The sequence below is a fragment of the Inquilinus sp. CA228 genome, assembly GCF_052078665.1.
Classification (GTDB): domain Bacteria; phylum Pseudomonadota; class Alphaproteobacteria; order DSM-16000; family Inquilinaceae; genus Inquilinus.
The window spans coordinates 1-56460 of the sequence record NZ_JBQJIK010000038.1 but is presented as its reverse complement, the minus strand read 5'-3'; the positions used below and the strand labels follow the sequence as shown (position 1 = coordinate 56460).

The 56460-nt window shown below is 69.1% G+C and carries 53 protein-coding genes and 1 pseudogene (1 of these 54 only partly in view); 40 read left to right on the top strand and 14 right to left on the bottom strand.

The window, feature by feature from the left end:
• On the bottom strand, positions 1–1926 hold the 5' portion of the coding sequence (locus tag ACTOWL_RS19755) for a calcium-binding protein (RefSeq protein WP_441322979.1). It extends 438 nt beyond the left edge of the window; the window shows 1926 of its 2364 coding nt (coding positions 1–1926); it begins with the start codon at positions 1924–1926; the stop codon falls past the left edge of the window.
• Between the two features lie 209 nt (positions 1927–2135).
• On the opposite strand from ACTOWL_RS19755, the gene ACTOWL_RS19750 reads away from it, so the two are divergent.
• The 3 genes from ACTOWL_RS19750 to ACTOWL_RS19740 all read left to right on the top strand — a co-directional run bounded on the left by ACTOWL_RS19750 (position 2136) and on the right by ACTOWL_RS19740 (position 5981).
• The gene (locus ACTOWL_RS19750; protein ID WP_441322978.1) at positions 2136–3038 is read left to right on the top strand and encodes a LysR substrate-binding domain-containing protein; all 903 of its coding nucleotides are present in this window, start codon (positions 2136–2138) and stop codon (positions 3036–3038) included.
• Positions 3039–3126: 88 nt separating this feature from the next.
• Positions 3127–4407 carry a 4-aminobutyrate--2-oxoglutarate transaminase gene (gene gabT / locus ACTOWL_RS19745; protein WP_441322977.1) on the top strand — a complete coding sequence of 427 codons (1281 nt, stop codon included), beginning with the start codon at positions 3127–3129 and terminating at the stop codon, positions 4405–4407.
• Positions 4408–4529: 122 nt separating this feature from the next.
• Positions 4530–5981 carry an NAD-dependent succinate-semialdehyde dehydrogenase gene (locus ACTOWL_RS19740; protein WP_441322976.1) on the top strand — a complete coding sequence of 484 codons (1452 nt, stop codon included), beginning with the start codon at positions 4530–4532 and terminating at the stop codon, positions 5979–5981.
• Between the two features lie 61 nt (positions 5982–6042).
• Here ACTOWL_RS19740 and ACTOWL_RS19735 read toward each other — a convergent pair whose 3' ends face one another.
• Together ACTOWL_RS19735 and ACTOWL_RS19730 are read right to left on the bottom strand one after the other, a co-directional pair.
• Positions 6043–6381 (bottom strand): YidB family protein, encoded by a 339-nt coding sequence (locus ACTOWL_RS19735; RefSeq protein ID WP_441322975.1) that lies wholly within the window; start codon positions 6379–6381, stop codon positions 6043–6045.
• Between the two features lie 104 nt (positions 6382–6485).
• Complete coding sequence (locus ACTOWL_RS19730; protein WP_441322974.1) at positions 6486–7091, bottom strand: helix-turn-helix domain-containing protein; 606 nt, start codon at positions 7089–7091, stop codon at positions 6486–6488.
• A 70-nt stretch (positions 7092–7161) separates the two neighbouring features.
• On the opposite strand from ACTOWL_RS19730, the gene ACTOWL_RS19725 reads away from it, so the two are divergent.
• The 8 genes from ACTOWL_RS19725 (at position 7162) to ACTOWL_RS19690 (ending at position 14544) form a co-directional block, all read left to right on the top strand.
• Positions 7162–7842: a B3/B4 domain-containing protein gene (locus ACTOWL_RS19725; protein ID WP_441322973.1), complete on the top strand. Its 681-nt coding sequence runs from the start codon at positions 7162–7164 to the stop codon at positions 7840–7842.
• Positions 7843–8581: 739 nt separating this feature from the next.
• A complete protein-coding gene (locus tag ACTOWL_RS19720) occupies positions 8582–9235 on the top strand; it encodes a hydrolase (protein WP_441322972.1) in 654 nt (217 codons plus the stop codon).
• A 119-nt stretch (positions 9236–9354) separates the two neighbouring features.
• On the top strand, positions 9355–9639 hold the full coding sequence (locus ACTOWL_RS19715) for a XapX domain-containing protein (RefSeq protein ID WP_441322971.1): 285 nt from the start codon (positions 9355–9357) through the stop codon (positions 9637–9639).
• Between the two features lie 107 nt (positions 9640–9746).
• Positions 9747–11603 carry an amidohydrolase gene (locus tag ACTOWL_RS19710; RefSeq protein ID WP_441322970.1) on the top strand — a complete coding sequence of 619 codons (1857 nt, stop codon included), beginning with the start codon at positions 9747–9749 and terminating at the stop codon, positions 11601–11603.
• A gap of 49 nt (positions 11604–11652) precedes the next feature.
• On the top strand, positions 11653–13269 hold the full coding sequence (locus ACTOWL_RS19705; protein WP_441322969.1) for an MFS transporter: 1617 nt from the start codon (positions 11653–11655) through the stop codon (positions 13267–13269).
• Positions 13266–13718 carry a DoxX family protein gene (locus tag ACTOWL_RS19700; RefSeq protein WP_441322968.1) on the top strand — a complete coding sequence of 151 codons (453 nt, stop codon included), beginning with the start codon at positions 13266–13268 and terminating at the stop codon, positions 13716–13718. The genes ACTOWL_RS19705 and ACTOWL_RS19700 overlap by 4 nt, the downstream gene beginning before the upstream one ends.
• On the top strand, positions 13715–13861 hold the full coding sequence (locus ACTOWL_RS19695; protein WP_441322967.1) for a hypothetical protein: 147 nt from the start codon (positions 13715–13717) through the stop codon (positions 13859–13861). Before ACTOWL_RS19700 ends, ACTOWL_RS19695 begins: the two co-directional genes overlap by 4 nt.
• A gap of 164 nt (positions 13862–14025) precedes the next feature.
• Positions 14026–14544 carry a hypothetical protein gene (locus ACTOWL_RS19690; protein ID WP_441322966.1) on the top strand — a complete coding sequence of 173 codons (519 nt, stop codon included), beginning with the start codon at positions 14026–14028 and terminating at the stop codon, positions 14542–14544.
• Between the two features lie 244 nt (positions 14545–14788).
• Here ACTOWL_RS19690 and ACTOWL_RS19685 read toward each other — a convergent pair whose 3' ends face one another.
• Together ACTOWL_RS19685 and ACTOWL_RS19680 are read right to left on the bottom strand one after the other, a co-directional pair.
• Positions 14789–15556: an SDR family NAD(P)-dependent oxidoreductase gene (locus ACTOWL_RS19685; RefSeq protein ID WP_441322965.1), complete on the bottom strand. Its 768-nt coding sequence runs from the start codon at positions 15554–15556 to the stop codon at positions 14789–14791.
• A gap of 28 nt (positions 15557–15584) precedes the next feature.
• Positions 15585–15917, bottom strand: a complete 333-nt coding sequence (locus tag ACTOWL_RS19680) for a DUF2794 domain-containing protein (protein ID WP_441322964.1) — start codon at positions 15915–15917, stop codon at positions 15585–15587.
• 171 nt (positions 15918–16088) lie between these two features.
• On the opposite strand from ACTOWL_RS19680, the gene ACTOWL_RS19675 reads away from it, so the two are divergent.
• The 6 genes from ACTOWL_RS19675 to ACTOWL_RS19650 all read left to right on the top strand — a co-directional run bounded on the left by ACTOWL_RS19675 (position 16089) and on the right by ACTOWL_RS19650 (position 21304).
• The gene (locus tag ACTOWL_RS19675; RefSeq protein WP_441322963.1) at positions 16089–16541 is read left to right on the top strand and encodes a hypothetical protein; all 453 of its coding nucleotides are present in this window, start codon (positions 16089–16091) and stop codon (positions 16539–16541) included.
• 151 nt (positions 16542–16692) lie between these two features.
• Entirely contained in the window at positions 16693–17334 is a 642-nt protein-coding gene (locus ACTOWL_RS19670) for a tetratricopeptide repeat protein (protein WP_441322962.1), read from the top strand.
• A gap of 11 nt (positions 17335–17345) precedes the next feature.
• On the top strand, positions 17346–18668 hold the full coding sequence (locus ACTOWL_RS19665) for an outer membrane protein assembly factor BamB family protein (RefSeq protein ID WP_441322961.1): 1323 nt from the start codon (positions 17346–17348) through the stop codon (positions 18666–18668).
• A 15-nt stretch (positions 18669–18683) separates the two neighbouring features.
• Complete coding sequence (der, locus tag ACTOWL_RS19660; RefSeq protein WP_441322960.1) at positions 18684–20099, top strand: ribosome biogenesis GTPase Der; 1416 nt, start codon at positions 18684–18686, stop codon at positions 20097–20099.
• 87 nt (positions 20100–20186) lie between these two features.
• Positions 20187–20513, top strand: a complete 327-nt coding sequence (locus ACTOWL_RS19655; protein WP_441322959.1) for an NIPSNAP family protein — start codon at positions 20187–20189, stop codon at positions 20511–20513.
• Between the two features lie 62 nt (positions 20514–20575).
• Positions 20576–21304 (top strand): class I SAM-dependent methyltransferase, encoded by a 729-nt coding sequence (locus ACTOWL_RS19650; protein WP_441322958.1) that lies wholly within the window; start codon positions 20576–20578, stop codon positions 21302–21304.
• Between the two features lie 115 nt (positions 21305–21419).
• On the opposite strand, the gene ACTOWL_RS19645 is transcribed toward ACTOWL_RS19650, so the two are convergent.
• From ACTOWL_RS19645 to ACTOWL_RS19615, 7 genes are all read right to left on the bottom strand, one after another.
• Positions 21420–22811 (bottom strand): FAD-binding oxidoreductase, encoded by a 1392-nt coding sequence (locus ACTOWL_RS19645; protein ID WP_441322957.1) that lies wholly within the window; start codon positions 22809–22811, stop codon positions 21420–21422.
• A gap of 74 nt (positions 22812–22885) precedes the next feature.
• Entirely contained in the window at positions 22886–24037 is a 1152-nt protein-coding gene (locus tag ACTOWL_RS19640; RefSeq protein WP_441322956.1) for a Gfo/Idh/MocA family protein, read from the bottom strand.
• A 22-nt stretch (positions 24038–24059) separates the two neighbouring features.
• Entirely contained in the window at positions 24060–24827 is a 768-nt protein-coding gene (locus tag ACTOWL_RS19635; RefSeq protein WP_441322955.1) for a sugar phosphate isomerase/epimerase family protein, read from the bottom strand.
• A gap of 29 nt (positions 24828–24856) precedes the next feature.
• Positions 24857–25942, bottom strand: coding sequence for an ABC transporter ATP-binding protein (locus ACTOWL_RS19630; RefSeq protein WP_441322954.1), 1086 nt, complete (start codon positions 25940–25942; stop codon positions 24857–24859).
• Positions 25943–25946: 4 nt separating this feature from the next.
• Positions 25947–26852, bottom strand: a complete 906-nt coding sequence (locus tag ACTOWL_RS19625; protein WP_441322953.1) for a carbohydrate ABC transporter permease — start codon at positions 26850–26852, stop codon at positions 25947–25949.
• The gene (locus tag ACTOWL_RS19620) at positions 26849–27724 is read right to left on the bottom strand and encodes a carbohydrate ABC transporter permease (RefSeq protein WP_441322952.1); all 876 of its coding nucleotides are present in this window, start codon (positions 27722–27724) and stop codon (positions 26849–26851) included. The genes ACTOWL_RS19625 and ACTOWL_RS19620 overlap by 4 nt, the downstream gene beginning before the upstream one ends.
• Before the next feature lie 58 nt (positions 27725–27782).
• Positions 27783–28970 (bottom strand): ABC transporter substrate-binding protein, encoded by a 1188-nt coding sequence (locus ACTOWL_RS19615; protein WP_441322951.1) that lies wholly within the window; start codon positions 28968–28970, stop codon positions 27783–27785.
• 256 nt (positions 28971–29226) lie between these two features.
• On the opposite strand from ACTOWL_RS19615, the gene ACTOWL_RS19610 reads away from it, so the two are divergent.
• Together ACTOWL_RS19610 and ACTOWL_RS19605 are read left to right on the top strand one after the other, a co-directional pair.
• Positions 29227–30210, top strand: a complete 984-nt coding sequence (locus tag ACTOWL_RS19610) for a LacI family DNA-binding transcriptional regulator (RefSeq protein WP_441322950.1) — start codon at positions 29227–29229, stop codon at positions 30208–30210.
• Between the two features lie 60 nt (positions 30211–30270).
• Positions 30271–30591, top strand: a pseudogene (locus ACTOWL_RS19605) (hypothetical protein); the annotation flags it as partial.
• Here the strand turns inward: ACTOWL_RS19605 and ACTOWL_RS19600 are convergent.
• Entirely contained in the window at positions 30535–30891 is a 357-nt protein-coding gene (locus ACTOWL_RS19600; RefSeq protein ID WP_441322999.1) for a hypothetical protein, read from the bottom strand. The pseudogene ACTOWL_RS19605 and the gene ACTOWL_RS19600 sit on opposite strands and share 57 nt — an antisense overlap.
• On the opposite strand from ACTOWL_RS19600, the gene ACTOWL_RS19595 reads away from it, so the two are divergent.
• The 15 genes from ACTOWL_RS19595 (at position 30883) to ACTOWL_RS19525 (ending at position 47501) form a co-directional block, all read left to right on the top strand.
• On the top strand, positions 30883–32331 hold the full coding sequence (locus tag ACTOWL_RS19595) for a calcium-binding protein (protein WP_441322998.1): 1449 nt from the start codon (positions 30883–30885) through the stop codon (positions 32329–32331). The two genes, ACTOWL_RS19600 and ACTOWL_RS19595, sit on opposite strands and share 9 nt — an antisense overlap.
• A gap of 108 nt (positions 32332–32439) precedes the next feature.
• The gene (locus ACTOWL_RS19590) at positions 32440–33177 is read left to right on the top strand and encodes a response regulator transcription factor (RefSeq protein WP_441322949.1); all 738 of its coding nucleotides are present in this window, start codon (positions 32440–32442) and stop codon (positions 33175–33177) included.
• A gap of 102 nt (positions 33178–33279) precedes the next feature.
• Positions 33280–33981 carry an alpha/beta fold hydrolase gene (locus tag ACTOWL_RS19585; protein WP_441322948.1) on the top strand — a complete coding sequence of 234 codons (702 nt, stop codon included), beginning with the start codon at positions 33280–33282 and terminating at the stop codon, positions 33979–33981.
• Positions 33982–34100: 119 nt separating this feature from the next.
• Positions 34101–34583 (top strand): GNAT family N-acetyltransferase, encoded by a 483-nt coding sequence (locus tag ACTOWL_RS19580; RefSeq protein WP_441322947.1) that lies wholly within the window; start codon positions 34101–34103, stop codon positions 34581–34583.
• Positions 34584–34642: 59 nt separating this feature from the next.
• The gene (locus ACTOWL_RS19575; protein WP_441322946.1) at positions 34643–35680 is read left to right on the top strand and encodes a glycoside hydrolase family 3 N-terminal domain-containing protein; all 1038 of its coding nucleotides are present in this window, start codon (positions 34643–34645) and stop codon (positions 35678–35680) included.
• An 80-nt stretch (positions 35681–35760) separates the two neighbouring features.
• On the top strand, positions 35761–37419 hold the full coding sequence (locus ACTOWL_RS19570) for an ABC transporter substrate-binding protein (protein ID WP_441322945.1): 1659 nt from the start codon (positions 35761–35763) through the stop codon (positions 37417–37419).
• 151 nt (positions 37420–37570) lie between these two features.
• Complete coding sequence (locus ACTOWL_RS19565; RefSeq protein WP_441322944.1) at positions 37571–38548, top strand: ABC transporter permease; 978 nt, start codon at positions 37571–37573, stop codon at positions 38546–38548.
• Positions 38549–38551: 3 nt separating this feature from the next.
• Complete coding sequence (locus ACTOWL_RS19560; RefSeq protein WP_441322943.1) at positions 38552–39439, top strand: ABC transporter permease; 888 nt, start codon at positions 38552–38554, stop codon at positions 39437–39439.
• Positions 39436–40284 carry an ABC transporter ATP-binding protein gene (locus ACTOWL_RS19555; RefSeq protein WP_441322942.1) on the top strand — a complete coding sequence of 283 codons (849 nt, stop codon included), beginning with the start codon at positions 39436–39438 and terminating at the stop codon, positions 40282–40284. The genes ACTOWL_RS19560 and ACTOWL_RS19555 overlap by 4 nt, the downstream gene beginning before the upstream one ends.
• Positions 40281–41171, top strand: coding sequence for an ABC transporter ATP-binding protein (locus tag ACTOWL_RS19550; RefSeq protein ID WP_441322941.1), 891 nt, complete (start codon positions 40281–40283; stop codon positions 41169–41171). The genes ACTOWL_RS19555 and ACTOWL_RS19550 overlap by 4 nt, the downstream gene beginning before the upstream one ends.
• 164 nt (positions 41172–41335) lie before the next feature.
• A complete protein-coding gene (locus tag ACTOWL_RS19545) occupies positions 41336–42391 on the top strand; it encodes a LacI family DNA-binding transcriptional regulator (RefSeq protein WP_441322940.1) in 1056 nt (351 codons plus the stop codon).
• Positions 42392–42453: 62 nt separating this feature from the next.
• Complete coding sequence (locus ACTOWL_RS19540; protein ID WP_441322939.1) at positions 42454–43701, top strand: ABC transporter substrate-binding protein; 1248 nt, start codon at positions 42454–42456, stop codon at positions 43699–43701.
• A 41-nt stretch (positions 43702–43742) separates the two neighbouring features.
• Positions 43743–44675 carry a carbohydrate ABC transporter permease gene (locus ACTOWL_RS19535; RefSeq protein WP_441322938.1) on the top strand — a complete coding sequence of 311 codons (933 nt, stop codon included), beginning with the start codon at positions 43743–43745 and terminating at the stop codon, positions 44673–44675.
• Entirely contained in the window at positions 44672–45526 is an 855-nt protein-coding gene (locus tag ACTOWL_RS19530; RefSeq protein ID WP_441322937.1) for a carbohydrate ABC transporter permease, read from the top strand. Before ACTOWL_RS19535 ends, ACTOWL_RS19530 begins: the two co-directional genes overlap by 4 nt.
• A gap of 40 nt (positions 45527–45566) precedes the next feature.
• A complete protein-coding gene (locus ACTOWL_RS19525; RefSeq protein ID WP_441322936.1) occupies positions 45567–47501 on the top strand; it encodes a glycoside hydrolase family 127 protein in 1935 nt (644 codons plus the stop codon).
• A 13-nt stretch (positions 47502–47514) separates the two neighbouring features.
• Here ACTOWL_RS19525 and ACTOWL_RS19520 read toward each other — a convergent pair whose 3' ends face one another.
• Positions 47515–48777 carry an arsenic transporter gene (locus ACTOWL_RS19520; RefSeq protein WP_441322935.1) on the bottom strand — a complete coding sequence of 421 codons (1263 nt, stop codon included), beginning with the start codon at positions 48775–48777 and terminating at the stop codon, positions 47515–47517.
• A 127-nt stretch (positions 48778–48904) separates the two neighbouring features.
• Here ACTOWL_RS19520 and ACTOWL_RS19515 point away from each other — a divergent pair, with 127 nt between their 5' ends.
• From ACTOWL_RS19515 to ACTOWL_RS19490, 6 genes are all read left to right on the top strand, one after another.
• On the top strand, positions 48905–51058 hold the full coding sequence (locus ACTOWL_RS19515) for a VTT domain-containing protein (protein WP_441322934.1): 2154 nt from the start codon (positions 48905–48907) through the stop codon (positions 51056–51058).
• Positions 51055–51792 carry an endonuclease/exonuclease/phosphatase family protein gene (locus tag ACTOWL_RS19510; RefSeq protein ID WP_441322933.1) on the top strand — a complete coding sequence of 246 codons (738 nt, stop codon included), beginning with the start codon at positions 51055–51057 and terminating at the stop codon, positions 51790–51792. The genes ACTOWL_RS19515 and ACTOWL_RS19510 overlap by 4 nt, the downstream gene beginning before the upstream one ends.
• 32 nt (positions 51793–51824) lie before the next feature.
• The gene (locus tag ACTOWL_RS19505) at positions 51825–52364 is read left to right on the top strand and encodes a DUF4142 domain-containing protein (protein WP_441322932.1); all 540 of its coding nucleotides are present in this window, start codon (positions 51825–51827) and stop codon (positions 52362–52364) included.
• A gap of 241 nt (positions 52365–52605) precedes the next feature.
• Entirely contained in the window at positions 52606–54759 is a 2154-nt protein-coding gene (locus ACTOWL_RS19500; protein WP_441322931.1) for a TonB-dependent siderophore receptor, read from the top strand.
• Between the two features lie 7 nt (positions 54760–54766).
• Positions 54767–55672 (top strand): ABC transporter substrate-binding protein, encoded by a 906-nt coding sequence (locus tag ACTOWL_RS19495; protein WP_441322930.1) that lies wholly within the window; start codon positions 54767–54769, stop codon positions 55670–55672.
• Positions 55665–56460: iron chelate uptake ABC transporter family permease subunit (locus ACTOWL_RS19490; protein ID WP_441322929.1), on the top strand; the 796-nt coding region annotated here is incomplete at its 3' end. The genes ACTOWL_RS19495 and ACTOWL_RS19490, both read left to right, overlap by 8 nt.

The window sequence follows — 56460 nt, the reverse complement described above, 5'->3', positions numbered from 1 at the left end:
GATTCCACCTGTAAGAACGTCATCTCCCGCCCCACCATAGATCGTTTCAGTATACTCATTTCCGAATACAATATCGTTGCCTCTTCCTCCCTGAATAAAATACGAATAAGCGAAATCAGCAGATGAATTCGACAAATTCAAAGTATTTCCTTCATCTGATAAGAAAAAATTGACATTTGTTATCGATGAATTTGAAAGATCAATGATTCCGGAATCCGCAATTTTTATATTCTGACCGCTGAATGACCTAGTACCATAGATCTGACTCAACCCATTTATTTGTTCAGAACTGGCAACAAGATTGTCATATGATACAGAGATCCACTCTATGTCAATTATAGATAAACCTCTAATATCTATATCCCTACTTCCTGATTTATATTCAAAATTAAGAGCATCTATTCCATCACCTCCATCATACAATTCGCTATAAATTAGATCTTCGCTGGAAACATAAAGAAAATCCCTACCCTCTCCGCCATAAACTCTGTCTTTACCGGCCCCACCATACAAGTCATCCGAACCGTCGCCGCCAACAATAATATCATCCCCCAATCCGCCGGAAAGAGTATTATTTCCCCCATTCCCAACAATGATGTTATTGTAATGATTGCCAATTCCTCCGATACGGTCGACGCCGACTAGCGTCAGATTTTCGATATTTTCGCCGAGGAAATAACTGACTGAAGACCGGATCTGATCAATTCCCTGATTCTCTGCTTCGACGACTTGATCCCCATGCGCATTCACGTAGTACACATCATCACCGACACCACCGACCAGTCGGTCGTTTCCGGCCCTGCCGTCCAGCACGTCATCACCGGCACCGCCGGTCAGCGCATTAGCTCCGGCATTGCCGATGATGGTATTGGCAAGGGCATTGCCGGCGCCATTGATGGCGCCTGTGCCGGTCAGGTTCAACTCCTCGAGATTGGCGCCGAGCGTGAAGCCGACCGATGCCCGCACCCGGTCATAGCCAATGTTCGCCGCCTCCTGAACCCGGTCTTCGATCGAGTCCACGTCATAGACATCATCACCCTCGCCCCCGACCAGCGTGTCGTTTCCAGCGCCGCCGTTGAGCACGTTGCTCCCGGCATTGCCGATGATCAGGTTGTCCAGCGCGTTGCCGAAGCCGTTGATGCCGGCCGTGCCCTGCAGGAGCAGGGCCTCGACATTGGCGGCGAGCTGATGGCTGGCCCAGGCGTGCACCTGGTCAAAGCCCTCGCCCGCCTGCTCCACCACCCGGTCGCCGATCGCGCCGACGAGATAGATGTCGTCGCCCTTGCTGCCGATCAGCAGATCGTCGCCGGCGGCGCCGTTGAGCAGGTTGTTTCCGGCATTGCCGATGATGGTGTTGGCGAGCGCGTTGCCGGCGCCGCTGATGGCGGCCGACCCGGTCAGGTTCAGCTCCTCGAGATTGGCGCCGAGCCCGAAGCTGATCGAGGACCGCACCCGGTCGTAGCCCTCGTTCACCGCCTCCTGGACCCAGTCGCCGGCCGAGTCCACGTCGTAGACATCGTCGCCCTTGCCCCCGGCCAGCGTGTCGGTCCCGGCACCGCCGTTGAGGACGTTGTTCCCGGCGTTGCCGAGAATGGTGTTGTTCAGCGCATTGCCGGTGCCGGCCAGATCGGCCGTCCCGGACAGTGCCAAGTGCTCGACGTTGGCAACGAGCTGATAGCTGATCCAGGCCAGCACCCAGTCGGCGCCTTCGCCGGCGCGCTCCACCACCGCATCGCCGGCCGCGGCGACATAGTAGACGTCGTCGCCCAGCCCTCCGACCATGATGTCGCCGCCCAGGCCTCCATTCAGCCGGTCGTCGCCGCCCCCGCCATAGAGCGTGTCGTCACCGGCCTGGCCGTAAATCTGGTCCGCCGCGGCGCTGCCGACGATCCTGTCGGCAGCAGCCGTTCCCCAAAATGACGGCATGAAATCCTCTCCCCCTTCAAATCCGGCGCACCTCGACCGGTATCTCCCGGCCTTTCCGCCCTCGTGCCAGCTTAATCCCGGCTCTGCCTCGCTCGGCAATGCGGATTCTGCGAATTCGCGAAAAAATTCACATACTGGCCGGGCGCCCGGCCGTGCCGCCGCCGTGCTAGGGTCCGCCTCGCCTGCACCCAATCCCGCCCGAGACCGCCATGGCCCGTCGCCTGCCCCCGCTGATCGCGCTCCGCGCCTTCGAGGCCGTCGGCCGCCTCGGCAGCGTCCGCGCCGCGGGGGAGGAGCTGGCGGTCAGCCACACCGTGGTGTCGCGCCATGTCCGCAATCTGGAGCAGCGGCTGGGCGCCCGGCTGCTGCGGCCGGCGGGGCGCGGCCTGGCGCTGACGCCGGAGGGCCAGCGCTACCTGGCCCAGATCGCCCAGGCGCTGGACCTGATCGAGCGCGCCACCGCCGAGCTGGCGGCGCCGCGCCGCCGCACCCTGGCGATCTGGTGCGCCCCCGGCGTCGCCTCGCGCCGGGTGCTGCCGCTTCTGCCGGAGCTGGAGGCGCTGCTGCCGGAGCACGAGATCACCCTGCTGCCGACCCTGGCCCGGCCCGATTTCTCCCACGACGAGGCGGATGCCGAGATCATCTATCTGGAGACGGCGGCGCCGCGCGACGGGGTGCGGGCCGAGCTGCTGTCCAGCCCGCGGGTCTTCCCGGTGGCCAGCGCCGCGTTCCGCGCCCGCCATGCCGATGTCGCGGCCCCGGCCGACCTGCTGCGGGTGCCGCTGATCCACGAGGAATCCACCGAGCAGTGGGAGCGCTGGCTGCACCGGGCCGGGGTGGCGGAGCTGCCGCCCCTGCGCGGCCCGCGGCTGTGGCACGCCCATCTGGCGATCGAGGCGGCGCGGCTGGGCCAGGGCGTCGCTTTGGCCAATGCCGTGCTGGCCGGCGAGGACCTGGCCGCCGGCGGGCTGGTCGAGATGGTGCCGTCCGACATCCGGCTCGGCGGCTATTACTTCCTGTCCGAGGCGGCGCGCTGGGACGAGCCCGGCCTGGCCACGCTGCGGGACTGGCTGCGCCATCTGTTCGCGACGCCGAACGGCAATGGTGCATAGAATGCACCAGACACGTTCAAACTAGGCGATTGTGCAACGAGGCTGCCGCACCGACCTTCTTGCCATAGCCTGACCCGAGGGGATGTCCATGACCACCAATGCCGAGCTGTTCCAGCGCCGCAACGCCGCCGTCGTCCGCGGGGTCGGGCACGCCACGCCGATCTCCGCCGCCCGCGCCCTGAACGCCGAGATCTGGGATGTCGAGGGCAAGCGCTATGTCGACTTCGCCGGCGGCATCGCGGTGGTCAACACCGGCCATTGCCACCCGAAGGTGATCGCCGCCGTCCAGGAGCAGATGGCGAACTTCACTCACACCTGCTTCCAGGTGTTGATGTACGAACCCTATATCGAGCTGGCCGAGAAGCTGAACGCGCTGGCGCCGATCAGCGGCCCGCTGAAGTCGGTGTTCTTCACCACCGGCGCCGAGGCGACCGAGAACGCGGTCAAGATCGCCCGCGCCGCCACCGGCCGCAGCGGCGTGATCTCCTTCACCGGCGCGTTCCACGGCCGCACCGTGATGGCCTCGGCCATGACCGGCAAGGTGGTGCCGTACAAGAAGGGCCTAGGCCCGGTGCTGCCCGAGGTCTGGCACCTGCCGTTCCCGGTCGCCCAGCACGGCGTCACCGTCGAGGATTCGCTGAAGGCGCTGAGCTTCCTGTTCAAGGCCGATGTCGACCCGTCGCGCGTCGCCGCCATCATCATCGAGCCGGTGCAGGGCGAAGGCGGCTTCTACGAGGTCCCGGCCGAGCTGATGCGCGCCCTGCGCCGGGTCTGCGACGAGCACGGCATCGTGCTGATCGCCGACGAGGTGCAGACCGGCTTCGGCCGCACCGGCAAGATGCTGGCGATGGAGCATTTCGACGTCGAGGCCGACCTGATCTGCGTCGCCAAGAGCCTGGCCGGCGGCTTCCCGCTGTCCGGCGTGATCGGCCGGGCGCCGATCATGGACGCGGCCGATCCGGGCGGGCTGGGCGGCACCTATGCCGGCAACCCGCTGGCCTGCGCCGCGGCGCTGGCGGTGCTGGAGGTGTTCAAGGAGGAGAAGCTGCTGGAGCGCTCCAATGCCATCGGCGCCCGGATCAAGGCGCGGCTGGAGACGCTGTCGCGGCGCAACGACCTGCTGCCGATCGCCGGCATCCGCGGCCTGGGCGGCATGGTCGCCTTCGAGATCGTCAAGTCGCGCGGCGCCTACGACCCGGACGCCGACGCCACCCGGAAGGTGACCCAGAAGGCCTATGAGAACGGCCTGGTGCTGCTGTCCTGCGGCGTCAACGCCAATGTCGTCCGCATCCTGGTGCCGCTGACCGCCAGCGACGCCATTGTCGACGAAGGCCTGGACGTGCTGGAGACGGCCCTGGCGGCGGCCTGACCGCCGGCACGGCCCCCTCACCCTCCCGCCGCCAACGCGGCGGGCCTCTCCCTCTCCCCGAGGAGAGGGCGTGCGACCTCGCCATCCGAGAGCATCCCGTTCCGTGACCCCGTGAGATCGCTATGCTGACCTTGAACGACCCGACCCTGCTGAAGAGCCGGAACCTGATCGGCGGCGCCTGGATCGGCGAGGCCGTCGATCCGGTGACCAACCCGGCGACCGGCGAGACGCTGGGCCGCGTGCCCCGCTTCGGCGAGGCCGAGGCCACCGACGCGGTCGAGGCCGCCGAGACCGCCTTCGGCCCCTGGGCCAAGAAGACCGCCAAGGAGCGCTCCGCCATCCTGCGCCGCTGGTTCGACCTGATCCTGGCGCACAAGGAGGACATCGCCCTGATCATGACCAGCGAGCAGGGCAAGCCGCTGGCTGAGGCGCGGGGCGAGGTCGACTACGCCGCCTCCTTCGTCGAGTTCTATGCCGAGGAGGCCAAGCGCATCTACGGCGAGACCATCCCGAGCCACCGCGCCGACGCCCGCATCCTGGTGCTGCGCCAGCCGATCGGCGTGGTCGCGGCGATCACGCCCTGGAACTTCCCGGCGGCGATGATCACCCGCAAGGTCTCGCCGGCCCTGGCCGCCGGCTGCACCGCCGTGATCAAGCCGGCGCCGGAGACGCCGCTGACCGCCCTGGCCCTGGCCGAGCTGGCGGTGCGCGCCGGCGTGCCGGCCGGCGTGCTGAACGTGATCACCGGCGACGCGCCGAAGATCGGCAAGGTGCTGACCGGCCACCCGGCGGTGAAGTTCGTCGGCTTCACCGGGTCGACCGAGGTCGGCAAGCTGCTGATGCGCCAGGCGGCCGACACGGTGAAGAAGGTCGGGCTGGAATTGGGCGGCAACGCGCCCTTCATCGTGTTCGACGACGCCGACATCGACGCGGCGGTCGAGGGCGCTCTGGCCTCGAAGTTCCGCAACATGGGCCAGACCTGCGTCTGCGCCAACCGGATCTACGTCCAGGACGCGGTCTACGACGATTTCGTCGCCCGCTTCGCCGCCAAGGTGACGGCGATGAAGGTCGGCAACGGCACCGAGGCCGGCGTGGTCCAGGGCCCGCTGATCACCATGGAGGCGGTGGAGAAGATCGAGCGCCACATCGCCGACGCCACGGCCAAGGGCGCCGCGGTCGTCACCGGCGGCCACCGCCACGCGCTGGGCGGCACCTTCTTCGAGCCGACGGTGCTGTCCGGCGCCACCACCGAGATGGTGGTGACGCAGGAGGAGACCTTCGGCCCGCTGGCCCCGGTCTACCGCTTCCGCGACGAGGCAGATGTGGTGGCCCAGGCCAACGCCACCCCCTTCGGCCTGGCCGCCTATTTCTACGCCCGCGACCTGGGCCGCGTGTTCCGGGTGGCGGAGGCGCTGGATTACGGCATCGTCGGCGTCAATGCCGGCGTCGTCGCCACCGAGGTGGCGCCGTTCGGCGGGGTCAAGGAATCCGGCCTCGGCCGCGAGGGCTCGCACCACGGCATCGAGGAGTTCGTGGAGCTGAAATACGTTCTGCTCGCCGGGATGGGCGCGTAGGCTTTTTCATCCTCCCCCTTCCGCAGGGGGAGGGGGAGTGTAGAAAGTGCGCGGACCGGTATCAGGCCGTCGGCGGCAGCGTGCCGTCCGGCGTCGCCTGATCCACCGTCTTGGGCAGATGCTCCGACAGGAAGGCCAGGACCGTGTCGGTCGGGATGCCGATCGCGGCGGCGATCTGCTGCACCTGCTCATTGCCGAGGGCCGACCGGATCTGCTCGGCGCTGACCGGCAGGTTGGCGCCGGTGCCGACCCAGGACTTCACCTGGTCGCCGAGGCCGCCGGCCTGCAGCTTGGCCAGGATGCCCTGCAGCCCGCCGACCTGCGCCAGCGCGTTGGACAGAAGCCCCTGCGGGCCGGCGGCGTCGCCGATGGCGCCCTTGATGCTGTCGAACAAGCTCATGCACCGCTCCTGTGGTTCAGCCGGGATGGCATGGCGGGACCGGTCGAGGGCCGGTTAGGATGATAACCCTCGCGCTGCGGCTTCGTTCCGCCTGACCTTCCGGGTCAGAACCGCCGCACCGCGTGCGGCTCCATCACCGCCATGGTGAAGCGGACCGACCGCGCGCCCTTGCAGGCATAGGCGTGCGGCCGGTCGCTGTGCAGCAGGACCGAGGTGCCGGCCTGGACCTCGTGCGGCCGGCCTTCGACTTCGAGCAGCAACGTGCCGGCGGTGACATGCAGCAGCTCGCGCGTGCCGGCCGGATGCGGGTCGGAGACGTGCCGCTCCTTCGGCTTCAGCTCCCAGCTCCACAGCTCCAGCATGTCGGGCCCGCCGCTGCCGACCAGCAGCACCGCGCGGCCGCCTTCCGGCCCGGCCCACAGCCGCGCCGCCTCCTCCGGCCCGACCAGCCGCACCACATCCTCGCCCTCCAGATCCACCAGCTGCGCCACCGAGACGCCGAGCGCCGCGGCCACCCGGCACAGCGTGGCGATCGAGGGGTTGGAGCGGGCGTTCTCGATCTGCACCAGCATGCCCTTGCTGACGCCGGAGAGCCGGGCGAGCGCGTCCAGCGACAGGCGCCGCGCCCGCCGCAGCTCGGCGACATGGCGCGCCACCGCCACCGTGGTCTCCGCCTCGGCCCCGTCGATCTCGGCAGTCTCGGTCAGCATATTGACCTCTTCGGTCATCATGGATTAGTCAACATATTGGTATGTCCGGTCACTTTAGAGAACCAAGCCGATGCTGTCCGCCCCGCCCGCCGTCGATCCTGCCGTCCGGGCGCTGCGCCCCGATTTCGTGGCGCTGAGCCTGGTGGCGCGCGGCGCCCGCAACGGCCCGAGCGACGACGACGGCGCGGCCCGGCTGGCCGAGGCCTGCGCGGCGACGGGGCCGGACTGGGCGGCGGCGCATCTGGAGGCGTGGCGCGAAGCCTATCGCGGCTTCGGCGCCAAGCCGCAGCGCACGCCCTGCTCGGCCGAGGCGCTGCGCAAGCGGGCCCAGCGCGACGGCGGGCTGCCGCCGATCAACCGCATGGTCGACCTGTACAACGCGCTGAGCGTGCGCTGGGCGGTGCCGATCGGCGGCGAGGACCTGGCCGCCTATGCCGGGCCGCCGCGGCTGGTGCGGGCGACGGGCGACGAGACCTTTGAGACGCTGTCGAACGGCGAGGTCGCGCTCGAGCATCCGGAGCCGGGCGAGGTGGTCTGGCGCGACGACCGCGGCGTCACCTGCCGGCGCTGGAACTGGCGCCAGGGCCCGCGCACCCGCCTCGACCTGCCGACCACGGAGATGTGGTTCGTGATCGAACGGCTGGAGCCGATGCCGATCGCGGCGCTGGAGGCGGTCGGCCGCGACCTGGCCGACGGCATCCGCACGATCGCGCCGGCGGCCCGGATCGAAACTACGCTGCTGATCCCCTGAGCCGATGGCCGTAGGGCAGGTTGCGCGCATCGCGCCTTCCCTCTCCCCGGCAAGCCCGGGGCGTCACGACGGTCCGGCCGATGCCGGGTCGTCTGCAGCATGCGGGGTTTCGGCCGCCGCCGTTAGATCCAGATGGGGGTGATCGATGGTACCAGATTGACCGCATGGCCCGCGAAGCCCGGATCGACATGGCATCGCCGGGCGCGGCAGGATGCAGCGTGTCCGGGAGGGTGGCTGCCATGCTTTCACCGGATGCGACTGAATGGCGGGGGCTGCAGCACGCCGACGGCTCGGCCTCCGACGTCCCGGATTTGTGGCGCCGCCCGCCGCCGGCCGGCTTCGGCCCTCAGCTAGGGCCCATTACGGCCCGTGTCCGCGACCTTCGAAAGGCTGACCTGTGCCGAGGTCGAGGATCTCCCATCCTTTGATGTGAAGGATTGCTCGTCGGCACAATGGTGGAGGAGGCTGCCAGCCGCCATCTTGCATCTCGTTTCCGAACGCTGGCTATGAAATGAGAGGCGGAGACCGTCGACCGAGACGGTGCCCCGTTCGCGAGAGGCGAACCCGTGAGGATCGTCGCCATCGGAGGCGATAAGCCCGACTTTGCCGGCGTACGGGGCGGGAACGATGTGCGGACGACTGCGGCGCCTCGGGCGCGGTTGGCCGGCTGGCGTTCCCGCAGGCTTGAGGGCAATCACCGGCGCCGGTTCAAGGACCGCGGCGCAGAGAGGAGACGACGATGACCCGCGCGACCCCGACACCGGCCAAGGCGCTGCTCGACCCCAGGAACCACATTCTCGTCCTGATCGACTTCCAGTCGCAGATGTCCTTCGCCACCAAGTCAATCGACGCTGTCACCCTCCGCAACAACGCGGCCCTGGTCTCCCGCGCGGCGGCGGGCTTTGGGGTTTCGGCGATCCTGACAACCGTGGCGGAGAAGAGCTTCTCCGGCCCGATGTTCGGCGAGATCACTGAGGCATTCCCCGGCCAGGCACTGCTCGACCGGACCTCGATGAACACCTGGGAAGACGCGAAGGTCATCGCGCGGGTCAACGAGATCGGCAAGTCCCGGATCGTCCTGGCCGGGCTGTGGACCAGCGTGTGCATCGTCGGGCCGGCGCTCTCGGCGCTGGAGCAGGGCTTCGAGGTCTACGTCATCGCCGATGCCTGCGGCGACGTTTCGGAGGAGGCGCATGAGCGCGCCATGGACCGCATGGTGCAGGCCGGCGCGCGGCCGATGACGTCGCTCCAGTACCTGCTCGAGCTGCAGCGCGACTGGGCCCGCACCGACACCTACGACATGACCACCGGAATCGCGAAGACGTTCGGCGGCGCCTACGGGCTCGGCATCATCTATGCCAAGTCCATGTTCGGCGCCCAGGAAGGCCACTAGGCGGCAAGGCGCGGAGATCCTTGCGGATCTCCGCGCCTCTGATGTGGGCTCACCGCAATCGGCCGGTCCACGCCGCGCGCCTGTCCCGCCTGAGGCCCCTGATGACCCCGGAGTGTCGGATGAAGATCTATGTGACGGCGCTGGCCGTCGGCCTCCTCGTTGGCGTGATCTACAGCCTGCTGAACGTCCGCTCGCCCGCGCCGCCCGTGGTGGCGCTCATCGGCCTTCTCGGCATCCTCGCCGGCGAGCAGGTGGTGCCGGTGGCCAAGCGCCTCTTCTCCGGCGAGGGGCTCAGCCGCGGCTGGCTGAAGAGCGAATGCGGCGAGCATGTCTTCGGCGCCCTGCCCATCGGGTCGCGCGCCGCCGGGGACCGCTGCACCGACCCGGCGGAGTCCGGGTCATGACGCTGACGCGCAGGGATGCAGCCATCGGTGCGGCGGCGCTCGCGGCATCGAGCCTCCTGGGCGGCCGCACGGCCGCTGGACAGACACGTCCAACCGGAGACACCGCCATGACGGCCGACCTGATCCTCGTGAATGGCCGGTTTACGACGCTCGACCGCAGCAACCCGGCCCCGGAGGCCGTCGCCATCGCCGAAGGCCGGTTCCTGGCGGTCGGCCCGGAGCGGGAGGTGCGCGCGCTCGCCGGCCCGGAAACGCAAGTCATCGACCTGCGTGGGCGGCGCGCGATCCCGGGGCTGATCGACAGCCACATGCACATCATCCGCGGCGGCCTCAACTACAACATGGAGCTGCGCTGGGACGGCGTCCGGTCCCTGGCCGACGCCATGCGCATGCTGAAGGAGCAGGTCGACCGCACCCCGGCGCCGCAATGGGTCCGGGTCGTCGGCGGCTTCACCGAGCACCAGTTCGCCGAAAAGCGGCTGCCGTCGCTGGCGGAGCTGAACGCCGTCGCCCCCGAGACGCCGGTCTTCATCCTGCACCTCTATGACCGCGCCCTGCTCAATGCCGCCGCGCTGCGGGTGGTGGGCTACACCAAGGACACGCCGAACCCGCCGGGCGGCGAGATCGTGCGCGATGCGCAGGGCAACCCCACCGGCCTGCTGCTGGCCCAGCCGAACGCCACGATCCTCTATGCCACCCTGGCCAAGGGTCCCAAGCTGCCGCCCGAATACCAGAAGAACTCCACCCGCCATTTCATGCGGGAGGTCAACCGGCTCGGCGTGACCGGTGTGATCGATGCCGGCGGCGGGTTCCAGAACTATCCCGACGACTACGCGATCATCGAGGAGCTGCATCGCGAGGGGCTGCTCACGATCCGCATCGCCTACAACCTCTTCACCCAGAAGCCGAAGGCGGAACTCGCCGACTTCACGGCATGGTCGAAGCAGGTCGTGCCCGGCCAGGGGGACGACCTCTACCGCCACAACGGCGCCGGGGAGATGCTGGTCTACAGCGCCGCCGACTTCGAGGACTTCCGGGTCGAGCGGCCGGACCTGCCCGCCTCAATGGAGGGCGATCTCGAGCCGGTGGTCCGGCTGCTGGCCGAAAACCATTGGCCGTGGCGCCTACACGCCACCTACGACGAGACGATCTCGAGTGCGCTGGACGTGTTCGAGCGGGTGAACCGCGACATCCCCTTCGACGGGCTGCACTGGTTCTTCGACCACGCGGAGACGATCACCGACCACAACATCGAGCGGATCGCGGCGCTCGGGGGCGGCATCGCCGTGCAGCACCGCATGGCCTATCAGGGCGAGTACTTCGTCGAGCGCTACGGCGCAAAGGCGGCCGAACGGACGCCGCCGATCCGGCGCATGCTGGAGGCGGGGCTGCCTGTCGGCGGCGGCACCGACGCCACGCGCGTCGCCTCCTACAATCCCTGGGTGTCGCTGTCCTGGCTGACCACCGGCCGGACGATGGGCGGTATGTCGTTGTATCCGCCGGCCAACCGGCTCGACCGCGAGACCGCGCTGCGCCTCTGGACCGAGGGCAACACCTGGTTCTCGACCGAGCAGGGCAGGAAGGGGCAGATCAAGGAAGGGCAACTCGCCGATCTGGCGGTCCTGTCGGCCGACTACTTCGCGGTGTCGGAGGACGCCATCCAGGACATCATCTCGGTGCTGACGCTGCTGGGCGGCAGGCCGGTCCACGGCAGCGGCGATTTCCATGACCTCGCGCCGTCGCTGCCGGCCGCGATGCCCGACTGGTCGCCGGTGCGCAGCCATGGCGGCTATCAGCAGCGGGCGGGGGCCCCGCAGGTCCAGGCCGTGGCCGCGGCGTGCGGATGCGCCACCAGCTGCGGCGTCCATGGCCACGCCCACGCCGCCGCCTGGGCCGCCAACGCTCCCGTATCGGACGAACGGTCGTTTTGGGGCGTGCTCGGCTGTTCGTGCTGGGCGTTTTGAGGCCGGGTCCCCACGGGCCCGTCCGCGGGCCGAGAAGCGGGAGGAGCTGATGAGCGACGAACCATTGCACGCCGCTTCCGCCAGCCCCGCGACGCTCCCTTCGGCCTGGTCCGCCTTCCGGCACCGGCCCTTCGCGGTCCTCTGGGTCGCGACGGTCGTCTCCAACATCGGCGGCTGGATGTACAACGCCGCCTCGGGCTGGCTGATGACCGGGCTCGATCCCGACCCGCTGATCGTCTCGCTGGTCCAGGTGGCGACGGCCCTGCCGATGTTCCTCTTCGCCCTGCCGGCCGGGGCGCTGGCCGACATCGTCGATCGCCGCCGGTTGCTGATCGTCATGCAGATCGTCGTCATGCTGCTGTCGGCCGCCTTCGCCCTGCTCGTCTCGGCCGGCGCGGCGACGCCCTGGCTGCTGCTGGCCTTCACCTTCCTCGTCGGCATCGGAGGCGCGCTGGTGGCGCCGGCCTGGCAGGCGATCGTGCCAAGGCTGGTGCCGCCGGCCGATCTGCAGCCGGCGGTGACCCTGAACAGCCTCGGCATCAACATCAGCCGGGCGGTCGGGCCGGCCCTGGCCGGGCTGGTCATCGCCGCCCTCGGCATCGCCGCGCCGTTCTGGCTCAATGCGGTCAGCTATGCCGGCGTGATCCTGGCGCTGCTGTGGTGGCGGCCCGCGCCGCAATCGACGAGCCGCCTGCCGGCGGAGCGTTTCGGCCAGGCCATCCGCAACGGGTTGCGCCATGCGCGGCGCAACGCCCGCCTGCGGGCGACGTTGGTCCGGGCGATCGGCTTCTTCCTGTTCGCCAGCTCATATTGGGCCGTGCTGCCGCTGGTGGCGCGGGAGCAGGTCGCGGGCGGCCCGGAGCTCTACGGCCTGCTGCTCGGTGCGATCGGTGCCGGCGCCGTCGGCGGCGCCTTCCTGCTGCCGCTGGCCAAGGCGCGGCTGGGCGCCGACCGAATGGTTGCCGCCGGTGCTGCCGGCACCGCGATCGCACTGGCCCTCTACGCCGTCGCGCGCGAGCCTGCCGTCGCCATGATTGCCAGCGTGCTGGCCGGCCTGTCCTGGATCTCGGTGCTCTCCCCCCTGAACGTCTCGGCACAGATGGCACTGCCCGAATGGGTGCGGGCCCGTGGCTTGGCCGTCTTCGTTACCGCATTCTTTGGCGCGATGACGGCCGGCAGCATGATCTGGGGCCAGACTGCCGCCTGGCTCGGCCTCCCGGCCGCCCTGGCCGCGGCGGCCGCCGGCACGCTTCTGGCGATCCCGTTGACCTGGCGGTGGAAGCTGCAGGCGGGCGCCGGTGCCGACATGACGCCGTCGATGCATTGGCCCGAGCCGGTCCTGTCACACCAGCCGGAGCCCGACCGCGGACCGGTGATGATCACGGTCGAATACCGGATCGATCCGACGAGCCGCGTCGCGTTCCTCGCCGCCCTCGAGCGCTTCGCCGGCCAGCGCCGCCGGGACGGCGCCTTCGCCTGGTGCGTCTTCGAGGACGCGGCCGAGGACGGACGCCTCGTCGAGACCTTCATGGTCGAGTCCTGGATCGAGCATCTGCGGCAGCATGAGCGCGTCACCAACTCCGACCGGGTGCTGCAGGACGCGGTCCACCAGTTCCACATCGCCGGCCAGCCCAAGGTCGAGCACCTCATCGCGGCGCAACGATGATGCAGACGCCTCTTCTCGACCGCATCTCGTCGGGGTCCACGATCCTGCTCCGCACGGTCTGGGTCGGGCTCGCCGCCCGCATCGCCGTGGCGGCCCCTTTCCTGGTCAGCGGCATGCTGAAGCTGCTGGACTTCGATGGCGCGATCGGCGAGGTGCGCGGCCTGACCGGGGTCGAGCCGGCAGCGGTCCTCGCTGTGCTGGTGATCTTCACGCAACTCGCCGGCTCCGCGCTCCTGATCATGGGCGGTCGCTGGAGCTGGATGGGCGCCGGCACGCTCGCCGGCTTCACGGTAACGGCAACCCTCCTGGCCCATGCCTTCTGGATGAAGTCCGGTGCAGACCGAATGCGCGACCTCAACACCTTCTTCGAGCATGTCTCGATCGTCGGGGGCTTGGTGCTGGTCGCCGCGCTCACGAGTGGCGCCCGCTCCGAGAAACGTCGGCGATGATCAGTCTGTTCGGGCGTCGGCCCCGTGGGCGCAGGATGGTCCCGGCCATCGCCGCGCTCGCCCTGGCGCTGCCGAATCCGGTCGAGGCGCAGCCGCAGGTGAAGCTGACCGGATTCGACCCTTTGCGGACGAAATCGAATTGACGGTTTGGAACGAAACGATCGAGATGCCCGGCCGGCCTGAGGGCAACATGATCAATTCGCACTCCACGGCAACGCGACGGTTTTTCGATCGGCTTCTGATCCGGCTCTCGCGCAGCACGCGAGTCGACGGTCTGTGGGTTGGAGTTTTCAGTGAAGAGCGAGGCGTGGAGATCCTCGATCGGGTCGGCCAAGCTCTCCAACTGATAAAGACCCATGATCCGTACCGTTACCGAAGAGTGCTGAATGAACTCGATCGTGTTTGGGTGCATTTGCTCCCAAACGGCGCGGCGCATTTTGTCCCGGAGCTGAGAAGATGCGTGATCGATCCTCGATTGATCGTATCATCCTCCTCCGAATTCATTGCTTCAGTAATCGTGCACGAAGCCACGCACGGCAGGCTAATGCGATATCGCGTCGGTTACTCCGAAGAGATTCGCCGCCGCGTCGAGATTTTGTGCATGCGCCAAGAACAGGCCTTTGCACGAAGGATTCCAAATGGGGAGGAACTGAAGCAATCGATCGATCGCCGCCTCGGGCTTCCGCCCGAAACGTGGACCGATGAGGCATTCTCCGAAGGCAATCGCATCGGTGAAATCGAAATGGCTCGCCATGCCGGGATCCCCAAATGGCTAACATGGATACTGGTGCGCTTGCGCAAGATGACTGCGGGCCGTCGTTATTGACCTGTCCGCAATCCGCCCTTTACCGACCATCGCCGGCGCTCGCGGCGAACCGTCCGCCACCGCCGAACCGGTGTTCGGGCTCCCTCACCGGTCTCCATGAAAAAGAACCATCATGGCGAGCCCCGAAGGGGCGCGGCGATCCAGCAGCCCAATTCTTGGGAAACGGGCCCCCTGGATGATCACGGCGCTTCGCGCCTCGCCATGACGAAAAAGGCCGGAGAGTCGATCTCAAAGGCCGCCGGTATCAGATCCAGCCGCCGTCCACCACATACATCTGACTGGTGCACATGCGGGCGTCGTCCGCGGCCAGGAAGGCGACCATGCGGGCGATGTCGTCCGGCTCGACGAAGCCCTTGAGGCATTGCGACGCCATGATCCGCTCGACATAGTCCGGCGTGTACCACAGCTTGACCTGCCGCTCGGTCCGGACCGCGCCGGGCAGCACGCAGTTGACCCGGATGCCCTCGGCCCCGAGATCGCGCGCCAGGCTGCGGGTCAGGCCTTCGATCGCCGCCTTGGCCGTGGTGTAGGCCGGCATGCCGCCCATCCCGGCGCGCCAGGAGATCGAGCCGAAATTGACCACCGAGCCGCCGCCGGCGTCGCGCATCGCCGGCCGCGCCGCCTGCACCATGAAGAACTGGTGCTTCAGGTTCACCGCCAGCCGGTCGTCCCAGTACTCCGGCGTCACCTCGTCGATGCTGTGGCGCTGGTCGTGGCCGGCGTTGTTGACCAGCACCCGGATCGGCCCGACCGCCGCCTCCGCCGCCCGCACCATGGCGCGCAGCGCGTCGATGTCGCGCAGGTCGCAAGGCAGGAAGGTCGGAGCCGTCAACCCCTCCCCCGCCAGCCGCTCGATCAGCGCCAACGACGACTCCGCGTCGATGTCGCAGAACACCACCCGGCTGCCCTGGCGGACGAAATGCTCGACCAGGGCGGCGCCGATGCCGGAGCCGCCACCGGTGATCAGCACGGCCCGGTCCTGCAGGCTGGGATAGAGCGCGAAGTCGGTCATGATGCCGCCTGGATGGGGATGAAAGGACTCAGTCGCGGACCAGCGTCAGCTTGCGCTCGAACAGCTCCAGCGCCTCGGCCAGGGTGTGGCCGCGGCGGAGCCGATGCCGGCCTTCGTAGACGCAATATTCCGTCCCCTGCGCGGCCAGCACCTTGGCGATGCCGTAGAGCGGCCGGTCGTGGCTGTGCCGGAACACGCTGAACACGGCGATGCCGACGCCGTGGTCAATCGCGTAGTCGCGCCATTCGCCGGCGGCGACGCGATCGAAATAGAGGCCGAGAAGCTGGCCGAGTTCGCCACGGTTGAAATAGACGCGCCCGCGGCGGCGCCGTATCTGGGAGAGATCGAGAACCTGCGACATGCGCCGACGGGACGCCTCGACATCGTTGAGTCGGTCCGCCGAGTGTTGGACAAATCCGGCCGCACGTCCAGATGGTTGGCGACGGCAGGCCATGCGCATCGGTGAGCGCGTGATCCGAATCGTCGACGCGGCCAGGCTCGTTCCGCGCGAAGACCTCGCCGGAGGCGAAAATTGCTGGAACGTCAATTGCTGGAACGTCAATTGCTGGAACGTCAATTGCTGGAACGTCATTTGACGATCCCGCACGGTCAGGAATATGGTCCGAAGCACAATTGCATTTGGCTCGACGCAATATCCGAAAGTGCGATGCAAACCCATCACAGCCGGGAGAAGACCATGGATGCTTCATACAATGTTGAACTGGTTTCGGACGTCGACCAGAAAATTCAAACTGCCGTCGTGGTCTCTGGCCCGACACGCACCTGGACCGCGCAGGACCCGACAATGTTCAATGTCGCGGGAGGAGACTGCATTGTTCAGGGACACGACGTCATCCTGGTCGGTGCCGCATCCGGGAGAATCGTGCTGAACAACTTTCCGAACGCGTCCGGGCCCGGGACGAAGCAGTATGACGGCGGAAAGTTTCTCAAGGGCGAACTCTTCTGGAACTCTCATAGGCGGTGACAGCTGGGGCAACGCGCAAGCTGCGTGCCATCCAGGTCGATTGCCCTGATGTCGCCACACCGTTGGATTGTCTTCCCGGAACCAATCGTCTAGGTAAGGCGGCTTGGCCGCGACGCCCGGGCCGAGGCGGCGCCCTGTTCGGAACCCTGTGATGACCGATATCTTCCGCGAAGTCGACGAAGCCCTGCGCGAGGATCGCGTCAAGGCGATCTGGAACCGCCACGGCACGCTGATCATCGCGGGCGCGGTCGCGATCGTCCTCGGCACCGCCGCCTTCGTCGGCTGGCGCAGCTACAGCCAGAGCCAGGCGCAGTCGCAGACCCAGGCCCTGGCCGACGCCCAGCAGCAGGCCGCAGCCAACCCGCAGAACGCCGCCTCGATCTATGCCGCCGTCGCCGCCGACAGCAGCGCCGACCGGGCGGCCCTGGCCCGCCTGCTGGAGGCGCGCGCCAATCTCGACGCCGGCAAGCGCGACGAGGCCGGCAAGATCTACCAGCAGATCGCCGGCGACGGCGGCGTCAACGGGGTGGTGCGCGACCTCGCCCGGCTCTATTCGGTCATGGCCCGGCTCGACGAAGGCGACCCCGCGGCGCTGAACGACGAGCTGGCGCCGCTGGCCGCCGACGGCGCGCCCTGGCGCGCCGAAGCGCGCGAGCTGCAGGGCCTGCTGGCCCTGCGCCAGAAGGATGCGGCCAAGGCCCGCGAGATCTTCGAGGCGCTGTCGAAGGACCCGGCCTCGTCCCCCGGCGTGCGCAGCCGGGCCGAACAGCTCCTCAGCATTTCGAGCAATTGAGGGACCACGCCATGCGGCGACGCCACCTGCTGCCCCGGATCTCCATACTTGCGCTCGCCGGGTTGCTCAGCGCCTGCAGCTGGTTCGAGGAAGCCAAGACGCCGCTGCCGGGCGAACGGATCGCGGTGATCAGCCGCACCCAGGGGCTGGAGCCGTCGGCCGATGCCGGGCAGTCGGCCGTGCTGCCGGCGGTGCGCACCAACCCCGACTGGCGCAACCCGGGCGGCGCGGTGAACCACGTCAACGGCAACCTGGCGCTGAAGATCCCGTTCCAGCGGGCCTGGAGCAGCAGCATCGGCAGCGGCGACAGCAGCAGCACGGCGCTGCTGGCCGGCCCGGTGATCGCCGACGGCAAGGTCTACATCACCGACGCCTCTGGCCGGCTGAACTCGCTCGACGCCGCCACCGGCCGCTCGTACTGGCGGGTGCGGGTGGCGGATCCGGAGCAGGACAGCGTGCCGATCGGCGGCGGCGCCGCCTATGCCGACGGCACGGTGTACGCCACCACCGGCTTCGGCGAGGCGGTGGCGGTCGACCCGTCGAATGGCGGCCTGATCTGGCGCGGCAAGCTGGCCGGGCCGGTGCGCGGCGCGCCGACCGTGACCCAGGGCCGCGTCGTCGCCATCACCGTCGACAACCAGACCGAGGTGCTGGACGCCAAGACCGGCACCGAGGTGTGGAACCACAGCGGCATCACCGAGGCCTCGGCCCTGCTCGGCGGCGGCAGCGCCGCGGTCGATGCCGGCGTGGTGGTGGTGCCCTATTCCTCGGGCGAGCTGTACGGCCTGCGCATCGAGAACGGCCGGCCGGTGTGGTCGGCCACGGTCGGCGGCGGCGCCGCCCGCGCCGCGGGGGCCCTGGCCGGCCTGGCCGACATCACCGCCCTGCCGGCGATCGACGGCGACCTGGTGGTCGCGGTCAGCCACGGCAACCAGGCGGTCGGCATCGACATGCGCTCCGGCATCACGGTGTGGGAGCAGCCGATCAGCGGCACCCAGATGCCCTGGGTGGCCGGCGACACCGTCTATCTGGTCTCCAACGAGGGCGTCGCGGTGGCGCTGGCCCGCAACACCGGCAAGGTGCGCTGGATCCGCGAGCTGGAGCGCTGGACCGACCCCGAGGACAAGGAAGGCCCGATCACCTGGACCGGCCCGGTCCTGGCCGGCGACACGCTGGTCCTGGCCAGCTCGACCGGCGCCGGCGTGCTGATCTCGCCCAAGACCGGCGAGGTCACTGGGCATTTCGAGACCGACGAGACACGGATCGCCCCGGTGATCGCCGACGGAACGCTGTATATTGTCAGCACGGGCGGCACCCTGACCGCCTATCGCTGAGACAGAAAACACCGTATGCCCTTTACCCTCGCCATCATCGGCCGGCCGAATGTCGGCAAGTCGACCCTGTTCAACCGGCTCGTCGGCAAGCGCACCGCGCTGGTCGACGACCTGCCGGGGGTGACGCGCGACCGGCGCATCGGCGATGGGCAGCTGGGCCATCTGACCTTCCGCGTCATCGACACCGCCGGGCTGGAGGAGGCGTTCGACGACAGCCTCGAGGCGCGGATGCGGCAGCAGACCGAGATCGCGCTGCAGGAATCCGACGTCGCGCTGATGATGATCGACGCCCGCGCCGGGGTGACGCCGCTGGACGCGCATTTCGCCCAGTGGCTGCGGCGCCAGGGCCGGCCGATCATCCTGGTGGCCAACAAATGTGAAGGCCGCGCCGCCGAGGCCGGGATGCATGAGGCCTGGGCGCTGGGCCTGGGCGAGCCGGTGGCGATCTCGGCCGCCCATGGCCAGGGTCTGGTCGACCTGCTCGATGCGCTGCGGCCGCTGATGCCGGCGGATGCGGCCGACGACGACGCGCTGGTCGAGGACGACGACCAGGTGATGCCGGAGGAGGAAGGCGAAGGCGACGTGGTCGACCCCGAGGTCGAGCTCGGCCGCCCGATCCGTCTTGCCATCATCGGCCGGCCGAATGTCGGCAAATCGACCCTGATGAACGCTCTGCTGCGCGAGAACCGGGTGCTGACCGGGCCCGAGGCCGGCATCACCCGCGACGCGATCATGGTCGACTGGACCTGGCGCGGCCAGGCGATCAAGCTGGTCGACACCGCCGGGCTGCGCCGCAAGGCGCGGATCGACAAGGTCGACGACAAGCTCGAATTCATGTCGGTCGGCGACACGCTGGAGACGATCCGGCTGGCCCATGTCTGCGTGCTGCTGCTGGACGCCGGCGCCATCATGGACAAGCAGGACCTGACCATCGCCCGGCACGTGATCGAGGAAGGCCGCGCCCTGGTCATCGCGATCAACAAGTGGGACACGGTCGAGGACCATGCCGCGGCGCTGCGGCAGCTGAGCGACAAGCTGCAGACCTCGATGCCGCAAGTGCGCGGCGTGCCGACCGTCACCATCTCCGCCCTGCGCGGCCAGAAGCTGGACAAGCTGATGGACGCGGTGCTGGACATCCACAAGGTGTGGAACCGCCGGGTCCGCACCGGCCCCTTGAACCGCTGGCTGCCGGCGATGCTGGACGCGCATCCGCCGCAGCTGGTGCGCGGCCGCCGGCTGAAGATCCGCTACATCACCCAGGTCAAGGCCCGGCCGCCGACCTTCGCCCTGTTCGTGTCCCAGGCCGAGGAATTCCCGGACAGCTATCTGCGCTATCTGGTGAACGGGCTGCGCGAGAGCTTCGATCTGGGCGGCGTGCCGATCCGGGTGGTGCTGCGCCAGCCGAAGAATCCTTACGCCGACAAGGACTGATCGGCACGGCCGCGGATCGTTTTGCCAGACGATTGCAATCGGGCCGCGGCGGGGCCAGAGTCCCCTCCTTTTCGGGAGGAGATCGGAATGATTCACGAGCTGCGCGTCTATCACTGCGAGCCGGGCAAGCTGCCGGCGCTGCTGAACCGCTTCGACACCATCACCCTGAAGATCTGGGAGCGCTTCGGCATCCGCCAGGCCGGCTTCTGGACCGTCGAGATCGGCGAGAGCAACCAGGCCCTGTACTATCTGCTCGAGTGGGACTCCCTGGCCGAGCGGGAGCAGAAATGGACCGCCTTCGCGACCGATCCGGAGTGGCTGGAGAAGCGCGCCGGGACCGAGCGCGATGGCCCGATCGTGTCGTACATCACCAACGCCATCCTGAAGCCGACGGCGTTCTCCAAGGTCAAGTAGCCGGCTGACCGACCGGCAGGGCGGCCGGTTCCGACCGCCCTTTCCTTGTGCCGGAGACGATGATGACGAAGAGCTCGATCGACCGGGAGCACTGGGCCCGCGTTGCCCGGGACTGGACGGCCTGGGCGCGGAAGCCGGGCCATGACGCCTTCTGGGCCTATCGCGACGCCCTGGTCGGCTATATCGGCCGCGGCTCGGGCGAGGCGCTGGATCTGGGCTGCGGCGAGGGCCGGGTGTCGCGCGAGCTGACCGCGCTGGGCTATCGCGTCACCGCCGCCGACACCGTGGCCGAGCTGGTGGAGATCGCCGCCGCGGCCGGCTCCGCCCAGGACTACGCCGTGGCCGACGCCGCGGCCCTGCCCTTCGAGGACGGCCGCTTCGACCTGGTGGTCGCCTACAATGTGCTGATGGATGTCGAGGATGTGCCGGGCGCGCTGCGCGAGGTCCGTCGCGTGCTGCGGCCCGGCGGCACTTTGATGGTGTCTCTGGTCCACCCGTTCCGCGACCGCGGCCGCTTCGCCGGGCCGGAGCCGGACGCGCCCTTCCTCTTCGAGGGCAGCTATTACGGCCGCGAGCGCTTCGAGGGCAGCGAGGAGCGCGATGGGCTGCGCATGGACTTCGCCGGCTGGTCGCAGCCGCTGGAGGCCTATGCCGCGGCGCTGGAGGCCGCTGGCCTCGCCATCACCTCGATCCGCGAGCCGCAGCCGGGCCATCCGGAGGGGAATGCCCTGCTGCAGCAATGGATGCGGCTGCCGCTGTTCCTGTGGCTGAAGGCCCGGCCGCTCGCGTGACGGCCTCCCTTGATTGTCATTGCCGGGCTTGACCCGGCAATCCAGAGGGTGTCGACGCTCTCTGGATGCCCGGGTCAAGCCCGGGCATGACAAAAAGGGAAACGAAAACAGTCGACTATCCCAAAATCTTCCCCGGGTTGAGAATGCCCTTGGGGTCCAGCGCCGCCTTGATCGCCGCCATCGCCGCCCGCCGCGCCGGGTCGCCGTAGCGGCGGAAGGCGTCCTGCTTCTCCAGGCCGATGCCGTGCTCGGCGGAGAAGGAACCGCCGGCCTCGGCCAGTCCGTCATAGAGGATCGCCTCGATCCGCGCCATCGACCCGGCCGGACGATCGCCGACCATGACATGCAGGTTGCCGTCGGCGAGATGGCCGAAGACATAGACCCGCATATCCGGGGAGAAGGTCGCAGCCAGCTCCGAGCGGATCCGCTCGACATAGGCGGGCAGCGCCGACAGCGGCACCGAGACGTCGAAGGTCTTGGCGTCCGGGCAGGGCCGGCTGACCGCATCGGAATCGTCGCGGATGCGCCAGAACATCTCGCGCTGCCGCTCGTTCTGCGCCAGGGCGGCGCCGGTGACGGGCCCCTCCTCCCACAGCGCCCCGATCTCCGCCTCCATCGCCGCGGCGATGTCGATGTCCGGGTCCTGCTCCGCCTCGGTCAGCAGATAGACCGGCGCCGGATCGAGGCCGAAGCCGGACAGGGCCACGCCATGCTCCTGCGCCACCGTCTCGGCATAGGCGTGCCACAGGATCTCGAGCGCCCGCAGCCGGCCGGGGAAGCGGTCACGCAGCCGCCCGGCCGCGGTCAGCGCCGCCTCGGCCGAGGCGCAGGCGATCAGCGCCGTCGCCGCCGGGGCGACCAGCCGCTCCAGCCGGATCACGGCGCGGGTGACGATGCCGAGCGTGCCCTCCGACCCGGCGATCAGGTCTTTCAGATCGTAGCCGGTGTTGTTCTTCAGCACCCGCACCAGGTCGGAGACCACGGTGCCGTCGGCGCCCAGGAATTCGAGGCCGAACACGCGGTTGCGCATGGTGCCGCGGCGGAATGCCTCGATGCCGCCGGCATTGGTCGCGATCAGCCCGCCGATGGTGGCGGAGCCGCGGGCGGCGAGGTCGATGCCGGGGGTCAGGCCGTGCTCGGCCGCCGCCTCCTGCAGCTGCTGCAGCGTCACCCCGGCCTCGACCACGACGAGGCGCGCGGCGGTGTCGATCTCGACGATGCGGTCGAGCCGGCGGGTGCTGAGCACGATCTGCCCGGGCCGCGAGGCGCCGCCGCCGACCAGGCCGGTGCGGCCGCCATGCGGCACGACGGAGATCCCGGCCTCGTGGCACAGCGCCAGCACCGCCGAGGCCTCGTCCACGGTGCGGGGCGAGGCCTGGACGCCCGCCGCCAGGTTGTCGGGGTGATAGCCGGGATTGGCGCCGGCCAGGGCATCGCCCTGCGCCAGCCCGCCCGGGCCGAGCAGCGTGTCGAGGCGGGTGAGGAAGGCGGCGTCGAGGGTGGTCATGGCAATCCCGGTCGGTGACGGCCGAGAATGGCGGGGGTGCGCGGCCGGATCAAGGCCACGCGCCCCCTCGCCGCCTACGCCGCCTTGCGGGCCGCGACGAAGACCGACTCGTCGGTGCCGAGCGGCACCGGCTCCGGCCGCTGGCAGACGCTCTCGATGGTGACGTGCCGTCCCTCGGTCGAGGACAAAGCGAACGCCTCCATCACCTCGAGCGCGTGCAGCGCCAAGTCGCCGGAGGCGCGATGCGGCCGGCCCTCGCGGATCGCGACGGCCATGTCGAGCGCGCCGATGATGCGGTAGTCGGCGACCGAGCGGCCGTCCTTCAGCGGCCGGTTCGGCACGCCGAAAGGATGGGCCGCGATGTCGACATCCCGCCAGTCGCCGCCCTGGGTGGTGACCTGCGGCGCGCCGCCGAAAAAGTTCGGGTCGGGCACCAGCAGCGAGCCCTCGGTGCCGTAGATCTCGAACGGGATGCGCTTGTTCTTCCACACATCCCAGGAGGCGGTCAGCGAGATGTTGGCGCCGCTTTCGAACTCCAGCACGCCGTTGACCGTGGTCGGGACCTCGACCTGGATGATCTGGCCGGCCAAAGGCTCGCTGGTGACCTTGCGGGTCGGGTAGCCCTTGGTAGCGACCGCCGCCACCCGCTTCACCGGCCCGAGCAGGTTGATCAGCTGGGTGACGTAGTACGGCCCGATGTCGAGGATCGGCCCGCCGCCCGGCTTGAAGAAGAATTCCGGGTTCGGATGCCACATCTCCATGCCGCGCGAGATCACCGCCGCGGCGCCGCCGACCACCTGGCCGATGCGGCCTTCGTCGATCACCCGGCGGCAGGCCTGGTGGGCGCCGCCGAGGAAGGTGTCGGGGGCGCAGCCGATGCGCCGGCCGGCCTTTGCCGCGGCCTCGGCCAGGGCGCGGGCATCGGTCAGCGTCGCCGCCAGCGGCTTCTCCAGATAGACATGCTTGCCGGCGGCGATGATCTGCAGCCCGACCGCGGCATGGGCCAGCGGCACGGTCAGGTTGATGACGATCTCGATCTCCGGGTCGGCCAGCAGCTCGTCGACCGAGAGCGCGGTGACGCCGTATTGCTGGGCCTTGGCTTCGGCCGCCTCGCGCCGCAGGTCGGCGCAGGCCTTGATGCGCACCAGGCTGGACCCGGCGGCGCCGCGGAAGTACGCGTCGCTGATGTTGCCGCAGCCGATGATGCCGAGGGTGACGGGGGTCATGGGTGGAATCTCCGGGGGTCGGTCAGGCCGGCAGGCCCTTGAGGAAGTCGAAGCTGGCCTTGGCGAAGGCGTCGGGGTGCTTGGGGTTGTCGTGCTCGACCACCATCCACTCGGCGCCTGCCGCCCGGCATTCGCGCCACAGCCGCGGCCAGTCGAGCGTGCCGGTGCCGACATCGGTCCAGCCGTCCTCATCGGCCTTCTGGCCGGCCGGGGCGATGTCCTTGACATGGGCCGAGGCCACCCGCGCCTGCTCCTTCACCAGCCACTCGGACGGGTTGGCCCCGCCGCGCGCCAGCCAGGCGATGTCGATCTGCCAGGCCAGCGGATGGCCGTTGGCGCCGTCGAAGAAATGGGCCAGCGCCGGACGGCCGTCCGCCATCGCCTCCAGCTCCCAATGGTGGTTGTGGTAGCCGAGCTTGATGCCCTTGTCGGCCAGCTTGGCGGCGAACTCGCCGAGCTCCTGCCCGGCCTGGCGCCAGCGGGCGCCGTCGCCCTTGCGCTCCTCGGTCGGCAGGGCCGGCATGAACAGCTGGGTCAGGCCGACTGTCCTGGCGCCCTCGACCACCCAGTCCAGCCGCTCGCGCAGCGCCGGCAGGCCGATATGGCCGGAGGACGCGGTCAGGCCGCGGGAATCGAGCTTGCGCCGGGTGCCGGCCGCGTCCTCGAAATGCGACTGGATCGTCTCGACATGGCGGTAGCCGGCGGCGGCCACGGCGTCGAGCTGCTTGTCGAGCTCGCCATAGTTGCGGAGGCTGTAGAGCTGGATGGAGATCACATCCGGAGTGGACATCGCTTCCTCGTGGGTTCCGGAGCCCGGCGTCAGAGCCGGCGCTCGGTCTGGGTGCTGAACAGGGAGGCCTTGGACAGGTCGAGCATCAGCCGGGCGCCGCCCGACAGCGCCCGCGCCCGGTCCGGCGGCAGGCGGACGGAGACGCGCTTGCCGGCCAGGTCGAACCAGGCCAGCGTGTCGGCGCCCATCGGCTCGGTGAAGAGCAGCGGTGCCTCGACCGGGATGCCCGGCGCGCCGTCCTCGGCCAGGCCGATATCCTCCGGCCGGAAGCCGAGCACGATCTCGTCCCCGGCCGCGGGCTCGGACAGGAAGGGATAGGCGCCGAGCGGCAGGTCGTGGCCGTCGATGCGCGCGGAGATGCCGCCTGAGCGCACCACCGTGCCGGGCAGGAAGTTCATCCCCGGCGAGCCGACGAAGCCGGCCACGAACAGGGTCGCCGGCTTCTCGTAGAGGGTCTGCGGGTCGGCGTATTGCTCGACCTGCCCGCCCTTCATCACCGCGATCCGGGTGGCCAGCGTCATTGCCTCGATCTGGTCGTGGGTGACGTAGACGATGGTCGATCCGAGCTCCTGGTGCAGGCGCTTGATCTCGACCCGCATCTCGGTGCGCAGCTTGGCGTCGAGGTTGGACAGCGGCTCGTCGAACAGGAACACCTGGGCGTCGCGCACCAGGGCCCGGCCGATCGCCACGCGCTGGCGCTGCCCGCCCGACAGCTGGCCCGGCTTGCGGTCCAGCAGCTCGCGGATCTGCAGCAGGTCGGCGGCCCAGGCGACGCGCTTCTCCACCTGCTCCTTCGGCATGCGGCCGACGCGCAGGCCGAAGGACAGGTTCTTGCGCACCGTCATGGTCGGATACAGCGCGTAGGACTGGAACACCATGGCCAGGCCGCGGGCGCTCGGCTCCGCGTCGGTGACGTCGACGCCGCCGATCACGATCTCGCCGGAATCGACCTCGTCGAGGCCGGCGATGGCGTTGAGCAGGGTGGACTTGCCGCAGCCGGAGGGGCCGAGCAGCACGGTGAAGGCGCCGGGATCGACATCGATGTCGATCTCGCGCAGCACGTGCAGCGCGCCGTAGGACTTGTTCAGGCTGCGGATCGAGATGCCGGAGGACATGGGCCTATCCTTTCACGGCGCCCGAGGCGATGCCGCGGACGAAGTACCGGCCGGACAGGAAGTACACGAGCAGCGGCGGCAGCGCGGTCAGCACCGTCGCCGCCATGTTGACGTTGTACTCGATCGTGCCGGTGGTGGTGTTGACGATGTTGTTGAGCTGGACCGTCATCGGCAGGTTCTCGCGGCCGGCGAAGATGTAGCCCAGCAGGTAGTCGTTCCAGATGCCGGTGACCTGCAGGATCAGGGCGACCATGAGGATGTTGACCGACATCGGCAGCATGATCTGGAGGAAGATGCGGAAGAAGCCGGCGCCGTCGACCCGCGCCGCCTTCACCAGCTCCTCCGGCAGGCCGGCGTAGAAGTTGCGGAAGATCAGGGTCATCGTCGGCAGGCCGAAGATGATGTGGATCAGGACGATGCCGGGCAGCGTGCCGTACAGGCCGAGGCCGGCGAACATCTTGACCAGCGGGTACAGGATCACCTGGTACGGGATGAAGGCGCCCAGCATCAGCGCGGTCAGGATCTTGTCGGCATGGCGGAAGCGCCACTGCGCCAGGGCATAGCCGTTCAGCGCCCCGGCCAGCACCGACAGGATCACGCTCGGCACCAGGATGCGGACCGAGTTCCAGAAGCCGACATGCAGCCCGTCGCAGAACAGGCCGGTGCAGGCCGACAGCCAGGCCTTGGACCAGGGCTCCAAGGTCGGCGCCATCGGCAGGGCGAAGATCGAGCCCTCGCGGATCTCGTCCATCGGCTTCAGCGAGGTCGACAGCACGATCAGCAGCGGGATGGCGAAGAACAGCGCGGCCAGCACCAGGAAGGCGTAGAGCCCGACCCGGCTTGCCGAGGCCTTGCGGGCCGGGCGGCGGGTGGCGCGCGGGATCGCACCGGCGACGGCGGTGTCGGTCATCGCGCCCTCCGCGACAGCTCGATGTAGAGATAGGGTGCCAGCGCCGCCAGCACCGCGACCAGCATGACCACGGCGCCGGCCGAGGCCAGGCCGATATTGGCGCGCTCGAAGGTCAGGTCGACCACGAACTTGGCCGGCATGTCGGTGGCGTTGCCGGGGCCGCCCCGGGTCATGGCAACGACCAGGTCGTAGCTCTTCACCACCGCGATCGCCAGCAGCACGACGCAGGTGACGACCAGCGGCCGCAGCATCGGCAGCACGATCGACAGGTAGGTGCGCCAGCGCGGGATACCCTCGACCCTGGCGGCGCGCCAGATCTCGTGGTCGACGCCGCGCAGCCCGGCCAGCATGATCGCCATGATCAGGCCGGAGGAGTGCCAGACCGCGGCGAGGACGATGGTGTAGATGGCGCGGTCGCGGTCGATGATCCAGTCGAAGGTGAAGCCCTCCCAGCCCAGGCCGCGGACGAAGTCCTGCAGCCCCATGGCCGGGTTCAGGAACCACTGCCAGGCCAGGCCGGTGACGATGAACGACATCGACAGCGGGTACAGGAAGATGGTGCGGAACACCCCCTCCCCCTTCACCTTCTGGTCGATCAGCACCGCCAGCAGCGTGCCCAGCGCCAGCGCCAGGGCGATGAACAGGCCGCCGAACACGAACATGTTGCCGAAGGCGGTGTACCAGCGCGCGGTGTTGAACAGCCGGACGTACTGGGCGATGCCGGCGAAGTCGTAGTTCGGCACCAGGCTGGAGCGGGTGAAGGAGATGGTGATGGTCCAGAGGATGGCGCCGTAGAAGCACGTGGCCATGACCAGGACGGTCGGCGCGACCACGGCCTTGGCCGTCAGGTATCGAATGCGGAGCGCAGCCATGATCCCTCCTTGGGACCGCCCCGCCATGACGGCGGAGCAGTCCGGTTGAGGTGGTCGGTCAGATGTCGGCGTTGGCGACGATCTCGGAGAACTGCTTGGCCGCGTCCTCCGGCTTCATCTCCGGGCTGGTCCAGAACTGGGTGATCAGGTCCGCCAGCTGGCCTTCGACGTCGCTGCTGAAGGCCAGCGCCGTGTTCGGCAGCTGGTTCTCGACCTTCGACATCACCTTCTGGCCTTCCTGCGAGCAGATGTCGAGGGTGCCGACATCGGCATCCATCCGCGGCGGCAGGGCGCCCTTGAACTTGTTGAAGGCGACCAGGGTGGCCGGGTCCATCATCACCTCGGCCAGCAGCCGCTGCGCCTTGATCTTCTCGGGGTCGTCCAGCTTCGGGAACACGAAGACGTCGACGGTCAGGACATAGGCGTCCTGGTTGCCGGGCGGCCGGGCGCAGCCGAACTCCTTGCCCGGGGTCAGGCCGGCGGCGGCGAACTCGCCCTTGGCCCAGTCGCCCATGATCTGCATCGCCGCCTTGTTGGTGGCGACCATGATGGTGGTGTCGTTCCACTTCCGGCCGGCGCTGCCCTGGTCGACATAGGCGCGCAGCTTGCCGAAGGTCTCGAAGGCCTTGACCATCTCCGGCCCGCCCGCGGCCTCGGCGTCGTGGTCGACATAGATCTTCTTGTACGTCTCCTTCCCACCGGCGCCGATCAGGACGGAGCGGAACAGCAGCGCCTCCTGCCACGGCTCGCCGCCGAGGCCCAGCGCCGTGTAGCCCTTGGCCTTGATCGTGTCGGCGAGCGGGAAGAACTCGTCCCAGGTCTTCGGCGGCTCGGCGCCCACCTCCTGGAAGATCTTGGTCGAGTACCACAGCCAGTTGTCGCCGTGGATGTCGGTCGGCACGGCATAGAAATGGCCGTCATAGGAGGCGTTCTTGACGATCAGCGGCGGCAGGTTCTCCTGCCACTTCCCGGCTGCCGCGAGGTCGTCGAGATCGGCCAGCAGCCCTTCCTTCGCCAGGTTGGTGACAGCGACGCCGATGTTCCACTGGATGGCGCCCGGCGCGTCGCCGCCCGCGATCCGGTTCATCGCCGCCTGCCGCGCTGCAGTGCCACCGACCACGGCGCTGTCGATCCAGGTGCCGCCGCGCTTCTTGAACTCCTCGGCGAACACGCTGATCGCCTTGGATTCGCCGCCGCTGGTCCACCAATGGATCACGTCGACGGTCTGCGCCGCCGCCGTTTCCATGCCCGTCGCCGCTATTGCACTGCAAAATGCAGCGGACAGCAGCAGTCGTTGGGGAAAATTCATAAGTTTCCTCCCTCGATTTATTCGGTTACCGGCTCATCGGACCCATCACCGCCACAGAACGGGCGGCGAACACTGGAACTGCAGCGCATTCCGTATTTTGACCGGATCGTACAATCGATTACATTGGGGCGTCAACCGTGGAATCGGGGATCGAATATTGCCTTCTTCCGGGAATGGGCGGAACCGCACCAGGATGGTCGACATCGCCCGGCTGGCCGGGGTTTCGGTGGCGACGGTCAGCCGGGCGCTGACCGGCTCGCCCCTGGTCACGGCCGAGACACGCGAGCGGATCGAGGCGGCGGTGCGCCAGACCGGCTATGCCGTGAACCCGCTGGCGCGCGGCCTGCGCCGGCAGGAGGCGCGGCAGATCCTGGTGCTGGTGCCGGACATCGCCAACCCGTTCTTCTCCGAGGTGCTGCTGGGCATCGAGGAGGAGGCGGCGGCGCGCGGCTTCAGCATGCTGGTCGGCAACACCGCCGAGGACCCGGCGCGCGAGGACCGGCATGCCGGCCAGCTGCTGACCGGCGCGGTCGACGGGCTGATCCTGGTGAACGGCCGGCTGCCGCCCCGGCTGCAGCACGACCGCGACTTCGACGGCCGGATCGTGGCGGTGTCGGAGGCGATCCCCGGCGGCCGGGTGCCGGTGGTCGGCATCGACAACGCGGCCGCGGCGGCCGCGGTGGTGGCCCATCTCGCCGGGCTGGGCCATTGCCGCATCGGCCACATCGCCGGGCCGGAGAGCAACATCCTGACGCAGCAGCGCCTGGCCGGCTATCGCGCCGGGCTGCGCGCGGCCGGCCTCGAGGCGGAGCCGGATCTGATCCACCATGGCGACTTCACCATCCCGAGCGGCGAGTCGGCGATGATCGCGTTGCTGGCCCTGCCCGCCCCGCCGACGGCGGTGTTCTGCAGCAACGACGAGATGGCGATCGGCGCCATCCGGGCCTTGCGCATCACCGGGCGCGAGGTGCCGCGCGACGTGGCCGTGGTCGGGTTCGACGACATCCAGTTCGCCGGCACCTACGAGCCGCCGCTGACCACGATCCGCCAGCCGCGCCGCCGCATGGGGGCGGAGGCGATGGCCCTCCTGGGCCGCCGCATCGCCGGCGAGCCCGACGCCGGCGGCGACGTCACCCTGCCCTTCGCTCTGGTGGAGCGGAGGAGCAGCGGAGGCTGACGGCCCGGTGGTGTCCGGATCAGGACCGGCCCGCCCGTCGCCACGCCCTCATCCGTTCGTATGAGGAAACCGGACGGCGGGTTTGGTAGATCTGGGTCGATCGCGAGCCTTGTGCCGCGCTCGGCCGCCGCCGAGCGGGCCGGCAGGCAATCGGATTGCCGATGCAGCCGGACTCCGGAGCGGATCTCGGCGACAATCGGTTGTTGTCGAACAGGGGAGAGCAATATGCCGACTGTCGTCATAGACCCAAACAACCCGTTTTTTGATCAAAGCGGGTCAACCGACGCATGGACGGTCTACGGCTCCCCGCTCGGCGATATTTTGTTAGCCGGGGCTGGGGACGATGTTCTCTTCGGGCAGGGCGGCAACGACCAGCTCAACGGTCACGGGGGACATGACCAACTCCACGGGGGGGCGGGCGACGACCTTTATTACCTGACCGACGTGTGGGAGATCGTCTTCCAGGGACAAGTGCTCGGTGAAGCGTACGACGACGTCTTCGAGTATGCGAACGGCGGCATCGACATGATTTGGGTCAGCATCGTACCCAGCCGTTTCGGCGGCCATATGCGATCGTACACTCTCCCAGCCAATGTCGAGAATGCAGGCATATTCGCCTTTTCTGGCGCGTTGTCCTTCAACCTGACCGGCAACGAACAGGACAACACGCTGTTGGGGCATGCCGGAGTCAACGTGCTCGACGGCGGCGCAGGAGATGACACGCTGGACGGCGACCCCGGCATAGACACGCTGATCGGTGGTGCCGGCAACGACACCTTCGTGCTGGAGGGGGACGCCGACATCATCAACGATTCGGCCGGGATCGATACCGTCACCTCGACCGTCAGCCGCAGCCTGATCGACTACGCGACGATCGAGAACCTGATCCTCGAGGGGACGGCAGTCGACGGCGTCGGCAATGCGCTGAACAACGTGCTGACCGGCAATGGCGGCAGCAATACGCTCAACGGTGGCGGGGGAAACGATTTTGTGGACGGCGGTGCGGGTGCCGACACGCTGCGGGGCGGAGCCGGTGACGACACCTACATCGTCGACGATGCCGGCGATGCGGTGGACGAACGATGGCCGGGCTCGGCCGGCAACGATACCGTCCAATCTTCCGTCCATTTCAGCCTGGCCGACTCGTCCCGGGTCTTCGGCTCGGTCGAGAACCTGACGCTGGTGGGGCTGGCCGGGCTCAACGGTACCGGCAACGGCGTCGCCAATGTCCTGGTCGGCAACGACGGCAGCAATCTCCTCGACGGTGCCGCCGGCAACGATGTTCTGCGCGGAGGTGCCGGAGCCGACGCGCTGTACGGCGGCACCGGCATCGACACCGCCAGCTACTATACCGGCTCGGCCGGGGTCATGATCGATCTCTCCACCGGCAAGGGCAGCGGCGGCGAGGCGCAGGGCGACATCCTGGTCGACATCGAAAACCTGTCCGGCAGCCAGGGCAGCGACACCCTCGCCGGCAACGCCAGCGCCAACACGCTGCAAGGCTGGAACGGCAGCGACGTGCTCCGCGGCGGCGCCGGGGCCGACCGGCTCGAGGGCGGCGTCGGCACCGACACCGCCAGCTATTTCAGCGGCACCACCGGGGTCGTGGTCAGCCTCGCCAGCGGCCTCGGCAGCGCCGGCGAGGCGCAGGGCGACATTCTGACCGGCATCGAGAACCTCTCCGGCAGCCAGGGCAGCGACAGCCTCTACGGCAACGCCGGCGCTAATGTCCTGCAGGGCTGGAACGGCAACGATGCCCTCTTCGGCAGGGCCGGCAAGGACACGCTCACCGGCGGCGCCGGGTCCGACCGCTTCAGCTTCACCACCCGTGGCGACAGCGTGGTCGGGGCCAATGCCGACCGGATCACCGATTTCAGCCATGCCCAGGGCGACCGCATCGACCTGGCAGGGATCGACGCCCGGACCACCGTGGCCGGCGACCAGGCCTTCAGCTTTATCGGCGCCGGACTGTTCACCGGCGTGGCGGGGCAGCTCCGCTTCGCCTTCACCATCCCCGGCGTCACCGCCATCGCCGGCGACGTCAACGGCGACAGGGTCTCGGATTTCCATATCACCCTGACCGGCACCATCCATCTCGTCGCCGCCGACTTCGTGCTCTGAGCCGGCCCCGAGCCGGCCCGGTTTGGGGATCGGGCGCGGTTCGGTTACTCTGCCAGGCGAGCGCGGCGTCCCTTCGACGCCCGCGGTGAGGGGGCGTCCGTCGCGGCCATGGCCGATGACCACGAGATTCATCGCCTGATCGGGGAAGCCTATGACGCGGCCCTGGGCGCTTCGAGCTGGTCGGGGGTTCTCAGGTCCCTGTCGGGCCTGATCGGCGGCAGCGCGTCCGCGGTGCTGCACCGGTCCCTCACCCCCGCCACGCCGGATGCGGCGGTGAGGCTGGGGGTCGATCCCGCCTTCGTCGACTCCTACAACGCGTACTACAACGCGATCTCGCCCGTGAAATCCGGGGCCCGGCCGGCATCGCACGGCCCCGTCTTCGTCGACTCGATGATCATTCCCGAGAGCACGCTGCTGAAGACGGAGTTCTACAACGACTTCGTCCGGCCCCAGGGGAATCACAGCGGCCTCTACTGGGTCGACGGCGACCGGAGCGGCATCACGGCGCATCTCTCCTTCTGGCGGCCATGGCGGCATCCCTGGGAGGACCAGGAGATCCGGCTGCTGCAGCATGTCGGGCAGCATCTGGGCCGGGCCCTCGATCTGGGCCGCCGCCTGTCCGGCGGCGGCACGCCCGCGCCGGATACCGAGCCTCTCAGCAACCGCGAACGCGATTGCCTCGCCTGCGTCGCCCGAGGCGCAAGCAGCAAGCAGACGGCGCGGCAGCTGGGCCTGTCGATGAACACGGTGAATTTCTACATGGCCTCGGCGCGGCGCAAGCTTCGGGTGAAGAGCCGGAGCCAGGCGGTGGTCGTGGCGCTTCGCCTCGGCTTGCTGGACCGCTGACCGGCCAACCTTCAGTCTTGGGGGATTGAGTCACCTCCGCCCATCACCGAGACTATTGTGCGGCGATGCGGTCGCCGCAGGCTTTGTCTGGGGGAGACGGCCATGACCGACTATGTTCTCGTCCATGGCGCCTGGCACGGCAGCTGGTGCTGGAAGCGCGTCCGCGACCGGCTGCAATCCGCCGAACATCGGGTGTTCACGCCCTCGCTGACCGGGCTGGGCGAACGTTCGCATCTGCTCGGCCGCGAGGTCGGCCTCGACACCCATGTCGAGGATCTGGCCAACCTGCTGGTCTGGGAGGAGCTGCGCGATATCGTCCTGGTCGGGCACTCCTATGGCGGCATCGTCATCCGCCAGGTCGCCGACCGGCTGCCGGACCGGATGCGCGCGCTGGTCTATCTCGACGCGTTCGTCCCGGAAGACGGGCACTGCCTCAACGACTACCTGCCCGACCAGGGCCAGAGATTCCGCGACCAGGCCGCGGCCAGCGGCGATGGCTGGAAGGTGCCGCCGCCCCCGGCAGCCTATTTCGCGGTGAACGCGGCGGATGCCGCCTGGGTGGACGGCCTGTGCACGATGCAGCCGCTGTCCAGCTTCGCGGCCCCCGTCCGGCTGTCCGGCGCCTGCGACGGCGTGGCCAACATCGGATACGTGCTGGCGACCGGCTTTCCCGGCAGCCCCTTCCCGCAATTCCATGCCGCGGCGGCGGAGCGGGGCTGGTGGTGGGCCGATCTGCCCTGTGGGCACGACATCATGGTCGACATGCCGGCCGAACTGACGGCCCTGCTGCTGGAGCGGGGCTGACAGCCCATCCGGGCCGCACACCCCGCTTCCATATTGACGCCGCACCCGTTCCCGGCTTTAGCTGTTAGGACGCAATAACGTCACATGCTTCGTTATTGCGGAATAACAGGGAGGCAGGGATGGCCGATCTTCTGGTCAAGCTCTATGCGCTGGAGCCGCCGACGGGGTCGCGCGCGGCGATGGCGGCCGCCGGCATCACCATCCGCCCCGCCATCGCGCCGGAGCAGCGCGCGGTCGCCCGCTGGGTGGCGGAGCGCTTCGGCGACCTCTGGGCCAGCGAGGTCGAGGTCGCCTTCGCCCACCGGCCGGTCGGCTGCCTGGTTGCGGTCCAGGACGGCGCCCTGCTGGGCTTCGCCTGCCACAACGCCACCGCCATCGGCTTCTTCGGCCCGACCGGCGTCGACCCCGACCAGCGCGGCAAGGGGATCGGCGAGGCGCTGCTGCGCGAGACCATGGAGGCGATGCGCCACCTCGGCCACGGCTACGCCATCATCGGCGGCGCCGGCCCGGTCGCCTTCTACGAGAAAATCGTCGGGGCGATCGAGATTCCGGGTTCGACAAGTGGTCTATACCACGGCATGATACGGTCCAGGACGGAGTGATCCCGAGGGCGCGGCCCCAGGCGGGCCGGCCCCATCGCAGACATGGGAGGTTCAGAGACGTGACCGCAGCCCCTGCGTCCAGGCCCGGCCGGCCGCTCGCACTCGTCCTCGGCATCCAGCGGCCGACGCTGTCGGCGGAGGAGCTGGCCTTCTTCCGCGAAGCCAACCCCTATGGCCTGTTCCTCGGCCGCCGCAACATGAAGGACCCGCAGCAGCTGCGCGCCCTGTGCGCCACCTTCCGCGCGGCGGTGGGCCGGCCGGACGCGCCGGTGCTGACCGACCAGGAGGGCGGCCGCGTCTCGCATCTCGATTCCGGCGCCTGGCCCCTGTTCCGCAGCTTCCGCAGCTTCGGCCGGCTGGCCGAGCGAGACCTGCCGGCGGCGAAGCGCGCCATCCGCCTGTCCTCCGTCGCCATGGGCCGGATGATGCGCGAGGTCGGGCTGAACAGCGCCTGCTCGCCGGTGCTGGACCTGCTCATGCCGGGCGCCGACGCGGTGATCGGCGAGCGCGCCTTCGGTGGCGATCCGGAACTGGTGGCGGCGCTGGGCCGCGAGGTGGTGGACGGCTTCCTCGAGGTCGGGCTGATGCCGGTGATGAAGCACATCCCCGGCCATGGCCGCGCCACCGAGGACAGCCACAAGACCCGCCCGGTGGTGACCGCCGACGCCGCGACGCTGGACGCCACCGACTTCCTCCCCTTCGCCCGGCTGCACGACACGCCCTGGGCCATGGTCAGCCACGTCGTCTACAGCGCCTTCGACCCCGACCGCCCGGCCTCGGTCTCGCCGGTGATCACGCGGGAGGTGATCCGCGGCCGCCTGGGCTTCGAGGGCGTGCTGATCTCCGACTGCGTGTTCATGAACTCGCTGCAGGGCGAGGTGCATGACCGCGTCGCCCAGGTGCTGGAGGGCGGCTGCGACATCGCCCTGCACTGCCATGGCGAGCTGCCGGAGATGCAGCGCGCCGCCGCCCGGGCCCGGCCGCTGGACGACGCCGCGGTCGCCCGGCTGGACGCGGCGGACCGGCGCCTGGGCACCGCCCCCGCCGACGTCACCGCGCTGCACGCCGAGGTCGAGGCCCTGCTGGCCGCGGCCTGATCCACCCGGACCGCCGGCCCGGGGCCATGGGCCGGCAGATTAACGCTCAACAACAAAATCAACGCATGGAGGCCAATGTCATGAGACAGAAGAAATCGGTGTTCCTGCTCGCGGCCGCGCTGCTGGCGGCGACCAGCACCACGGCCCTCGCCCAGACCGTCCTGTCGATGCATATCGAGGAGGAGACCAACTGGGTGCGGAACTTCAACCCGTTCAACCGCACCTCGTACCGCCAGAGCACGATGGATTTCATCTACGAGCCGCTGGTCGTGTTCGGCAAGCTGCAGGGCAACAAGCCTTACTACCGCCTGGCCACGGCGATGAGCCTGTCGGACGACCTGAAGGCGGTCACCTTCGACCTGCGCGAGAACGTGCAGTGGTCGGACGGCAAGCCCTTCACCGCCGACGACGTGGTGTTCAGCTTCGAGCTGATGAAGAAGGTCCCGGCGCTGGACTTCAACAGCATCTGGCAGGTGATCGACGGCGTCGAGAAGCTGAGCCCGACCAAGGTGAAGTTCACCTTCAAGGAGCCGACCGCGCTGGGGCCGGAGAAGATCGTCGAGATGCCGATCATCGCCCAGCACGCCTGGAAGGACGTGGCCGACCCGGTGACCTATCTGAACGAGACCCCCGTCGGCACCGGGCCGATGACCGAGATCACCCGCTTCACCCCGCAGGTCTACGAGCAGTGCCGCAACCCGCATTACTGGGACGCGGCGTCGCTGAAGGTGGACTGCCTGCGCTTCCCGCAGATCGCCACCAACGACCAGGCCCTGACCGCGGCCACGTCCGGCGAGCTGGACTGGTTCGCCTCGTTCCTGCCGGACATCGACAAGACCTATGTCGCCGCCGACAAGGACCATCACGGCTACTGGTTCCCGCCGGGCAGCCTGGTCGCGGTGATCATGAACCTGGAGAGCCCGGATCCGGCCCACCGCAAGGCCTTCGACAGCGTCGAGTTCCGCCGCGCCGTCAGCATGGCGATGGACCGCGACGCCATGGTCAACGTCGCCGGCTACGGCTATCCGACGCTGAACGACGATCCCGGCACCTTCGGCAAGCGCTTCGAGAGCTGGGCCGATCCGAAGGTCAAGGAGACCTATGGCAAGTACACCAAGTACGACCTGGAGGCGGCCAAGGCGCTGCTCGACCAGGCCGGCTTCAAGGACAAGGACGGCGACGGCTTCCGCGACACGCCGGACGGCGAGAAGCTGTCCTTCGACCTGATCGTGCCGAATGGCTGGACCGACTGGATCAGCACCTCGCAGATCGCGATCGAGGGGCTCAACGAGATCGGCATCGACGTCAAGCTGGCAACGCCCGACGGCGCGGCGTGGCGCCAGAGCCTGCTGGACGGCAAGTTCGACATGGCGCTGAACTCCTGGTACGTCGGCGCCACGCCCTACTACCAGATGGACGACGCCTTCCATTCCCGGAACAAGGGCAAGACCCGGTTCTCGGCGCAGCGCTTCTTCGACCCGAAGCTGGACCAGCTGCTGGACGCCTACACCCAGACCACCGACGACGCCAAGCGCAAGGACCTGCTGGACCAGGCGCAGACGCTGCTGGCGGAGAAGCTGCCGGTGGTGCCGATCTACAACAACCCGATCTGGTACGAGTACAATTCGAAGCGGTTCACCGGCTGGGCCACCGCCGACAACCCCTTCGTCAGCCCGCAGAACTACGACCCCAACCACGAGCGGCTGCTGCACCTGCTGGCGCTGCGGCCGGTACAGTAGACGAAGGCTCTTGTCCTCTTTCCTGTCATTGCCGGGCTTGACCCGGCAATCCAGAAGATGTCGACAGTCTCTGGATGCCCGGGTCAAGCCCGGGCATGACAGACCAAAGGAAGCGCACCGCCCCATAACCACAGCCGGATGACCTGACCACATGGCCTTCGTCGCCCGACGACTGTTCTTCTACCTGGTCGCCTTCCTGGTGGCCGCGAGCATCAATTTCCTGATCCCGCGGCTGATGCCGGGCGACCCGATCGACATCATGTTCTCGCAGTCCGGCACCCGGCTGTCGGTCGAGAACCTGGCGGCGCTGAAGCAGACCTTCGGCTTCGTCGACGGGCCGCTGTGGCAGCAGTACCTGACCTATCTGGGCAGCGTCTTCACCGGCGACCTCGGCGTCTCGGTGAAGTACTTCCCGACCCCGGTGTCGGACGTGCTGGGCCGCGCCCTGGCCTGGACCCTGGTGCTGATGGGCGGGGCGACGGTGCTCAGCTTCACGCTCGGCACGCTGCTCGGCATCGTCGCCGCCTGGCGCCGCGGCAGCCGCTTCGACGTCACGGTCTCGACCACCGCCATCATCTCCACCGCCACTCCGGCGGTGGTGGTGGCGCTGTTCGGGCTGTTCGTCTTCGGCTTCACCCTGCAGTGGTTCCCGACCGGCTATGCCGCCGACACCTCGATCGACCCCGCCCTTTCCGCCGAATACATCCTCAGCGTGCTGTACCACGCCGCCCTGCCGGTCCTGACGCTGTCGGTGGTGCTGACCGGGGACTTCCTGGTCACCATGCGCAACAACATGATCAACCTGCTGGGCGAGGACTACATCACCATGGGCCGGGCCAAGGGCCTGGCCGACCGGCGGGTGATGCTGATGTACGGCGCCCGCAACGCCCTCCTGCCCGGCGTCACCAACCTGGCCATCGCCATCGGCAAGATCCTCGGCGGGTCGCTGGTGACCGAGGTGGTGTTCAACTATCCCGGCCTCGGCAACACCCTCTACAAGGCGATCCTCGGACGCGACTATCCGGTGATCCAGGGGCAGTTGCTGATCATGACCCTGGCAATGCTGACCGCGAACTTCCTGGCCGACATCGCCTATGCCCGACTCGACCCCCGGCTGCGCAGGAGCTGAACCATGCGGATGATCCTGGTTGCCCTGTCCAACCGCAAGGCCGCGATCGGCCTCGCCATCGTCACCTTCCTACTGGTGATGGCGCTGATCGCGCCGCTGCTGACCGACTACAACCCGGCACGTCGGGTCGGCCGGCCGCACGAGCCGCCCTCGGCCACCCATGTGCTCGGCACCACCCGCAACGGCTACGACGTCTTCTCCCAGCTCGTCTACGGCGCCCGCACCTCGCTGGCGGTCGGCTTCGGCGCCGGCCTCCTGATCACCGTGATCGGCACCGCGGTCGGCATCACCGCCGGCTATCTCGGCGGCAAGGTCGACGAGGCGCTGAACTTCGCCACCAATGTCGTCTTGGTGATCCCGAACCTGCCTTTGCTGCTGGTGCTGGCCGCCTTCATCGGCCAGGCCAGCCCCCTGGTCATCACCCTGATCATCGGCGCCACATCCTGGGCCTGGGGCGCGCGGGTGACCCGGGCCCAGACCTTCGCGCTGCGGGAAAAGGAGTTCGTGCGCTCGGCCGAGATGATCGGCGAGCCGCGCTGGCGCATCATGCTGTTCGAGCTGCTGCCGAACCTGGTGTCGATCGTCGGCATCAACTTCATCGGCAGCGTGATCTATTCCGTGATCACGGAGGCGACGCTGGAGTTCCTCGGCCTGGGCGACCCGCAGACCATCTCCTGGGGCATCATGCTGTTCAACGCGCAGAACGCCTCGGCCATGGCGGTCGGGGCGTGGTGGGAGCTGCTGTCGCCCTGCGCCGTGCTGGCCCTGCTCGGCGCCGGGCTGTCGCTGACGAACTTCGCCATCGACGAGGTCGCCAACCCGCAGTTGCGCATCGGCCGCTCGATGGCGCGCTGGAAGCGGCTGGCCCGGCTGCGGGAGGCGCGGCCATGAGCCCCGATGCGAGCGCCACACCGGAGCCGCTGCTGTCGGTGCAGGACCTGACCATCGACTATGTCGGCGACCGCGGCGACTTCCGGGCGGTCGACGGCGTCAGCTTCGACATCGGCCGCGGCGAGGTGTTCGGCCTGGCCGGCGAATCCGGCTGCGGCAAGAGCACCATCGCCTTCGCCATCACCCGGCTGCACAAGCCGCCGGCGCTGATCAGCGGCGGCGAGATCCGCTTCGACGGGCAGGATGTGCTGCGCCTGGACGGCGAGGCGCTGCGCCGCTTCCGCTGGCGTGAGGTCGGCATGGTGTTCCAGAGCGCGATGAACGCCCTGAACCCGGTGCTGACGGTCGAGGCCCAGTTCCGCGACGTGCTGGCCACCCACACCGGCTGCAGCCGGGCCGAGGCGCATGACCGCGCGGTCGAGCTGATGCGCATGGTCGACATCGACCCGGCGCGGCTGCGCGATTATCCGCACCAGTTCTCCGGCGGCATGCGCCAGCGCATCGTCATCGCCATCTGCCTGGCCCTGAACCCGAAGCTGATCGTGATGGACGAGCCGACCACCGCGCTCGACGTCGTGGTCCAGCGCGAGATCCTGCAGCAGATCGACGTGCTGCGGCGCAAGCTGGGCTTCTCGATCCTGTTCATCACCCACGACCTCAGCCTGATGGTGCAGTTCTGCGACCGCATCGGCGTGATGCTGAAGGGCAAGCTGGTCGAGGTCGGGGCGGCGCAGCAGATCTTCCGCGCCCCGGCCCATGAGTACACGCGCAAGCTCTGGGCCTCCTTCCCCTCGGTGCACGGGGCCCGGCGCACCGCGCTGCAGGACGCGGCGGAGGCATCATGACCCACACCCCCCTCCTCGCCCTCGAGCGCGTCGGCAAGCGCTTCGGCCCGCTGCAGGCGCTGGACGACGTCTCGATCGACCTCTATGCCGGCCGGGCCCTGGCGCTGGTCGGCGAATCCGGCAGCGGCAAGACCACCTGCGCCCGGATCCTGATGCTGCAGCACCAGCCCTCGGCCGGCCGGGTGCTGTTCCGCGGCCGCGACGTCGCCGCGCTGCACGGCACGGCCGCGCTGCTGGCCTATCGCCGCGCCGTGCAGATGGTGTTCCAGGATCCCTTCGGGTCGCTGAACCCGGTGCACACCATCTTCCACCACATCGCCCGCCCCCTCGCCCTCCACGCCGGCATGGCCGACCGCAAGGCGCTCAACGCCCGGGTGATGGAGCTGCTGGCGGCGGTCGAGCTGGAGCCGGACTCGACCGCGCCGAAATACCCGCACCAGCTGTCCGGCGGGCAGCGCCAGCGGGTCAACATCGCCCGCACCCTGGCGGTCGGGGCCGAGGTGGTGCTGGCGGACGAGCCGACCTCGATGCTCGACGTCTCGATCCGGCTCGGCGTGCTCAACCTGCTCGAGCGGATGAAGCGCGAGCGCGGCATGGCCTTCCTCTACATCACCCACGACATCGCCACGGCGCGCTACGTCGCCGAGGAGATCGCGGTGATGTATGCCGGCCGGATCGTCGAATGGGGCGACACCGGCGCGGTGATCGACTCGCCGCAGCACCCCTACACCCAGCTGCTGCTCTCCGCCGTGCCGGACCCGGAGCGGCCATTCCAGGGCGAGGCCTCGCAGCTGCAGGCCGACCTCGTCGCCCAGGCCCGCGACGCCGCCCGCATGACCGGCGGCGTGCGCCAGATCGCCGGCAACCACTTCGTCCGCGCCGCCTGACCGGCGGCCGGACGCCCCTTCCTTCTCACCCATCTTTTCGGACTTGCCGTCGCCCGGCCTCTTCGCTTACCGTGTTTGAGAAAGCGGTTTCTCACATAGAAAGACAAACGTCACAAAAGTGACAAGAGAAACCACTTTCTCAACGGAATGCGACCGGGCTCGGCATGGACCAGAGGTCACCACGATCCGCTCCGAACGGGCCCGGCCGGCCGGTGACGCTGCGCGACGTGGCGCGGGCCGCCGGGGTCAGCGTCGCCACCGCATCCAAGGCGCTGAACGGCCAGGGCCGGATGGCGGAGGAGACGCGCGAGCGGGTCCGGCAGACGGCGAAGGCGCTGGGCTTCCGCCCGAACGGGCTGGCGCAGAGCCTGTCGCGCCGCCGCAGCTTCACCGTCGGCCTCCTGACCAACGACACCTATGGCCGCTTCACCCTGCCGGTGATGGCCGGCATCGCCGACGCGCTGGTCGACAACGGCGTCTCGGTCTTCCTGTGCAACATCGAGGACGACCCGCGGCTGGCCCAGACCCATGTCGACGCCATGCTGGAGAAGCGGGTCGACGGCATCATCGCTTCGGGCAAGCGGATCGACCGCCATCTTCCGGTCGACCTGTCGAACCTGGGCATCCCGGTGATCTACGCCTTCACCGAGCCCGACCCGGATTCGATCGGCTTCGTCTCCGACGACGAGGCCGGCGCCCGGCTGGCGGTCGAGCACCTCGCCCGGCTGGGGCGGCGGCGCATCGCCCATGTCACCGGCCCGTCCAGCTTCCGCGTTGTGCATCAGCGGGCCAAGGCCTATCGCGACGTGCTGTGCGAGGCCGGGCTGGAGGAGCCTGAGCAGGGCGTCCTGACCGGACACTGGACCGAGGGCTGGGGACACGAGGCCGCCGGCTACCTGTTCGACGGCATCGGCCGCCCGCCGGACGCGGTGTTCTGCGGCAACGACCAGATCGCCCGCGGCGTGGTCGACGCGCTGCGCGAGCGTGGCCGCCGCGTGCCGGACGACGTCGCCGTGATCGGCTTCGACAACTGGGAGATCGTCGCCGCCGCGACGCGCCCGCCGCTGACCACGGTCGACATGAACCTGAAGGATCTGGGCCGCGAGGCCGGGCTGACCCTGCTGAAGCTGGTCGACCGCGAGCCGATCGAACCGGGCATCCGCAAGCTGCCCTGCCGCTTGGTGGTGCGGGACTCCTGCGGCGCCCCGCCGGGAGGCTGAGGGGGCCGAGCAGAGCAACAAGGCCGCCCCGAAGGACGGCCGAAACCGAGGGAGGACACGAGATGAAGCGTCTGATGCAGCGCCTGGCCGGGGGCATCGCCCTGCTGGCTCTCACCGTCTCCGCCGCTTCGGCCGAGACCTTCACCCTGTGGGTGCGGTCCGACGGGTCGAACTTCATGCCCCGCATCGTCGAGGCGTTCAACCAGAGCCATGAGGACAAGGCCGAGCTGCAGATCGTGCCGACCGCGGAGCTGGTGCAGAAATACGCCACCGCCGCGGCCGGCGGCGCCGCGCCCGACGCGCTGTCGCTGGACCTGATCTACACCCCGTCCTTCGCCGCCGCCGGCCAGCTCGAGGACATCACCGACCTCGCCAGATCCCTGCCCTATTTCGACAAGCTGTCGCCGGCGCATGTGAAGACCGGCACCTACAAGGACCGGATCTACGGCCTGCCCTATTCCGCCGACAGCTCGGTGCTGATCTGGAACAAGAAGCTGTTCCGCCAGGCCGGGCTGGACCCCGACAAGGGCCCGACCAACTGGGCCGAGATCGCGGCGGCGGCGGAGAAGGTCGCGGCGCTGGGCGGCGACACCAAGGGCTTCTACTTCTCCGGCGCCTGCGGCGGCTGCAACATCTTCACCTTCACGCCGCTGATCTGGGCCAGCGGCGGCGACATCCTGACCGAGGACGGCAGCAAGGCGACGCTGGACACGCCGCAGATGCGCGACGCCATCGCCTTCTACCGCGACATGGTCAAGAAGGGACTGGTGCCGGAAGGGGCGCGGACCGACACCGGGTCGAACTTCTTCGCCGCCTTCGCCCGCGGCACCATCGGCCTGGCCCCGTCCGGCGCCTTCGCCATCGGCGCGCTGAACACGCAGTATCCGGACATCGACTACGGCGTCACCTTCCTGCCGGGGAAGACCGGCGGCTGGTCGTCCTTCGCCGGCGGCGACAATTTCGTGGTCACCAAGGGCACCACCAAGCTCAAGGCGATCAAGGCCTTCCTCGACTTCTCCTATTCGCTGGAGGGGCAGACGCTGCTGGCCCGCTACGGCAGCCTGCCGGTGCGGGGCGACATCTCGGGCGAGGCGCTGAAGGACCTCGACCCCCGCTACAAGATCGCCGCCGAGGCGATGGAAAAGGGCCGGACGCCCTATTCCGTGGTCTTCAACGACATCATCAACAGCATGAACTGCCCCTGGGTGCAGATGGTGAACGAGGTGTTCTTCGGCGACGACGTCGACGGCTCCCTCGCCAACGCCCAGGAGACGATGCAGGGCATCATCGACAGCGCCCCGGGGAATTGAGGCCCCTCCGAAGCCACGCCTCCACTCGCTAGGAAACCGGCATGATCTCGACGACACAGGCCGCCGGCGCGATCCCGAGGACCAGGGCCCGCCGGCGACCGGCCCGGAAGGCGCAATGGGCCGGCCTCCTTTTCGTCCTGCCGGCGGTGGCGCTGGTGGTGGTGTTCTTCGTGGTGCCGCTGGCGATGACGGCCTGGATGTCGCTGCACAACTGGCCGCTGATGGGCGTGTCGCGCTTCATCGGCCTCGACAACTACCTCGCCATCGCCCGCGACACCCGGTTCTGGAACGCGCTGCGCTTCACCGCGCTGTACACCGTCGTCGTCACCATCGCGATCTTCGCCGCCGCCTTCCCGCTGGCGCTGTTCGTGGAGAAGCCGCGGCCCTTCGGCGGTTTCTACCGCACCGCCTATTCCCTGCCCGTGGTGGTCGGCTTCGCTTCGGCCAGCCTGCTGTGGGCCTGGCTGCTGAACGTCGATGCCGGGCTGTTCAGCCCGGCGGCAGAGGCACTGGGGCTGACCGCCGGCCGGGTCAACCTGCTGGCCGATTTCGACCCGGCCTTCTGGTCGATCATCGCCATGGTGGTGTGGAAGGTCGCCGGCTTCACCATGGTGATCCTGATGACCGGGCTGCAGGGCATCCCGGCCGACTATCTCGAGGCGGCGAAGATCGACGGCGCCGGCCCCTGGGCCCGGTTCCGCCGCATCACCCTGCCGCTGATGCGCCGGACCATCGCGCTGGCGCTGATCCTGTCGGTCACCGGCTCGATGCTGGCCTTCGACCAGTTCTACATCATCCTCGGCGGCGGCCCGCGCAACCAGACGGTCACCGCCGTCTACTGGATCTTCAACCAGTCCTTCGTCTCGTTCCGCCTGGGTTACGGCGCGGCGCTGTCGATGGTGCTGCTCGGCATCCTGCTGGTCCTGAGCGTCATCCAACTGCGCTTGCTGCGCCATCCGGAGGGCGAGTCATGAGCACGGCCGTGCCGCTGCGCCGGGCCGCACCCGGCTTCCTCCTGCAGGCCGCAGCGCTGATCGCGGCGCTGCTGTTCCTGGCCCCGATCGCCTGGACCATGCTGGCCAGCCTCAAGCCGGCGTCGGAGGCCAACCTGCCGCCGCTGCCGCCCTGGCCGAGCGCGGGCTGGAGCACCGACAGCTACGCCGCGCTCGACGCCTTCGGCGCCGGTGTCGGCCACTATGCCGGCAACAGCCTGACCGTCGCCCTGGCCACGGCCGTCATCACCTCGATCGTCAGCCTGCTCGGCGGCTATGGCTTCTCGCGCTTTCGCTTCCCGCTGAAGAACATGCTGTTCGTGCTGGTCATCGCCACGATCATGATCCCGTTCCAGTCGATCCTGACGCCGCTGTTCCTGCTGCTGACCAAGCTGGGGCTGCAGAACACGCTGGCGGGGCTGGTGCTGATCTACGTCACGCTGCAGCTGCCCTTCTCGATCTTCATGATGCGCAACGCCTTCGACGCGGTGCCGCGCGAGATCGAGGAGGCGGCGCGGATCGACGGCGCCGGCAGCCTCCAGCTGCTCGCCCGGGTGATGCTGCCGCTGGTGTTCCCCGGCATCGTCACCGTGGCGCTGTTCGCCTTCCTGGCCGCCTGGAACGAGTTCCTGGCGGCGCTGATTCTGCTGACCGACCAGGACAAATTCACCCTGCCGATCTTGATGACCGCCGTCCGCTCCGGCCGCTTCGGCGCCGTGAACTGGGGCGCGGTGCAGGCCGGCGTCACCGTCATGATGATCCCCTGCCTGATCCTGTTCCTCGCCCTGCAGCGCTTCTACATCCGCGGCCTGACGGCCGGCGCGGTGAAGTAGGCGCGAGCATTCCCTGATCGACCGATCGATGGAGTTCCGGATGACCGCCGACCTCGCTTCCGCCGATATTGCCCCCCGCGCGCGCTTCCGCCCGCCCGCCGTGCCGCAGGTCGAGGTCCGCGGCTTCTGGGGCGCCCGCATCGACGCCGTCTGCGCCAAGACCGCCGACACGCTGTACCAGCGCTGCGAGGAGGCCGGGATGCTGCAGCAGATCGATCCCGACGCCCCGTCGCTGGGGGTGAAGATCCCGTTCCATGGCGGGCTGGTCACCGCCCAGATGTTCTGGGATTCCGATCTCGGCAAGGTGATCGAGACCGCGGCCTATTGCCTGCAGCGCACGCCGAACCCGGAGCTGGAGCGCAAGGTCGACCACGTCATCGAGCTGTACGGCCGGCTGCAGCAGCCCGACGGCTATCTCAGCAGCTGGTACCAGCGGATCCAGCCAGGGCTGCGCTGGACCAATCTGCGCGACTGCCACGAGCTGTACTGCGCCGGCCACCTGATCGAGGGCGCCGTCGCCTACTTCCAGGCCACCGGCAAGCGCCAGCTGCTGGACATCATGTGCCGCTTCATGGACCACGTCGCCACGGTGCTGGGCATCGGCGCCGGCCAGAAGCCCGGCTATTGCGGCCATGAGGAGATCGAGCTGGCGCTGGTCAAGCTGGCCCGCGTCACCGGACAGCAGAGATACATGGACCTGGCCCGGTACTTCATCGACGAGCGCGGCCGGCAGCCGCATTTCTACGATGCCGAGGCGCGCGAGCAGGGCCGCGACCCGAAGGACTGCGTCTTCGGCACCTACGAGTACAACCAGTCGCATTTGCCGGTGCGGGAGCAGGACAAGGTCGTCGGCCACGCCGTCCGCGCCATGTACCTGTACAGCGGCATGGCCGACATCGCGATGGAGTATGGCGACGACGGCCTGCGCCTGGCGCTGGAGCGGCTGTGGCGCGACCTGACGAGCAAGCGCCTCTACGTCACCGGCGGCCTCGGCCCCTCCGCCGACAATGAGGGCTTCACCACCGATTACGACCTGCCGAACTTGCGCGCCTATGCCGAGACCTGCGCCGCCGTTGGGCTGGTGTTCTGGGCCGGCCGGATGCTGGGCCTCGGCCCCGACGCCCGCTACGCCGACATGATGGAGCTGGCGCTGTACAACGGCGCCTCCTCGGGCCTGTCGCTGGACGGCGCCACCTTCTTCTACGAGAACCCGCTGGAGAGTCGCGGCGGCCACCATCGCTGGACCTGGCACCGCTGCCCCTGCTGCCCGCCCAACATCGCCCGACTGACCGCCTCGATCGGCAGCTACATGTACGGCCAGTCGGACGATGGGATCGCCGTCCATCTCTACGGCGACAGCACCGCCACGCTGGACGTCGCCGGCGGCAAGGTCCGGCTGACGCAGGCGACGCGCTATCCCTGGGACGGCGCCATTGCCCTGACGGTCGAGCCGGAGGCGCCGGCCAGCTTCACCCTGCATCTGCGCATTCCCGGCTGGTGCCGGAAGGCCAGCCTGTCGGTGAACGGCGAGCCGCAGGACCTGGCCGCCGTCATCCACAACGGCTATGCCGCGATCACCCGGCGCTGGGCGGCCGGCGACACGATGCGGCTGGACCTGGAGCTGGCGATCGAGCGGATCCACGCCCATCCCGAGATCCGCCACGATGCCGGCCGGGCCGCGATCCGGCGCGGCCCCCTGGTCTATTGCCTGGAGGGCGTCGACCACGGCGTGCCGCTGAACAGCGTGGTGCTGCCGGCGGATGCGGCGCTGACCGCGCGCGAGGAGCCCAGCCTGCTGGGCGGGGTGGTGACGCTGGAGGGCGAGGCCCGGGCCGGGTCGGCGGCGGATTGGGGCGACGCGCTGTACCGCACCGCGCCGCCGGCGGAGCGGCCGGTGCGGATCAGGGCTGTGCCCTACTACGCCTGGGACAACCGCGATCCGGGCGAGATGCTGGTCTGGGTGCGCACGGCTTAGGCCGTGCCCCCGCTCACCAGGGCAGCAGGAAGCCGACCAGCGCCAGCAGCAGTGCCGGCGGCATCACCACGAGGCCGAGGCGGAGGAACTGGAGGGCGCCGACCTCGATCCCCTCGCGGCGCAGGGCGACGAGCCAGAGGATGGTGGCGAGCGAGCCGGTGACCGACAGGTTTGGGCCGAGATCGATGGCGATCAGCGCGGCACCGGCGATCTGCGGCGGCATCGACGCTTGGCCGAGCGTCGACTGCACGATCAGCCCGGCCGGCAGGTTGTTCATCAGGTTGGTCGCGACCGCCACGATCGCGCCGGTGCCCCAGGCGGCGCCGTCGACCGAGCGGGCCGCGGCGTCCTGCAGGGCGACGGCGAGGACGTGGACCACGCCGGTGCGGTCCAGCCCCTCGACCAGCACGAACAGGCCGGCGACCAGCGGCAGCACCTCCCAGGAGATGCGGCGCAGCAGCCCCCAGGGCGCGGCCCGGCGATGCAGCAGCACCGCCGCAGTGGTGGCGAGGCCGGCCAGCGCCGTCGGCAGGCCGAGATCGAGTCCGAAACCCGAGGCCAGCAGCAGCACCACGGCGGTGACGCCGAGGCCCCAGGCCGCCATGTGGCCGCCGGGCGGCAGGGCCGGCACCGTCACCTCGGTCGCGATCGGCGCGCGCAGCGCCTTGGCCTGGGTCAGCCGGAGGGCGACGAAGGTGGCGCCGATCGCCAGCACCGACGGCAGGGCGAACCAGGACAGCCAGGTCAGCAGCGGCGGCATCTGGCTGCCAAACACCACCAGATTGGCCGGGTTGGAGATCGGCAGCACGAAGCTGGCGGCGTTGGCGATGAAGGCGCAGATCAGCAGGTAGGGCAACGGCGCCGCCCCCGTCGCCCGGGCAACGGCATAGACCGCGGGCGTCAGCACCACGGCGGTGGCGTCGTTCGACAGGAACACCGTGACGATGATGCCGACGACATAGGTCAGGCCGAACAGCCGGCTGGCCGATCCGCGGGCCTTGCGTGCCGCGATCGCCGCCGCCCAGTCGAACAGCCCCTCGGTCCGCGCCAACTCGGCCAGCAGCATCATGCCGATCAGGAACAGGTAGACGTCGGCGCCCTTGGCGATCGCCGCCAGGGCGTCGGTGCCGGGCAGCAGGCCGAACCCGACCAGCGCCACGGCGCCGATCACCGCCCAGATCGCCTCGGGCAGGCGCCAGGGCCGCAGGATCACCCCGCCGGTCGCCAGCGCGGCGATGCCCCAGGTGGCAGCGGCACCGTCGGTCAGCAGGCTCATGGCGGTTCTTCTCCGGGCGACGATGCCGCTTCTCGTAACCGCCCGCCGTTTCCGCGGCAAGCCCGCCGGCGGCGACATTTTCCCGCCTTCGCGCGTTGACTGGACAGGACACCAAGCGAGGGATGCCGTGAGGGTCAGTGCCGCGATCGACGAGGAATGCCCGACCGAGACATCCGTGCTGCGGCCGCGGCGGAACGTCTGGCGGATCGAGCACGCCCACCGCGCCGCGGTGCTGGTCGACGGCGCCGCCTATTTCGGGGCGCTGCGTTCGGCGATGCGGCAGGCGAGGCACCGCATCCTGGTAATCGGCTGGGACATCGACAGCCGCACGCCGCTGGTCGGGCCGGAGAGCGAGCCGGCGGACGGGCTGCCGGCGACGCTGGGTGACTTCCTCTGCGCCCTCGTCCGCGAAAGGCCGGACCTGTCGGTCAAGCTGCTGCTGTGGAACTACTCGCTGTTCTATACGCTGGAGCGGGAGCCGCTGCCGCTTCTCACCCTGCAATGGAGCACGCCGCCGCAGATCGAGCTGTGCCTGGACGACGAGATCCCGGTCGGCTCCTCGCACCACCAGAAGATCGTGGTGATCGACGACGCGGTCGCCTTCGTCGGTGGGTTGGATCTGACCATCCGGCGCTGGGACACGGCCGAGCACCGGCCGGCGGCGCCCGGCCGGGTCGACCCGGCCGGAGTCCCCTACCCGCCCTTCCACGACGTGCAGATGGCGGTCGACGGTCCCGCCGCGCGGGCCCTGGCCGAACTCGCCCGCTGGCGCTGGGAGCGCGCCAGCTATGAGGCGCTGCCCGCCATCGCCGCGGGGTCCATCCCCTGGCCCGAGGGGGTCGAGGCCGATTTCAGCGATGTCGCCGTCGGCATCTCGCGCACCCTGCCGCTCTATCCCGGCGAAGGCGAGGTGCGCGAGATCGAGGCGCTGTTCGAGGACATGATCGACGCGGCGCAGGAGGCGATCTACATCGAGAACCAGTTCCTGACCTGCGCCCGCATCGCCGAACGCCTGGCCCGCAGGATGCGGGAGGTGCCGACGCTGCAGGCGGTGCTCACGGCGCCGCGGATCCATCACAGCTGGGTCGAGCACCGCGCCATGGCTGCGGGCCGCATCCGCTTCCTGGAGATCCTGCGCGCCGCCGGCGTCGCCGACCGCGTCCGGCTGCTGCATCCCCAGGCCGGCCACAACGGTGCGACCGCCGATGTCATGGTCCATTCCAAGCTGATGATCGTCGACGACCGGCTGCTGCGGGTCGGCTCGGCCAACCTGTGCAACCGGTCGATGGCCGTCGACAGCGAATGCGACCTGACCATCGAAGCCATGACCGCGGCGGAGCGCCAAGCCATCCGGGCGGTGCGCGCCCGCCTGCTCGGCGAGCATTGCGGGGTCGAGCCAACGGAGATGGAGCGGCGGATCCGCGCGGCTGGGTCGCTGCTCGCCGCCCTCGACACGATAGGAGTCGGAGAGCGCCGTCTGGTGCCGATCGACGACGGCCGGGCGGCCGATGAGGAGCGGGGCTGGACCATCGCGGCGGTGGCCGACCCCAACACTCCGCTGCCGGCGACCGGCCTGATCGACCGCGCCCTGGCCTCGGTCAAGGTGCGCTGGCGCGGCCTGCTGCGCATCGTCCCGATCGTCGTCGCGGCGCTGCTGCTGGCGCTGGCCTGGGGCACCACCGACCTCGCCGGCTGGGCCCAGCCGGATCGGCTGCAGCAGTCGCTGCACGGCCTGGCCGGCACCGGCTGGGCCTTGCCGCTGGTCGTCGCCGCCTTCGTGCTGGGCGGCATGGTGATGTTCCCGGTGACGGTGCTGATCGCCGCCACCGCCGCCGCATACGGCGCCTGGCCGGGGCTGGCCTATGCCGGGGCCGGCGCGATGGCCAGCGCCCTCGCCGGCTATCTGGTCGGCCTGCTGGCCGGCGAGAATGCCTTGCGCGCCGTGATGGGGCCGCGGCTGCACCGGATCCGGGACGGCATCGCCCGCCGCGGCGTCGTCGCCGTGGCCACCATCCGGCTGGTCCCGATCGCCCCCTTCACCCTCGTCAACCTGGTCGCGGGCGCCGCGCGGATCCCGATCCTGGACTTCACCCTGGGCACGGCGATCGGGCTGGCGCCGGGGCTGCTGGTGCTGTCGACGCTGGGCGACCGCCTGCTGTCGATCCTGCGCGACCCGTCGCTGGCGCAGATCAGCATCCTGCTCGCGGTCATCGCCGCCTGGATCGCGCTGTCGATCGGGCTGCAGGCGCTGGTCAGCCGGAGGCGGCGATCCAAGTCGTGACGGACGCGCCGCTTCGCCTGCTGACCTGGAACATCCATGCCGGCCTCGGCCCGGACGGCCGCTACGACCTGGACCGGGTGATCGCCCTGGTGCAGCGCCACGCCCCCGACATCGTCGCCCTGCAGGAGGTGGATTCGCGCGGTCGCGGCACCGGCCCGGACTCGCCCTTCGCCCGGCTGGCCGCGGCGCTCGGCAACCACACCGCCGCGGCACGGACCATCGTCGCGCCGGACGGGCATTACGGACACCTGCTGATCAGCCGCTGGCCCCTGTCCGCCATCCAGCTGCACGACCTGACCCACACCCCCCGGGAGCCGCGCTGCGCCATCGAGGCCATGGTCTCGGCCCCGGGCGGGCCGTTCCACCTCGCCGCGGTCCATCTCGGCCTCGCCTTCGCCGAGCGGCGGCGCCAGGCGGCGATGCTGGCGCGGATCGCCGACAGCGTGGCGCGGACCTCGGTGATGCTCGGCGATTTCAACGACTGGACCTGGAACGGCGCCGTCCGGCGGTCACTGGCCGAGGTGCTGCCCGGCCGGACGCCGCAGCGCACCTATCCGGCCCGCTGCCCCGTGCTGACGCTGGACCGGGTGTATTGCCGGCCGCGCCACGCCCTGCAGCGCAGCTGGATCGACCCGGAGGGCCGGCACGCCTCGGACCATCTGCCGCTGATCGCCGAGATCCGCGTCGACCCGGTGCCGATGGCGTCGGAACCCGCGATCCGACCCTCTCGTTGACCAGGCAAGCTGCCTCCAGCATGGAGCCGACCATGAGACGCCTCCTGGCGGTTGCGGCCTTCGCCGCCTTGACCTGCCTCGCGACCGTCCCGAGCGCATCGGCGCAGAGCGCCGCCGCGCAGCCGGCGCAGACCGACGCCGCCGGCTATGTCGAGCAGACCGCGATCAGCGACCTGTTCGAGGTCTCGGCCGCCCAGGCGGCGCTGCAGAAGGCGTCCTCCGACGAGGTCCGCAGCTTCGCCCGGATGATGATCGACGACCACAGCAAGGCCGGCGAGCAGCTGGCGGAGGCGGCGAAGGGGCAGACCCTCGCGACGGCCCTGCCGACCGGCGTGGACGCCCGGCACGACCGGCTGCTGCAGGACCTGGCCAACGCCACCGAGCAGGATTTCGACCGGCTGTACATGCGGACCCAGGTGGAGGCCCACACCGCGGCGCTGAAGCTGCAGCAGGACTACGGCAGCTTCGGCGCCAACCCGGCGCTGAAGGCGATCGCGACCCAGCTGGTGCCGATCACCAAGCGCCACCTGGACCAGGCCCAGACCATCCTCGACCGCCTCAGCAAGGCCTGATGGCCGGCGCGGGCGCGGCCGATCCGTCGAGTTCGATGAAAATCTTCATGAAATGAGATTGCGAGTCATTATTATTCTTGATAATGAGCACCCGGCATTCGAAGACGGGTCGGCGCAGGCCGCCGGTGCCCGCGGTTCCGAATAAGAAGGATGGGGTGGCATGGGTGCTGGATACGGCGCGCGCGATCGCGTGCGGATGTTGCTAACGACAACCATTCTCGTCGCCGCCGGCGGATCGGTCGTGACGTTCGCGCAGGCGCAGACGCAAACTCAGCCTCCGGCCCAGCAGAGCCAGGATGGCGGCGCCCTGCCCCCGATCGTCGTCACCGGCCAGGGTGAGAACCCGACCGGCCCGGTGCAGGGCTTCGTGGCCAACACCAGCCTCAGCGCCACCAAGACCGCCACACCGCTGATCGAGACGCCGCAGTCGGTCTCGGTGGTGACCAAGGACCAGATCACGGCCACGAACGCCGAGACTCTGTCGCAGGCGCTGACCTACACCCCGGGCATCACCTTCCAGTCCGGTGCCTACAGCCGGCTGAACGACGACTTCATGATCCGCGGCTTCAACGTGGCGGCCGGCGGATCCGGCATGCTGCGCGACGGTCTGCGGCTGCAGTCCAATGTCTATGACGGCAACCAGGAGCCCTATGGCCTCGAACGCGTCGAGGTGCTGCGCGGCCCCTCCTCCGTGCTCTACGGCCAGCTCAGCCCGGGCGGTGTGGTTAACGCCATCAGCAAGCGGCCGACCGACACGACGTTCCATGAGATGAACGCCGAATACGGCACCTATGGCCGAACCCAGTTCTCGGGCGACACCGGCGGCCCGATCGACGACAACGGCATGCTGTCCTACCGGCTGACCGGGCTGTGGCGCGATTCCGGCAACTGGGTCGACCATGTGCCGGACGACAAGCTGTACATCGCCCCGGCCTTCACCCTGCGGCCCTCGGACGCGACCACGATCACCTTCCTGAGCGACTATCAGCAGATCTACACCCGCTTCGCCCCGCCGATGCCCTATGATGATCTGCGCAACGGCCGGGTTCCGCGCGATCTGTTCATCGGCCAGCAGGGCTATGACCGCTACTACAGCGAAAGCTACACGCTCGGCTACCAGTTCGAGCACAAGTTCAACGACAGCCTGACCCTGCGCAACTCCCTGCGCTATTACCACGCCGACGTGGCCTGGAACTATCTGAGCTACGGGACGCTCAGGGACGACAATTCCCTGACCCGGGGCGTGGTCAATCGCAACGAAACCTCCACCGGCTTCACCACCGACACCTCGCTGGAAGCCAAGGTCGAGACCGGGCCGGTCCAGCACACGCTCCTGGCCGGCATCGACACCTATGGCGTCAGCTACGATACCGATCGTCTCGGCGGCTCGGTCGCCCCGCTCGGCGATATCTACGACCCGGTCTACGACGCGAACGTCACCGTCAACAGCAACAACACGGGCTTCAAGAACTCCGGGTCGCAGGTCGGCGTCTATGTCCAGGATCAGATGAAGATCTACGACAAGCTGATCCTGGTGCTGGGCGGCCGCTACGATTGGGCCGACGCCTACAACACCAGCTATCGCAATCAGGCGACGCTCGACTTCCTGGGCATCGACCGGAAGCAGAACCGCTCGGACAGCGCCTTCACCGGCCGCGTCGGGCTGCTCTACCTGTTCGACAACGGTATTGCGCCCTATGCCAGCTTCAGCCAGTCCTTCCAGCCCACCGCGCTGAATGCCGGCGTCAGCCAGGACGGGACGCAGTTCGAGCCGACCAAGGCCGACCAGTACGAGGTCGGCTTGCGCTACCAGCCGCCCGGCGAGAACTTCACGGTCAGTGGCGCCATTTTCCGGATCGACCAGAACCACGTTCTGACCGCCGACCCGAGCGACCCCACCGGAACCTATTCGATTCAGACGGGCGAGGTGCGCTCGCAAGGCATCGAGCTGGAGGCGCGGGCCAGCATCGGCGCGCTCAACCTCGTCGCCGCCTATTCCTACACCGACGCCCGCAACGAGAAGGGTGACCTGAAGGACGAGCGTCTCGCCCTGGTGCCGTACCACAACATCGCCGTGTGGGCCGATTACAAACTGGACGATCTCGGCATCAAGGGCCTGACGATCGGCGCCGGGCTGCAGTATCTGAGCTCGACCAACCTTCCGGGGTTCGATGCCGACGGCGACAAGATTGACGAAGACGTGCCCGGCCGGGTGCTGGTCGACGCCATGATCGCCTATGATTTCGGCGCGATCGACGAGCGCCTGGCGGGGACCACGCTGCAGGTCAATGCCAAGAACCTGTTCGACAAGGAGTACATGACCTGCACCGACATCAGCGGCTGCCGCTACGGTGAGCCCCTCACCGTGTCGGCCACTCTGGGCTACCGCTGGTGAGCTGCTGATGCTGAACCGGCGCGCGCTCCTGGCCGGGACCGGGCTGGCCCTCGCCGGCCCGGTCCGGACGCGCGCGCAGGATCCCGGCCCTGCCGGACCGGCGCGCCGGGTCGCGTGTCTCGACCTGCTGCTGACCGAGACGCTGCTGACGCTCGGCGTCACGCCCGTCGCGGTCGGCAACATCCCGCTCTATCAGCGGCTGGTGGCCGAGCCGGCGCTGCCGGACGGCGTGCCGGATCTGGGCCCGCTGCAGGAGCCCAACCTCGAGCTGCTGCAATATCTCCGGCCCGACCTGATCCTGGCCCCGTCCTGGGCCGAGGTCGGCCAGAATAACCTCGAACGCGTCGCCCCGGTCGCCTGGCTGCCGACCTTCTCCACCCAGAAGCCGGCGCTGGACCATGCCCGGGACCTGCTGATGCGGGCGGCGGCGCTGACCGGCCGCGATGCCGAAGCCCGGGCCTGGACCGACCGCGCCGACGCCGCCCTGGCCGAGGCGCGCCGGGTCCTGGAGCCCTGGACTGACCGGCCGGTCTATGTCGTCCGCTTCAACGAGGACGGGCGCCACGCCGCGATCTTCGGCGGCAACGGCATGATCGGCGACGTCCTGTCCCGCCTCGGCCTGCGCAATGCCTGGACCGGGCGGACCAATGTCTGGGGCACCGTCTCGATCGGCATCGAGCAGCTGGCCGGCAATGCCGAGGCCCGGCTGATCCATTTCGACCGCGGCGCCGAGACCGAGCGCGCGCTGCGGCAGCTCGCCGCCAGCCCGCTCTGGGCTGCGCTGCCGGCGGTGCGCCAGGGCCGGGTGATCGAGATGCCGGTGATCTATCCGAATGGCGGCGTGTTCTCCGCCACCCGCTTCGCCCAGCAGCTCGCCCGGGTGCTGCCGGCGCACGGCACCGCGAATGGCTGATCTCGCCCTGCCCCGGCCGACGGTGGCCGGCCGCCCGGCCCTGCTGGCGACGCTGCTGATCGCCGCGGCCCTGGCCCTGTTCCTGCACCATCTGCGGGCGCTGCTGCCGGCGGCGGAGTGGCAGCAGGCCTTGACCGCCCCCGACCCGGCCGACATGCGTCAGATGCTGGCGCAGTACAGCCTGCTGCCACGCCTGGCCGTGGGGCTGCTCGGCGGCGCCGCGCTGGGCCTCGCCGGCGTGCTGTTCCAGCAGGCGCTGCGCAACCCGCTGGCCGAGCCGGGGACGCTGGGCGTCTTCGCCGGCGCCCGGCTGGCGCTGATCGCCACCACCCTGTCGGCGCCGACGCTGCTCGATATCGGGCAGGAGGCCGTGGCCCTGCTCGGCAGCGCCGCGGCGATGGCCCTGGTCCTGCTGCTGAGCTGGCGCCACAGGCTGGCGCCGATCGCCGTGATCCTGGCCGGGCTGGTCGTCACCTTCTATCTCGACGCCGGCAGCAAGATGCTGGTGCTGTTCAACCACCAGGCCCTGACCGACCTGTTCGTCCAGCAGGGCGGATCGCTGAACCAGAACAACTGGGACGTGGTGCTGGCCCTGGCGCCGCGCCTGGCCCTGGCCGCGCTGGCCGGCGCGCTGATGCTGCGGCCGCTGACGCTGCTCGACCTCGACGAGGACGGCGCCCGCGGCCTCGGCCTGTCGCCGGCGGCGGCGCGCCTCGCCGCGATCGCGGTGGGAGTGCTGCTGAGCGCCTCGGTCGCCGCACTGGTCGGGCCAATCGGCTTCATCGGCC

Bases quoted from the DNA above. Each gene is read 5' to 3' on its own strand.
- ACTOWL_RS19715 (WP_441322971.1), top strand. From the start codon at position 9,355: ATGAAGATCTATGTGACGGCGCTGGCCGTCGGCCTCCTCGTTGGCGTG.
- ACTOWL_RS19635 (WP_441322955.1), bottom strand. From the start codon at position 24,827: ATGTCCACTCCGGATGTGATCTCCATCCAGCTCTACAGCCTCCGCAAC.
- ACTOWL_RS19695 (WP_441322967.1), top strand. From the start codon at position 13,715: ATGATCAGTCTGTTCGGGCGTCGGCCCCGTGGGCGCAGGATGGTCCCG.
- ACTOWL_RS19610 (WP_441322950.1), top strand. From the start codon at position 29,227: ATGGTCGACATCGCCCGGCTGGCCGGGGTTTCGGTGGCGACGGTCAGC.
- ACTOWL_RS19505 (WP_441322932.1), top strand. From the start codon at position 51,825: ATGAGACGCCTCCTGGCGGTTGCGGCCTTCGCCGCCTTGACCTGCCTC.
- ACTOWL_RS19535 (WP_441322938.1), top strand. From the start codon at position 43,743: ATGATCTCGACGACACAGGCCGCCGGCGCGATCCCGAGGACCAGGGCC.
- ACTOWL_RS19710 (WP_441322970.1), top strand. From the start codon at position 9,747: ATGACGGCCGACCTGATCCTCGTGAATGGCCGGTTTACGACGCTCGAC.
- ACTOWL_RS19720 (WP_441322972.1), top strand. From the start codon at position 8,582: ATGACCCGCGCGACCCCGACACCGGCCAAGGCGCTGCTCGACCCCAGG.
- der (WP_441322960.1), top strand. From the start codon at position 18,684: ATGCCCTTTACCCTCGCCATCATCGGCCGGCCGAATGTCGGCAAGTCG.
- ACTOWL_RS19615 (WP_441322951.1), bottom strand. From the start codon at position 28,970: ATGGAAACGGCGGCGGCGCAGACCGTCGACGTGATCCATTGGTGGACC.
- ACTOWL_RS19620 (WP_441322952.1), bottom strand. From the start codon at position 27,724: ATGGCTGCGCTCCGCATTCGATACCTGACGGCCAAGGCCGTGGTCGCG.
- ACTOWL_RS19525 (WP_441322936.1), top strand. From the start codon at position 45,567: ATGACCGCCGACCTCGCTTCCGCCGATATTGCCCCCCGCGCGCGCTTC.
- ACTOWL_RS19705 (WP_441322969.1), top strand. From the start codon at position 11,653: ATGAGCGACGAACCATTGCACGCCGCTTCCGCCAGCCCCGCGACGCTC.
- gabT (WP_441322977.1), top strand. From the start codon at position 3,127: ATGACCACCAATGCCGAGCTGTTCCAGCGCCGCAACGCCGCCGTCGTC.
- ACTOWL_RS19670 (WP_441322962.1), top strand. From the start codon at position 16,693: ATGACCGATATCTTCCGCGAAGTCGACGAAGCCCTGCGCGAGGATCGC.
- ACTOWL_RS19735 (WP_441322975.1), bottom strand. From the start codon at position 6,381: ATGAGCTTGTTCGACAGCATCAAGGGCGCCATCGGCGACGCCGCCGGC.
- ACTOWL_RS19645 (WP_441322957.1), bottom strand. From the start codon at position 22,811: ATGACCACCCTCGACGCCGCCTTCCTCACCCGCCTCGACACGCTGCTC.
- ACTOWL_RS19655 (WP_441322959.1), top strand. From the start codon at position 20,187: ATGATTCACGAGCTGCGCGTCTATCACTGCGAGCCGGGCAAGCTGCCG.
- ACTOWL_RS19495 (WP_441322930.1), top strand. From the start codon at position 54,767: ATGCTGAACCGGCGCGCGCTCCTGGCCGGGACCGGGCTGGCCCTCGCC.
- ACTOWL_RS19750 (WP_441322978.1), top strand. From the start codon at position 2,136: ATGGCCCGTCGCCTGCCCCCGCTGATCGCGCTCCGCGCCTTCGAGGCC.
- ACTOWL_RS19665 (WP_441322961.1), top strand. From the start codon at position 17,346: ATGCGGCGACGCCACCTGCTGCCCCGGATCTCCATACTTGCGCTCGCC.
- ACTOWL_RS19580 (WP_441322947.1), top strand. From the start codon at position 34,101: ATGGCCGATCTTCTGGTCAAGCTCTATGCGCTGGAGCCGCCGACGGGG.
- ACTOWL_RS19545 (WP_441322940.1), top strand. From the start codon at position 41,336: ATGGACCAGAGGTCACCACGATCCGCTCCGAACGGGCCCGGCCGGCCG.
- ACTOWL_RS19725 (WP_441322973.1), top strand. From the start codon at position 7,162: ATGCTGTCCGCCCCGCCCGCCGTCGATCCTGCCGTCCGGGCGCTGCGC.
- ACTOWL_RS19555 (WP_441322942.1), top strand. From the start codon at position 39,436: ATGAGCCCCGATGCGAGCGCCACACCGGAGCCGCTGCTGTCGGTGCAG.
- ACTOWL_RS19700 (WP_441322968.1), top strand. From the start codon at position 13,266: ATGATGCAGACGCCTCTTCTCGACCGCATCTCGTCGGGGTCCACGATC.
- ACTOWL_RS19730 (WP_441322974.1), bottom strand. From the start codon at position 7,091: ATGCTGACCGAGACTGCCGAGATCGACGGGGCCGAGGCGGAGACCACG.
- ACTOWL_RS19520 (WP_441322935.1), bottom strand. From the start codon at position 48,777: ATGAGCCTGCTGACCGACGGTGCCGCTGCCACCTGGGGCATCGCCGCG.
- ACTOWL_RS19650 (WP_441322958.1), top strand. From the start codon at position 20,576: ATGACGAAGAGCTCGATCGACCGGGAGCACTGGGCCCGCGTTGCCCGG.
- ACTOWL_RS19740 (WP_441322976.1), top strand. From the start codon at position 4,530: ATGCTGACCTTGAACGACCCGACCCTGCTGAAGAGCCGGAACCTGATC.
- ACTOWL_RS19625 (WP_441322953.1), bottom strand. From the start codon at position 26,852: ATGACCGACACCGCCGTCGCCGGTGCGATCCCGCGCGCCACCCGCCGC.
- ACTOWL_RS19540 (WP_441322939.1), top strand. From the start codon at position 42,454: ATGAAGCGTCTGATGCAGCGCCTGGCCGGGGGCATCGCCCTGCTGGCT.
- ACTOWL_RS19530 (WP_441322937.1), top strand. From the start codon at position 44,672: ATGAGCACGGCCGTGCCGCTGCGCCGGGCCGCACCCGGCTTCCTCCTG.
- ACTOWL_RS19680 (WP_441322964.1), bottom strand. From the start codon at position 15,917: ATGTCGCAGGTTCTCGATCTCTCCCAGATACGGCGCCGCCGCGGGCGC.
- ACTOWL_RS19685 (WP_441322965.1), bottom strand. From the start codon at position 15,556: ATGACCGACTTCGCGCTCTATCCCAGCCTGCAGGACCGGGCCGTGCTG.
- ACTOWL_RS19550 (WP_441322941.1), top strand. From the start codon at position 40,281: ATGACCCACACCCCCCTCCTCGCCCTCGAGCGCGTCGGCAAGCGCTTC.
- ACTOWL_RS19640 (WP_441322956.1), bottom strand. From the start codon at position 24,037: ATGACCCCCGTCACCCTCGGCATCATCGGCTGCGGCAACATCAGCGAC.
- ACTOWL_RS19630 (WP_441322954.1), bottom strand. From the start codon at position 25,942: ATGTCCTCCGGCATCTCGATCCGCAGCCTGAACAAGTCCTACGGCGCG.
- ACTOWL_RS19570 (WP_441322945.1), top strand. From the start codon at position 35,761: ATGAGACAGAAGAAATCGGTGTTCCTGCTCGCGGCCGCGCTGCTGGCG.
- ACTOWL_RS19600 (WP_441322999.1), bottom strand. From the start codon at position 30,891: ATGCCCCAACAGCGTGTTGTCCTGTTCGTTGCCGGTCAGGTTGAAGGA.
- ACTOWL_RS19560 (WP_441322943.1), top strand. From the start codon at position 38,552: ATGCGGATGATCCTGGTTGCCCTGTCCAACCGCAAGGCCGCGATCGGC.
- ACTOWL_RS19590 (WP_441322949.1), top strand. From the start codon at position 32,440: ATGGCCGATGACCACGAGATTCATCGCCTGATCGGGGAAGCCTATGAC.
- ACTOWL_RS19585 (WP_441322948.1), top strand. From the start codon at position 33,280: ATGACCGACTATGTTCTCGTCCATGGCGCCTGGCACGGCAGCTGGTGC.
- ACTOWL_RS19565 (WP_441322944.1), top strand. From the start codon at position 37,571: ATGGCCTTCGTCGCCCGACGACTGTTCTTCTACCTGGTCGCCTTCCTG.